This window comes from Paenibacillus dendritiformis, from assembly GCF_015845845.1.
GTDB lineage: Bacteria > Bacillota > Bacilli > Paenibacillales > Paenibacillaceae > Paenibacillus_B > Paenibacillus_B dendritiformis_C.
In genome coordinates, this window is sequence record NZ_LDIG01000062.1 from 1 (window position 1) to 57,671 (window position 57,671).

A 57,671-nucleotide genomic window follows, 5' to 3' on the forward strand; every position below is an offset into this window, starting at 1 on the left:
TAATTAAACTAACATTGGACTGTAATAAGTCGACATGGGATCTCCTTCAGTTGATTCGCATCTATGCGGAAAAACCATGGGAAAATTTGATCGCTGCACTCAACCGCAAGCCGACCCGAACATCTAGGGGACGACCAAAGCGAAATGGGAGACGTCCGAAAAAGGCAACGAAGTCGATGAAACCGAAACTGATTGTGAGGTAATGACAAACGAAAAATACTTTTACATATAATGGATAACGCGCAGGGTCTATTTCCAGCTCGACTTTTTTAGACTTAGCGCGGACATTGCAGATGTAAATATATATCATATATTGATGTTAATTGAAATTAGATTATGAACTAACCGCTCGATGCAACGCTAGTGCATAAACGCAGGATTTTTCTCGATTTAAGACGCTTTTTGATGATATTCCTGCAAAAGCGCATCAATTTTTCCGATTTTTCCTTTCAATCCACTGGCGCAGCTGAAATTCCTGCATTTTTGCAGGAATCCCTGTAACGGAGTACCCGTCATAAGAGAAAACTGCATTTTCGCAGTATTTCGGCAAGTCGAGCGGCGAGAAGCGAAGTGGATGCAAAGCGGAAGCAGAGTTGGGAAAGCAGAGTGGAAACAAAACGGGAACAGAGAGGGGAAGCAAAGCGGAAGCAGAGTTGAAAGTAGAGTGGAAGAAAAGCGGGAGCGGAGTGAACTCAGATCGAAATCAGAGTAAAAGCAAAATTGTACAGAACTAAGCAGAAGCAAAGCAGAGCCAAACCGATCGAAACAGATGGAAGCTGAAGCGAAGCAGAGTCCAAACCGAATCCAAGCAGATCTGAAGGAAAATCGAAGTAGAGTTCGAAGCAGAGTTCGAAGCAGAGTCGAAGGAGATTCTAAACAAATAGCGAAGCAGAATCGAAGCAAGGTCCAAACAAAACCGAAGGGTAGATCCAAACCATATTGACTCAAACAGCACCATATCAGCAAAACGAACAAAGCCCACCCCGTCGTCACCTCGAATAAATGACATCATAAAGCATTGGGCATGTCCGCCAAAAACATGCGACTCCATATTCACAAGCTGGGGCTGTCTCACTGCATCTGGCCGCTGCTTATGAGACAGCCCCGTTTGTTCATTCGCCGGTAGGCAATCGCATTTACTTCAAAAACTTGCCGCGGAACCAGTCCGCGGCCGCCTCCGCCTCGGTGGAGGTCAACTGATGGCCGTACCGCTCCCAATGAACGGTTACGTCCGAGCCCGCTCCGCGCAGCAGCCCTTCCAGCTCTTCCGTCTCCTGCGGCGGGCAGATCGGGTCGTTCTTGCCCGCCCCGATAAAGACAGGGATCCCGTTCAAATCGGGCAGCACGACGCCGCGTCGCGGAACCATCGGATGATGGAGAATGGCGCCGGCCCATGCCTCTTGAATATGGAACAGCAGGCTGGCCGCGATATTCGCGCCATTGGAATAGCCGACGGCCACAAGATTGCGCCGATCGAACCCGTACTGTTCCGCCGCTTGGTCCAGGAATTCGTTCACTTCTCCCGTCCGGAACAGCAGATCCTCTTCATCGAAGACCCCTTCCGCAAGCCGCCGGAAGAAGCGCGGCATTCCGTTCTCCAGCACATTGCCGCGCAGGCTGAGCACCGGCGATTCCGGCGAGATCATGCGGGCCAGCGGCACCAGATCGCGCTCCGAACCGCCCGTCCCGTGCAGCAGCACCAGCGTCGGGGCCGACTCGTCCGTCCCTTTTTCGTACAAATGTCTCATGCTTCTCCCTCCTTAAGCGGTCTGACTTCGATCGGAAGCAGATTCGCTTCAATCCGGGTGCGGTGCGGCTCGAACCATTCCGGCAGCATCAGGCTCTCTCCGAGCGACTCGAACGGCTCATCGCGCGTGAAGCCCGGCGGATCCGTCGCAATCTCGAACAAAATCCCGCCGCTCTCCCGGAAATAGACGGCGTTGAAATATTGCCGGTCCACGATCGGCGTCGGATGATAGCCGCTCTGCTCCACCTTGCTTCGCCATTCCGCATGCTCCTCGTAATCGCGGGCCCGCCAGGCGATATGGTGCACAGTCCCTGCGCCTCCGACTCCCGGCTCCATGTCTGACTTCGGAATATCAATCAGATTGCCGAGCTCCCCGGCGGCGCCGAAGCGGACGAATCCGGCGTCCTCGCCTACCCGGGTCAAGCCGAGCACATGCTCGAGCACGCTCATCGTCTGGCTGGCATGCACGCTGAACAGCACCGCTCCGCCGAAGCCCTTGATTGCCTTGTCCGCCGGAATTCCGCCGAACGACCATTGGCTGGCCGGACCTTCCTCCCGTTCCACCAGTTCCAGCCGCAAGCCTTCATTATCTGTAAACTGGACGTATTTCTCTCCAAAACGGCGGCCTGTCATAACGGAAATGCCGAACCGTCTCAGCCGCGCTTCCCAGAAGTCCAGGGCCCCCGGCGGGACGACATACGTCGTCATGCCGACCTGGCCGCCCCCGATGCGGCCCCCGCGGGAATCGGGCCACGGGAAGAACGTAATGATCGTACCCGGACCGCCAACCTCGTTCCCGAAATACAAATGGTATACTTCAGGGGCATCGAAATTAACCGTCTTCTTGACGAGCCGCAAGCCCAGAACGCCGGCATAAAAGTCAACGTTCGCCTGCGGATCGCGTGCAAAAGCCGTAATGTGATGAATCCCTGCCGTATGCAAACTCATATGGATCTCTCCTTTTTATCTCGGTATAAATAAATTACACTCATTAATATCTCGATTTAAAGATATTATATTTATCTCCTTCTGTCAAGTGTGCCCCGTATCCCCCGCCCTCAGTCAACAAGGCATGCCCCCCTCGTCCCTGTTTGGTTTTCCGCGACCAAAAAACCGGCTCCGCAAAGGAACCGGCTCGGTCAACATGTATGACAAGCGGCTGATGAACGCTCTGGCGCCATGGGCAACCGCTTGCTTCGGCTATCACGTTTTCCCCACTGCAGCAACCTAGCCCTGCGCTTTCGTCAAGAGACTTTCCGGAATCGCATTCAGATCAATTCCGAAAACGATCGGCAGCAAATAATATACGGCAAGAATAATGATAAGTGTTGCGAATACGTTTACAGAAAATCCGGCCCGGACCATGTCGATAATTTTTAATTTCCCCGTCCCGAATATAATCGCGTTGGGCGGCGTGCCGACAGGCAGCATAAAGGCGCAGTTGGCCGCCATGGCGCAAGGGATCATGAGCGCGAACGGATGAATGCCAAGGGCGATCGCGAGCGCGGCGACGACAGGCAAGATCATCGTTGCGGTTGCCGTATTGGACGTGATCTCGGTCATCATCATGATCAAAAGCGTAGCGCAAGAAATAATGACAATGAGATGAAAACCGTCAAGCATCGTCAACTGTTCTCCCATCCAGTCAGACAGACCGCTGGAGCGGAAGCCCGCCGCAATCGCCAGTCCGCCTCCAAACAGAAGCAGCACGCCCCAAGGAATGTCCTTCGAATCGCTCCAATTCAAAATACGGGAGCTTGCTTCTCCTTTGGCCGGAATCATAAATAAAAGGGCCGCGGCCATAATCGCAATCATCCCGTCCGAGATGCCGGGGACAGGCACGAACAAACCGCCGTCCACCCATAAGAACTCGCGCGTAATCCACATAAAGGCAGCGAAGACGAACACGAGGCCAACCATGCCTTCTTCATAGGAGGTTTTGCCAAGCTTGCTGCGCTCGCTCTGAATTAACTCTCTTCCGCCCGGAAGCTGGCGGATCGATGTTTTGAACTTGATTCTCCCCAAATAAAACCACGTCGAGACAAGCATAAGCATGACGACCGGAACGGCAAACAGCATCCACTGGGCAAAGGAGATGGAAATGCCGAATAATTCATTCATTTGGGCGACAAGAATAATGTTGGGCGGCGTGCCGATCAGTGTTCCCAGCCCGCCTATCGTGCCTGCATAGCCGATGCCAAATATAAGGGACTTCTCGAACTTCGGCAGCTCCTCTTCCTCCGGCTTGCCAGCCAAAGTGCTCGCAATCTGGGCCGTAATCGCCAATCCCATCGGGACCATCATCATGACGGCTGCCGTGTTGGACACCCACATCGACAAAAATCCCGTTGCGGCCATAAAGCCCAGCAGGATGCGCTGCGTGCTCGTACCGATGAGCGAAATAATAAAGAGAGCCAATCTTTTGTGCAAATTGCACTTTTCCATCGCGGTGGCGATAAAAAAGCCGCCCAGGAACAAAAAAATAATATCGTTGCCGTAGGACGAGGCGACCGCGCTGCCTTGCATCGCTCCCGTGACAGGCAGCAGGATCAGCGGCAGCAGAGATGTAGCCGGAATCGGAATCGCCTCGGTAATCCACCACGCCGCAATCCATAACGTAACGGCGAGCACGGATTTCCCTTCCGCAGACAATCCATCTGGCTGGAAAAATAACATCGTCAACATAAACAAAGCAGGTCCCAATATAAATCCGACAAGCTGAGCTGGGGCATACGGCTTGTTGGACTTCACGCCAGGCCGAACGCCTCCCTGATCTGCTGCTTGGCCGGACACCGTCAATACCTCTTTCGTTCGCTTATGCTGTGCCCACAGGCTGCGCCAAGCGGATACAACCAATTGCTTCATCATTCATCCCCCATCTGTAAGCGCTTTCGTTAATTTTGTTACAAATTTATTTATCTGTATACATTTTTTAACTAATGTCATGGGTTTTGTAACTAAAAAAAGCGCCTGTGACAGAAAAAAAGCTCGCCGCCACCGCGCGCGAGCTTATTCAACCCGTATCTTTTCTTCTTTTTGCAAAAGGGAAAGCACGTAATCCAGCCCCTCTGCGCTGAGCTTATACTGCTGGAGCGGGCGGCCGCTGCCTTGATAGCTGACATCGCTGATCAAAGTGTTATTTTCCTCCAGAAAGCGCAAATATTTGCGCAAAGACACTCTGGATATCCCCGTCAATTCAGCCAATTCGGCCGTGGAGAACCAGCCTGCCAGCTTGTTAATCTCGCGCAGGACGCGAAGAAACGTTTCTTTCGTAATCCCTTTGGGCAGGCTCTCCCCGATCCAATCTTTGTTCCCGCATCCCCGGTGGAACAGCGCATCAACCTCTTCCTGCTGAATGCCTTCTTTCCGCATATGGACGCATCGGTACTTGTACCGCATAAGCGCCTCCCGGAACCGTTCAAAATCAAAGGGCTTGATTAAATAATCGACGGCCCCGTAACGAAGAGCCGTTTGCACGGACTCGCGGTCATTCGCTGAAGAAACCACGATAACATCTACCGCAAGGTTGGCTCTCCTTGCATTGACGAGCACATCAAGCCCGTTCTTGTTCGCCATATATACGTCCAGCAAAACTAAATCGATTTCTCCGCTCTGGAGCATTTCCCAGCCGGCTTCGATTCCGGCAGCCGTTCCGGCCAATGCGAAGCCCGGCACCTTGTCCACGTACATTCCGTTGAACTTCGCCACCATCGGGTCATCTTCAATAATCAAGACTTGAATCATGCCTGGTATGGGATGCGCACCGTCAATGTCACCCCGTCTCCTTTCCTTGAGGATATATGTACCGTCCCGCCTGTGTCCGCCGCCGCTTTGTGTATCAGATGGAGGCCGTAGCCCCTTCCTTCTCCTTTGGTGGATTTCCCTTTCCCGATTTTTCCGGCAAGCTCCTCCGCCAGACCCGGGCCATTATCCCGCACCGTCCATTCCAGACAGCCATCCCTTGCGGAGGACAGTTCTACCGCGACTTCTTTCTCCTCCTGCCCCGCAATCGCTTCATAGGCGTTGTCCAATGAATTGCCGATGATCGTGATCAACGCGTCAAGAACTTCCGGCCGCGCAATGGACGGCCACGCTTCCCGTCCTGTCAGCGTCACTTCGACGTCATGCTCCTGCAGGAAGCTGAGTTTGTTCAGTAAAAATCCCGCTATCACCGGGTCCTTCACATGGTTGTAGACCCAGCCCACATCCTTTTGATAATGAGTGGAAATCCGCTTAATATATGCCTGAAGCTCCTTGTATGATTCCGTATGCACCATGGCGGATATGACGTGAAGCTTGTTCATGAACTCATGCGTGTGCACCCTCAGGCTTTCCGCATAATTTTTGACGCCCGACAGTTGCTCCAGCATGCTCGTCAGCTCCGTTTTATCCCGGAACGTAGCCAGCGCGCCCACCAGTTTGCCGGCAGCCTTGACAGGAACGCAGTTCACGACGATTTCCAAATTGTTCAATGTTTGCTGCTGGTCCAGCTCTACTCTTGGGTGAATCAGTACGTCCTGCAGCTTTGATTGAGGCATAAACTCCCCCACATGCCTTCCAACCGGTTCGGCGCGAAGACCCGCCCGCTTGAATATGTCCCGGGCTGCCCGATTCGCGACCACCATGATCCCCTGTTCGTCAATGGCGACGACTCCTTCGCGAACGGAAGCGAGCATCGCCTCTCTTTCCTCCAGGAGCTTCGCGATTTCCGCCGGCTCCAGGCCGTGCATCGAGCGCTTGACCTTCTGCGCCAGCAGCAGCGCCCCGATCAAGCCTGCCGCCAAGCCTACCCCCATGCCGAGAAGGATGATTTTTTGGCTGCGCAGCACCGCGTCATTGATTTTATCCTTCGCTATCCCGACCGCCACGGCGCCAAGCTGCTCTCCCCCGTCCCAGATCGGCATAAAGGCGCGCATCGACTCCCCTAACGTGCCGACAGCGACTGAAGTATAACTTTTCCCTTGCAGGGCGGGCCCTTCGTCTCCTCCGACAAATGTTTTGCCAATCATCTCTTCGTTCGGATGAGAGAGACGAACGCTGTTCATATCCATGACCACGATATACTCCACGTTTGTATCCGCTTTCACTTTCATCGTATAAGTCTGGACGGGGCCGCCATAGGTTCCGTTGCGAAGGCTGTCCAGAATGGTCGGAGTCTGACCGACCGCGCTGGCGATGGCTTGCGCCCTCTCTTCCAGACTTCTCTGAGTCGCGGCCGCATAATCGTTCGCGATAAGGATGCCGGTCAGGGCGAGAGCCATGGCGACCACGACAGTGATTAGCCACAGGATAAGCGTCTTTAATTGATAAGGCCGACTGGGGAAAAGAAATCGTTCGAGACCGTGTGTCATCTTGGCCACCTCGCATGTTCTAGCCTATTTTTACAAAAATGGAGCACACTATATCAATATAACGGAAAGTTGAAAATTGAACTAGTCCCGATCCGCAGATGCGGCAAAAAGCACTCCCATCGCGCATATCCATCCCTGCGCATCGGAAGTGCTGTAGTCTCTCGTTCCGCCCTATCGGATCTGCTCCCCGCTTCGCTCAAGCCGCCGCCTTCTCTACTCATCGAGAATCGGCAGCGCCACCGTAAAGATCGTCCCCTGCTGCGGCCTGCTGTCCACCGATATGCTCCCGCCGTGATTGTCCATAATGTTGTAGCTCACCATCAGGCCGAGTCCCGTCCCGGAATCCTTCGTCGTATAGAACGGCTGGCCCAGCATCCCCAGCTTCTCCGGAGGAATGCCGCAGCCCTCGTCTTCAATCGTAATGAGCGCGAAGCCGTCTTTAACGCTTGCTCCGATATAAATATGTCCGCCGTCCGGCATCGCTTCGATCGCATTTTTAATTAAATTGACGAACACCTGCTTGATCTGATTCGGCTCGCAGTGCAGCCATATCTCCCCCGGCGGAAGATGGGCGGCAATCGCGCCGTTCTTCATCGCCGCCTGGGCGCTCATCAGCGCAATGCTTTGCTCGAGCAGCCGCACCAGGTTCGCGCTCCGGGCCGATACCATATTCGGCTTCGCCAAAATAAGCAGCTCGTTGCAGATGATCTCAATGCTCTTCAGCTCGGATTCAATGATGTCGTAATATTGTTCCTTCTCGCTCTTCGAGGATCGAAGCAATTTGAGAAAGCCGTTGATCGACGTGATCGGGTTGCGTATTTCATGGGCGATTCCCGCGGCAAGCTGCCCGACGATCGACAGCTTCTCCGACTGGATGATGCGTTCCTCTTCCTTTTTCCGCTCCGTCACATCCTGAAATACGCCAATCACCGCCTCTTCGCCGAGAAATGTGGTCGGTATCGAGACGCCCTCCGCAAATTTAATCTGTCCGTCATAGCAGCGGAGCTTATATTTGACGGTCCCCAGCTTCCCTCCTTGATGGTATCGCCGCCTTCTTTCCTCTATTTTGTCATGATGGCCCGGATCGACGAACTCCTTCGTGGATACGCCCAATACTTCCTCGGGGCCGCGCGCGCCGAGCATTTGAATTCCCGCCCGGTTGACGTACTGGCAAATCCCGTTCCGGGTAATGATGACGGAGAGAGGCAATTCCTCCAGCAGAATTCGGAACGACTCCTCTTTCGCCCGCAGCACGCTTTCCGTTTTTCGCTGCGCGATTTCCGTCATCTTCTTGGCCGTAATATCGTGGAACTGCGAGAACAAAAAAATGGGTTCCCCTTTCTCGTTGTGCACGACGGAGACGTTCACCAGACACCATACCGGATGCCCTTGCTTATGTATGTACCGCTTTTCCATATGGTATGCTTCAATCTTCATGTTCAGGAGCTGATAGACGTACTCCAGGTTCTCTTCGAGATCATCCTGATGGGTGATGGACTGAAAATTCAAGGCCAGCAATTCTCGTTCATCGTAGCCAAGCATGCCGCATAAGGCGCGGTTGACTTGGATGAAGCGGCCTTCCAGAGACACGATCGACATCCCGATAGACGCATTGTTAAAAGCGAAATCGAACAAGTCAATTTGCTTCAAATGCATAAGAGTAACCCCTTTCAATCACATCCCCAAATGAGTTCAAGCGGAATGAGTTATGTCTTTATCCAGGAACGGGAATCTCCAATTTTTCTGTTGTGTACGAAAATAATTCGCTGCCGCCCACAAATTTCCTCGTGCCCGAAAATAAAATTTTTCCAAAATATTGTACAGGATCGCAGCTCCGAAAAAAGGCTCGCGCCGCCCCATTGACTGCGGCCCTTATCTGTGCGAACGTTAGCAGGAGAGGAGACTATGCTACGATTCAGGGGTGAGTTTCATGACAGAGTGCGCAGCATCGCTTACCGTCATGTCGTACAACATTCAGCATGGGCGCGGAATGGATGACCGGTATGATCCGGCTCGCATTGCGGATGTTATCCGGAGAGCGGGCGCCGGCGTTGTCGGCTTGCAGGAGGTTGACCGCCACTTCGACAAGCGAAGCAATTACGAGGATACGATCACGGTATTAGCCGCCCGCCTGGGGATGTAGTATGCGTACGGCGCCAACCTGGACGGGGATCCCGAGCCGGGGCGCACCGAGCGGAGGCAATACGGCATAGCCGTCCTGAGCAAATATCCGATCGTCCGCCAGCAGCATTATTTGCTGGACAGCGCCGGCCGGGAGCAGCGCGGATTGCTGGAGACCGAGCTGGTCGTCGAGGATGCGAGAGTCAGCTTCTACGTCACCCACCTCGGGCTCGAGCGGCAGGAGCGGCTTGCGCAAATATCGGAAATTCTCGATATCGCCGCCCGACAGACCGGTCCGGCGATCGTAACGGGCGATTTCAACGCCCATCCGGACAGCCCGGAGCTCGCCGCGATGTCCCGCTCCTTCCGCAACGTATTCGCCGATCTTCCGGCGGCCTATACCTATCCGGCTGGCGGGGCCAAGGAGACGATCGATTATATTCTCGTCAACGAAGGCATCGCTGCCGGCGAACGGCGCGAGGTCGTCCGTTCGGTGGCATCGGATCACTACCCAATCGCCGCGGACTTATCGATCCGGCAGAACGAAACGGCGCCGCAAGCCATTGCCTTCAGATGAGGCCGATAGCTTGCGGCGCTTCGGTGCGAACCTTTCATGGCATATCCGGCGCTGCTTGCTTCGACGTATGCCTAGGCTCTTCCTCTAGATCGCTCTATCCGCGGGGATACCAGCGAACGAATGCGGACGCACGCTCATCGAGCCGGCCTCGTCGTAATAGGCCGCGCGCTCCTCTACGCCGACCGTCTCGCTCGCCGTAATCTGCACATTGGCAATGTATTGATTTTTCCAGACCGCCTGAAGCATCGGATTCGCATATTCAAGCTTCTGCAGGTTCTGCACCATCCGCTTGCCGAGATAATGATCGATCCGGAAGATTTCCTCCTCGCGAAAAACGCTGCCCAGCAGCGCATTCAATGCGCGGGCCGAAGCCAGATCGCGGCCGAACGGCTTCTCGATCAGGAGCCGCTTCCAACCGGTAACGCTGCTCAAGCCGCTCTCATGAATATGGCGGACGATCGGCTCGAACAGCTCCGGCGCTACCGAGAGATAGAACATCCGGTTCTCGGCGTTGCCAAGCTCCTGCTCGCGCTCCCGCACCTGCTCCAGCAGCCGCGCGAAATCTTCGGGAGCCGCCACGTTCAGGCGGAAGAAGCGGAACCGATCCAGGAACGCGTTCAGCTCCGCCTCATCCGGCGCCGGCCGGCGGGAGAAGCCGCTTATCGATTCCGCGATGCGACGGCGGAATTCCCCGTCGCTCCACGCGCTGCGGCCCATGCCGAATACGGAGAAGCCGGCGGGCAGCTTGCGGTCAAGATGTAGGTTGAACAGAGCGGGATAGATTTTGCGCTTCGCCAAATCTCCCGTCGCTCCGAACAGTAGTAAAGTTGCTGCATTCATATGATGGCCTCCAATCCACAGCTCCCAGCAAGTGCTGCATTTCTGTCATCTTTATATATAAGGAGAAATCCGCCCATAGAGCGGATTCCGTCGCTGCCGTATCTATGCCAGGCCGCAAAGGCCTCTCGCCGCTCCCCGATCATGCGCGGGCGGCCAGCGCTTCGTTCAGTTGAATCTGGTTGAAACCGAGGATTTTCGTCTCTCCGATGAGCGTCACCGGCACCGCTCGCATGCCGGTGTTCCACAGCTCTTCGGCATATTTCTCATCCTGGTCGATGTTCCGCTCTTCGAAAGCGACGTTCCGATCGCCCAAGAACCTTTTGACTTGGGTGCAATATTGGCAGTAGGTGCTTGTATAGACGATTACTTTCCTATCCATGGTTTCGTCTCCCCTTTACTCGCGATCCGCTTGCCTATTTGCCGCAGCCGCCCCATACTGTGCCCCGCACGACGTTGCCCGCAGCGCCAGACCCGGGCGATTTACGCTTGGACCGCTTCCGCAGCGCTTGCGCTATCCTCGCTCTCCATGCTCTCCAAGTAACGCTCGCAGTCCAGCGCGGCCATGCAGCCCGTGCCGGCGGCGCTAATCGCCTGGCGGTACCGGTTGTCCTGCACATCCCCGCAGGCGAATACGCCGGGAATGTTCGTCTCGGTCGTGCCCGGCTTGACTAGCAGATAGCCCTGCTCATCGGCATCAAGCTGGCCAGCCAGGAACTTCGTGTTCGGCGTATGGCCGATCGCCACGAAGATGCCGTCCGTCGCTAGGATCTCCTCTTCGCCGGTCTCATTGTTGCGCACCTTCAGGCCGGTAACGCCATGCTCGCCCGCCATCACTTCCAGCGGGGTCCGGTTCAGATACCAGCGAATCTTGCCGTTCTGGCGGGCCCGATCCTGCATAATCTTGGAAGCGCGCAGCTCCGTGCGGCGGTGGACCAGCACCACTTCAGAAGCGAAGCGCGTCAGGAAGTTGGCTTCCTCCATCGCGGAGTCTCCGCCGCCGATGACGACGATCTTCTTGTTGCGGAAGAAGAATCCGTCGCAGGTCGCGCACGTGCTGACGCCGCGGCCCACGTTATCGCGCTCGCCCGGAATGCCGAGATACTTCGCGGAGGCGCCGGTCGATATAATCAGCGACTCGGCCTGAATCTCGCCCATTCCTTCGACGGACAAGGTGAAAGGCCGCTTGGACAGATCCGCTTCCGTGACCCAGCCGGTGCGGAATTCCGCGCCGAAGCGCTCGGCCTGCTTGCGCATCTTGTCCATCAGCTCCGGACCCATAATGCCGTGAGGGAAGCCGGGGAAGTTCTCCACTTCCGTCGTCGTCGTTAACTGGCCTCCAGGCTCCGGGCCTTCGATAATCAACGGGCTCAGGTTCGCCCGGGCCAAATAAATCGCCGCCGTCAATCCGGCAGGCCCCGTTCCGACAATGACCGTCTTGTACATAGGATCATCTCCATCATCTATCGAATCATGTTGAATTGACATTCAACGTCCTTGCTTGCAGAACCTATCTTATCATCTGCGCCTCCGTTCATCATGAAGGCTTGATGAAGACACAATGAACCCTTCATGAAGGAATCATGAAGGGTTCATGAAGATGCACGTACCGATGTTTTAATCGGCTATCCGGTAGCCGATTCCCCGGACCGTGACAATGTACTTCGGATGCTTCGGCGCGTCGCCGAGCTTCTGGCGAAGACTCTTGATATGAACATCGATCGAATTGCTGCCGCCCATATACGATTCGCCCCAGACGGACTCCATAATCTGCTGCCGGGTCATGACGCCGCCGCCATTCAGCAGCAGCCCCTTCAACACGTCGAACTCGGTTCGCGTCAGCTCGATCTTGGCGCCTCCCTGATGCACCGTGATGCGCTTCAGATCGACGACGACATCCTTGAAGCGCAGCAGTTCGCTGCCCGCCGCCGGCTGGGCAGCGTTCCGGCTCGCCAGCTCTTCGATTCGCGACAAGGCCGCCTCGATCGGACAAGGCCAGACCATCACTTCCCTGCCCTGCTCATCCGGCCCCTTCTCCGAGCCCTCGCCATGCAGCAGAAGGATGGCGCCATGGCTCCCCGGGATGGTGGCGGACGGATCGGCCGGAACCGCCTTCGTCCGATCGACGATGACCAGATCGCTGTTCATCGTCTGCAGCATCGGATCATGCTCCTGATGGAAGAGCAGCACATCATAACAGCGTATCGTCAACGCGACGAACAGCGAGCGGATCGAAGCCGGGAAAGGGCTGACGATCACGATCCGCCGGGTCGTCTCGCAGAATTGCCCCAGTTCATCATCCGCAAAGGTCATTGTCTTTCCGTCATTGACGGAACCGTTGTCTTCGAATGACTGCACGCCGCACACACTCCTTTGCAATACACTCCTCTTCGGCGGCCATCGGGGCCTTCCATTTTAGAGTTAGTATTAATATAAGAAGGCGCGGCGCAAAAGTCAACAATAGTCAGTCTATGCCGGAATAGACCCATGTTGAGCCGGGCTTCCTTTCGTCCGTCTATGATATCCATCACAGACAACCAGAGAGGAACTTGATAGAAAGGAATCATATCATGGCCATACGCAGCTCATTAAGGAGGAAAAAACATGGCAATTGAAGTAATGGGCTCCGCTGCTGTAAATCAGGATGTTATCATCGATCAGGTACGGGAAAAATATAACTGCCGGGTGTTAAAATGCGAGGGGCGGCCCGTACTCGAATACACTTCGGAACAGGAGCTCGATCAGATAACGGAGTATGTTCGGGAGACGTTCCAAAAAGATCTTCTCGATGTGTTCTTCACGGCGATCCCAGGCCTGCAGCCCGATGAATAGACACCGCTTCCCGCCTTGCCGCCGGGCCCTCTGGCGCAGGATGGCAGCGGCCGCGAGGTGCGGCGGTTCAAGGCAGCCGCCAATAAATCCAAGACACCAATGCGCTTCCTGCCGGACGATCCGGCGGGAAGCGCATTTTCTCTGTCCGCGGCGACGCGCTGAGCACGATATTCGCCTATAACCGCGCCGCCTTGGGTGTCGAAGGGATGTTGCCTACAGGCAGCCGCGCGGCTACAATGGAGACAACGTATGCCAACGAATGGCAGCGAAAAGGATAAAGCAAGGAGGCGCGGCGATGATTCGAATTGCCCCCATTACGGCCGATCAGCTTGAGGAGTTGGCGGCCTTATATACCGAGCTGGATGGCAGCGCGACGAACCGGGAACGGCTGCGGGAGAAATTCGGCCTGCTCCGGGACCACCCGGATTACTTGCTGCTCGGCGCCGTGCATGAATCCGGGCGGCTCGTCGGTTCGGTCATGGGCATTACCTGCCAGGATCTGACCGGGAACTGCCGCCCGTTCATGGTGCTGGAAAACATGATTGTAACCGAGGCGTTCCATCGTTCCGGCATCGGACAAATGCTCATGCAAGCGGTGGAGCAAGCGGCGCGGGAGCGCGGCTGCCACAGCGTCATGCTCTTTTCCAGCGCCTGGCGCAGCGACGCGCACCGCTTCTATGAGAAGCTGGGCTTCTTGAAGGATGCGGCCTATGGCTTTGTCAAGCCGCTATAGACCGACGGCAGGATCGGCGAACTCGCGATATACGCCGCGGTCCGATCCGCCGCCTTGTCCCCTAGAATTGTTCTGACGAGATAGAGCGCCATATTGATGCCTGAGGTGACGCCGCCGGACGAGACGATATTGCCATCGTGAACGACTTTGCTCTCGGATTCCACTTGCAGGGAGGCATTGCTCCGCTGCATGCCCGCAGCCAGATGATGCGTCGTGACCCGCTTCCCGTCCAGCAGACCGGCCTCATTCAGCATGAAAACGCCTGTACAGACGGAACAAATATACTCAATATTCAGATGCCGCTTGATCCAGTTCACCACTTCCCGATTACCGCTCACAATGCGGGACCCGCAGATCTGCAGCTCGGTTACGGGTATGAGCTGTACCGGGCCGAGGATGAAGACGATGTGCCCGTACCCTTCACGCAGGCGGTGCCCGCTGTAGGGAGACATATCGAACCCGGCGGAACGTTCGACGAGACCATCACACTCCCCCGCGACCTTGAATCAGGGCGCTATCGGGTCGTGAAGCGGTTCTCCGCTTTTCTATCCGATAAGGCCATGGAGCTGGCCGCCGACTTCGAGATCCGCTGATTCCGCCTCCCGGAACACAAGAACAGCGCCCGCTCATCGGACGACGCCGATCTTGGTCGTCCCGCATGCGGCAGGCACCTCCGTGAGCACGCCGCCGCGCCCGGACGCCGGGCCGGAGCCGAAGTTTTCCCCCGCCGGAACGGTTAAGATAAATCCCAAGCTTCATGAATTTTCGGCACATCCGCAATGAGCCGCCGCGTATACGGATGCCGCGGGCGCAAAATCATCTCCTCGGCCGGGCCGCTCTCCACGATCCGCCCCCGCTCCATAATATAGAGCGTATCGCTGACATAATAAGCCAGGCCGACATCATGCGTTATGAACAGAATCGTCATATTGTTGTCTTCCCGCAGCTTCATCAGCATATCCAGTATCGTCGAACGCGAGCACGCGTCGACCATCGAGGTCGGCTCATCCGCGACGAGCACCTTTGGATGTAGCATGAAGATGCGCGCGATCATCAGCCGCTGCATCTGGCCGCCGGACAGCTCGAACGGATACTTGTTGCACAGTTCCCCGAACTCCAGATTGACGAATGAGCACGCCTCCGTCATCCGCTTGCGCTGTTCCTCCTTCGTCAGCTTCAACCCCTGCAGGCGGATGCAGTCGAGGAGCAGCTTCTCCACCTTATAGAACATATTGAACGAGGCGAACGGATCCTGGAAGATCGCCTGGAATTCCTTCCAATACGCCCGCCGCTTCGCATGCGAGCGCAGATTGCGGGGCCGGCCCTTATAATCGATGCGCCCTGCCGACTCCTGCAGCAGCCCCATGATGATTTTCGCGAGCGTCGTCTTCCCGCTGCCGCTCTCGCCTACGATCGAGATTATCTCCCCTTCATGAATCGCGAAGTCGACCTCCTGCACCGCCGCCGTGCGCTGCTTGCCGTATCCGAATACCTTGCTGACCCGCTCTCCCCGCAGCAGAACGTCGCCGCTAATCCTTGTCACTGGCATACCACTCCCTTAACGTCCGGGCATCGAACAGACAGCGGTACCGCCGTCCCTCATCCAGCCTCATTGGAATCGGAGCCTCCCTGCATGCCTCCCGCGCATATTCGCACCGTTCGGCGAAGCGGCAGCCGGGGATCGCCTGCTTCAGATTCGGGGGCGCTCCCGGAATCGCTGCCAGCTTATGCCCCTTCATGCCCGCTTCCGGCACGATAATCGAGCCCATCAGCTTGTTCGTATATGGATGAACCGGATCGAAAATCATCTGCTCCGCCGTTCCCCGCTCCACAATCTGACCGGCGTACATCACCATGATCTCGTCGGTGACATGGTACAGGAGCGGCAGCTCATGCGTAATAAAGACAAGCGATCGAATATATCTCTTGGCGAGCAGATCCTTCAGCAGCTTGATGACGCTCTTCTGCGAAGTGACATCCAGCGCCGACGTCGGCTCATCCGCGATCAGGACAGACGGATTCAGAATCGTCGAGATCGCGATGACCGTCCGCTGCTTCATGCCGCCCGAGAGCTCGTTCGGGAACGCATGCAGCACCTTCGCCGGCAGATTCAGCGACTCCAGCCGTTCGGCGGCCAATTCCCGCACCCGCTTCCGGCTCAGCTCGGGACGATGCTCCTTCATCACATCCTCGATGAAGCGGATAATCTTCTGCGTCGGATTGAGCGCGTTCATCGCGGCCTGCGGAATATAAGCGATGCTTCGTCCGAGTATGCGCTTGCGCAGTTCCTCCCGGCTCAGCTTCATGATGTCCGTCCCGCCGATGGCGACCGATCCGCTGCGGTAATGAAGCGGCGGAGCGTAAAACCCCATCAGGCTGAGCGCGAGCGTCGACTTTCCGCAGCCGGATTCCCCCGCGATGCCCAGCGTCTTCCCTTCTTCCAGCGTGAAATCAACTCCGTCCACCGCATGCACTTCCTCCTTCAGCCGTGTCCGGTAATACGTCTTCAAGCCCGCAACTTCCAATATCGGTGTGCTCATAGTCAGCTCCTAATTTTCGGATTGAATATTTCATCCATTCCGGTATTCATCAGATAGAGCGAGAACGTGATGACCGCAATCGCGAACGCCGCCGGGATGAAGGCCCACCAGGCGCCCGCCACCGGCGCCTCGAACACGAGCGCCCAGTTCATCAATATGCCGAGCGAGATCGTGTTGTACGGGCCCAGGCCGAGCATGCTGATCGACGCCTCCTGCAAGATGCCGGACGCGGTCTGCAGCACGAACGCCATCACGGCGTAGGAAGCAATATACGGCATAATCTCGAATAAGATGATGCGCGGCGCGTTGTGGCCGGAAATTTTGGCGATGTGGACATGATCCCGGTTCCGCAGCGATACCGTCTGCGCCCGGACGGCGCGCGCCGTCCACGGCCAGCTTGTGAGGCCGATAATGAGCGCCGTCACGAGCGAGCTGCGCGAATCGATGCTGACGGAGACGAGAATCAGGATGATAAAGGACGGAATGACGATGAAGATATTGGTTACCGCCGTCAGCAAATTATCGGCGATCCCGCCGATATAGCCGGAGCAGAGTCCGATGACCAGCCCAAGGATGGTCGCGCATACGCCCGCGATCAGCCCCACCTTGATGGACGTCTTGATGCCATAGACCAATTGAAGGAACACGTCCCGGCCGAAATTGTCCGATCCGAGCAGCAAATCTCCGTCCGGCGGCTGGAACGCGAGCGCGATCATCTCCAGCGGATCGTTCCGGTTGATAAGAGGGTAAATGAGAACGAACAGGATCATAACGGCAAAGGTGACGGCGCCGGCCATGAACTTCGGCGATTTGGCCAAAATGCGTATCGAATGGCTCATATTAACGCTCCTCCATTTGAGCCGCCTTGATGCGGGGATCAATCAATCCGTACACAATCTCGATCGTGAAGTTGGCCAGCAGCACGGAGATGGCGATAAGCAGCGTGCAGCCGGAGATCAGCGGATAATCGAGCTGCCGAATGGCGGTGAACAGCCAGGTGCCGAGCCCCGGATAGCTGAACACGATCTCGCAGATGAGCGAGCCGCCAATCATCGTGCCGATGGACAGGGCTAATCCGGTGACTTGGGGCAGCATCGCATTTTTGAACACATAACCGGCTACGCGGGCATCCCGAATCCCGAGCAGCTTGCTGTACATCACATAGTCGGAGTTCAGCTCATAGATGGACATCTCCCGCATGCCGATCGCCTGGCCGCCAATCGTGACGAGCACGATGGACAGAAACGGCAGCGTATGATGGCGCAATACAGAGCCGATGAATTCGAGACTGAACTGAGGCGTCATCTGGTAGTCATATCCGCCTGACAGCGGAAACCAGTGCAAGGTCAGGCCGAACAGGTACAGCATGATGATCGCCAGCGTGAAGAACGGAATCGAATTGACTAACAGCGCCGCCGGAAAGATGACCTTGTCGTAAACGCCCTTCTTGTAGGCCGCTACCGCGCCAAGGATATTGCCGATAATCCAGCCGACGAGAATGGCCGGAAGCTGCAGGCCTACCGTCCACGGAATGGCGGAGGCCAAAATAGCGGTTACCTTTTTCGGATACAGCCCGAACGATGTGCCGAGGTCGCCCGCGAACAAATTTTTGATATAAATAAGAAACTGCGTCCCCAGCGGCTGATCGATCCCGAATTCCTGAGTGAAGGTCTCGTATACCCGCTTAATCGAGTCGCTGTCCGTCATGCCCTTCGTCATTTTCGCCGCGATCATGCTGACCGGATTGCCTTCGATCAGTCTCGGAAGCAGGAAGTTCAGCCCGACGGCAATGATGAAGGTAATTCCATACCAGACCAGCTTTTTGAGAAAATATTTGGAATAAGCATTCAATCGCATCCCTCCTCCGCGCCGCGTATTGGCACATGGCCGCTTCCCCTGCCGCCGCGGATGCGTAGGATCCAGCCCGGTCCTCGCGCCGGCCTCGCCCCCGCCCTGTTCCGCCGCTGCTTAACGCCCCCGATCCCTCAGCCCGGCCTAGTGATGAATCTGGTACAGCGCCTTGATGCCGGCCCCGTCCATCACAATCTGGGGCGGAATGTTGGTGCCGTCGCCGCTCACCGGGAAGCCCTTCCATACCGATTCATTCACGGTGTGGAATTCCCACGGCCGATACATCAGCGGAATCGACGGAATGTCCTGCAGCCAGATCCGGGTCAGCTCGGTGTACAGCTTCTTCAGCTCGGCTTCATCCGAGACGGTCGGTATCTGCTCGATGATGGCATCCGCCCGATCGTTCCGGTACCGTCCCCAATTCCAGAACGCCATCTCCCCAAGCGGCGCCACGCCCTTGGAATACATAATCGTGCGCGCCCGATCCCATGGCTGGCTCGGATTCACGCCCCCGGCCGGCGTGTTCATGATGATATCGAACTTCCCGGTCTGGAGGTCGTTCGTCCAGATCGGCGCTTCCGGGAACTTGGTCCGGATCTCGATGCCGATCTTCTTCGCGCTCTGCGCCACGATCTCGAGGGCCGCGTTCCAGTCCGACCAGCCGTACGGGCATTCGATCTCATAAGGCCCGAGCCGGACGCCGTTCAGGACGCGGATGCCGTCCTTCCCCTTCTCGGCCCCGATGCTGTCCAGCAGCGCGTTCGCCCCGTCGATGTCCGTCGACCATTGCAGCTCCCGAATGGCGCTCTGATCGACGTATTTCACTTCTGCGTCCGTGTTTAGCGTCAGCGAAGGCTGCATCGGCACGGAATAGCCGCTCATGGCCAGCTCGGCGATTTTCTGATAGTCGATGCTCATCGCAATCGCTCTTCGCACTTCCGGCTGGTCCAGGCCCGGCTTCGACAGATTGAAGAAGACGGACGGCATCGATCCCGGCACATAGTACGGCGGATCCGGCAGGAACGTCTTAATCGGCGCCCCGTCCTCCCACATCTTCCATACTTGCGGGATGAACTGCTGCGATACGTCCACCTGTCCGCTCTTCAAGGCGAGATCGCCGGCCGCATTGTCTTTGTAGATAACATGCGTAATGTAGTTGGGCGCGGGCAGCTTGCCGAACAGCGCCTGGCCCCAATAGCTATCGTCGCGGACAAGCGTTATTTTCTGATCGTTGTAGAAATGCATCTTGTACGGCCCCGTCCCGATCGGGTCCGCATTCACTTCCTTGCGCAGCGCCGACAGATCGCTGTTCGCCTTCTTCTCCAGCTCCGCCCAAATATGCTTCGGCAGCATCGGGATCAAGACAATGCTGTCGAGAACGGTCAGCTTATTGGGGTTCGAAGGCTTCAGCTTAATCTGTACGGTATTAGGCCCCTCGGCCGTAACGTCCTCAATATACGTCCAGAAGCTGCTCCAATTAATGTCGTACTTCTTGCCCAGGCCGTACGTATACACGACATCGTCCGCCGTGAAGGGCTGGCCGTCGCTCCACGCGGCCTTCGGGTTCAGGCCGATGCGCAGCGTCAGATCGTCGGTCCATTCGAATTCAGTCCCAAGCAGCGGTTCCAGCCCGCCGTCCAACTGGTTGATCATGAACATCGTCTCATAGACGAGCTCGCGCGAGCTGCCGTATTCAATCGGAAAAGCCGGGTTGCCGCTCAACAGGTTGAAGTTGGTCGGAGGCCCCCACTGCAGGCCGTTCACATACAACGTCTCCTGACGCGGCGTCTCCTTCGCCCCCTCAGCGTGCGGCTGCGAATCAGACGTTGGCGGCGGGTCCGCCTTCGGACTGCCTCCCGGATCGGCGGATTGGCCGACCGGCGGCGGCGTCGCTCCTCCCGTACAGCCGGCGAGCAGCACTAGAGCCATCATGATCGCCAAGACGGGACGAAATGCGCTGACAAGCTTCATCTGAATCCCTCCATTCTCTCCTGCATGGAAGACACCAGCGTTGCGCCTCTTTGTTGGAAGCGATTACAATTCATGGTGCCCTCCGAGATGAACCCATTGTATTCGTTCTTCCTCTTCATTATGACAAGGACAATTCCCGGCCGCTGCAAATGGATGTGCCGAGTCCATCCTGCGGAAGAACGCGGCCGCGGAACGCAGCGTTCGCCTTGCTTCAGGCGTTCAACCGCCTGCAACGAAACGCACGGCCGCAGCGTATTGCAGGGCGCATTCTATCCGTCCTGCTGCATGGTTGGCCCGATTCGGCTCTCCGTCCTTGTTCAAAGGAAATTTGAAAGAAATGTCTATCAAATAGTGGACACTGTTTTGCAAAAGAGATAGTCATTCCCCAGCAGCATATCCTCTATATATTGTATAAAATAGACTATCCATAACTATATATTGATTTTTCCTTACATCCAAGCAAGCCACTCTTTTGTCCACCTTGATATAGACAAGTTCACTATTTTTCCATCCACAGGGGACAATACTCCCGCACTCCGTCTGGCGCGGCTGCACCGATTCCGGGGCGCATCATAACGAAAAACCGCCCCATGCCGGGCGGTCTTCCTTCATTTTTGATTCTGCTTGATGATCGTCACGCCTTCCAGATGATCGGCGCGCGCTTTCATATCCTTTGTCAGCTTCAGCCACTCGGTATTGGCCTGAACCCGGTCCGGAGGCGGATCCATCCAGCCGTCCTTCGTCTGTCCGTATGCCTGCTTCAGATGAAGCAGCGCCATCTGCGTCTCCGGGACAGCCAACCGGGCATATTCCGCGTCATCGAAGACCAATATCAGTTCGGCATAGGCGGTATTGCGCACATGTCCGATCCAGCTGTTGCTCCCGTAATCCAGGTTGATCTCCTGCCCGCCGACGTTCAGCCGCTTCACATCCTTCATCGTCGGGTGTCCGAACAGAAGCGCCTGACCCGCTTCCGCGTCCGGCAGCGAGGTGATCGGATCGGAGCTCCACACGTCATCATTGTTATCCGCCTTGCGGAGAATGCCGGTCTTCACGACACTGTCGGCGGTCGTCCGGCTCATGACCAGGATCTGCTTCTCTTCCGTCTCCGCTCTCTTGACCGGATACATCTCGCTTGCCGTGATGGCCTCGCGATGCTGCTCCGCCACTTGTTCCAGCGCGGCCTTCTCCCCCAAGAGCAGAATGCCGTTCCGCGGCTCGTCCTTCGTTCCGCCCCCGAACAGGCTGCAAGCGCTAAGTAAGCCGATGGCCAGGATAGCGGCGAATCCTCTTTTCCAACCTCGAACTCCTATAATCACGAATCCATCTTCCTCTCTCTTATTCCTCTTTTTCCCGTGTTACAATTCAGCATCCTGCCAAGCTCTCATACCGGGCCCCTGACTTCGCCTTACTTGATTTTCCCGTACAAATGATTCAAATACCGCCAGCGGATAACAAAGAAATAAAGCGTCTGCATCGTAAGAAAGCTAATAAAGATAATGACAGCCGACGTTGCCACGGAAAAGCTGACGAGCTGCTGCAGCGCGATGAAGGCGACACTGCTGTGAATGATGGCGACGCCGATCGGCAGGTAGAACATAAGCAGCAACTGGCGCGTCACCATCTTTTTCAACTCCTTGCGGCTCAAGCCCACCTTCGCGATCATCCGATACTGCCGCTCATCCCGATCCAGATCGGCATACAGCCGGAAGTAGAGCAAGCTTGCCGCGAAGGTGAAAAACACGACGCCGACCAGCACACTGACGATCAGCAGCAGCCCGTTGCCCTGCTTCATCTGAACCCAGTCGAAGATATGGGCTTCCAGCCTGAAATTCTGGTCCGGATGCAGCTTCGAATCCTTCTCCATCTGATCCAGCAGCTGCTGGGAGACGACTTTCGATTTCTCCCAATGGTCGACGACAAACAAGAAATAGGTTACGGGAAGCTCGTCAACGCCGGGAATGCGATCGAAGCTCGCGTCGCTCACGATCAGGAGCGTGCTGTATTCCGGGTAGACGATATGCGTTCCCAGCTTCGCAATGCGGAAATCAGCGCTCCATTCCCCTTCCACAATGTCTACCGGCCCGTAGTCTTGCGCAGACGCGTTCTTGTACTGGGTCTGCAAATTGACACTCGTCGGAACGAGCATCCCCTCATCGTCGCCTAATGTCTCCATTTCATAGCCGAGCGCGGCAGCCAGGCCGTTATACTCGCTAAGCTTCATGATGAGCAGCCCGTTATCCGAATACCACGGCGCAACGCTGCTCATCCGATACGTGAAATTCGCTTCGGACAACGCCTTGCCGATGGCGGCGAGATGTTCCTGCTCGCGATCGTTGCCTTCATTGGAAATATAGGTAAAGGCATACGGATTCATCATCTCCTGCAAGCCGGGATCGCCAATCGACATCGAAGTTCCGATACCGGTGAAGGCGACGGCCGAAATAACGGCGACCATGAAGAACATGACCGCATTGTCCTTCATCCGGTAGGCCAGCTCCGACAGCGTCAGCAGATTCGTCTTATGAAAATAGAGCTTCTCGCGCTTCTTCAACGCACGGATGGCGTACACGCTAAGCTGCGTGAACAGCCAGTAGGTCCCGGCCACGACGAGCGTCACCCCGCCGAACAGCAGCAAGAACGAGAAGATTCGCCCAACGGCGAACATCATGACGCAGTAATAGCCAAGTCCGATCAGAACGGCCGCCAGCAAAGACAGCCATAATGAAGCCTTCGGTTCGGGCTTCGGCTTCTCCTCCGACTTCAACAGCTCGACCAGTTGCTCCGTCTTGCGGATGCGGGACGTAAACAGCGCGATAAGGAGGAACAGCACCAGGAAGGCGCCGGCGGTCGTCCAGATCGCCCGCAGCGGAATGTAGAAGCGCAGTCCCTCGTAGATAACCAGCATCTTCGCGCAGATCAACAGCGTCAGCTTCGCGAAGATCAATCCGACCGCGATACCGGTCACAATGGCGGCGGTGCCGATAATCATATTCTCGACGAAGATAAGCTGCCTTAGCTGCCGGCGCGAGATGCCGAGCACGAGGAGCAGCCCGAATTCCTTTTTGCGGTTTTTCAGAAACGCGCTCACCGAATAGAACAAATAAATAAACGAGAATACAAAAATCATGACCTGCGAAATTCTCATCCCCATCGTGCTGAGCACGCTCATCGTCTCGCTTGTCGAGCGGAGCTGGCCCTGAAGATCCGGATGGAACAGCAGCAGGGCATAGGTGAAAAAGATCATGACCGAGAACGCGCTGCTCAGAAAATGGGCGATATATGTCCGCTTATTGCGGACAATGTTGTTATACGCGAATTGGCGAAAATTCATGGCCGTTCCCTCCCAACAGCGACAGCACATTCAAAATCTTCTGGTAGAAGGCAGATCGGCTGTCGCCGCAGTACACCTCGTTATGGAGCCGGCCGTCCTTGATGAACACGACGCGATCGCAGTAGCTCGCTGCCACCGGATCATGAGTAACCAGCATCATCGTCGCCTCATCCTCCTTGTTGAGCTGGCTCAGCAGTTCCATGACGTCGCGCGCCGCCTTGGAGTCCAGGTTCCCGGTCGGTTCATCGGCCAGCACCAGCTTCGGCTCATGGATGAGCGCGCGGGCGATGGCCGCGCGCTGCGCCTGGCCGCCCGAGATCTCGTAGGTGCGCTTATCCATGATGTCGGCGATGCCCAGCTTGCCGGCGATCCGATCGGCCCGCTCCCGCATCGCTGCAATGTCTGTGCCATCCAGCGTCAGCGGCAGCATTATATTTTCCTTGACGGTCAAGGTCTGAAGGAGGTTGAAGGACTGGAATACGAATCCCAGCTCCCGGCGCCGGAACACGGCCAGCTCATCCATTGACAAGGTGTGAGGATCCTTCCCGTCAATCCACACCTCCCCCGAGGTCGGATTATCGATGGTGGACACGAGATTAAGCAGCGTCGTCTTGCCGCTCCCGGACGGGCCCATGATGCCGACGAACTCCCCCTTTTGAATCGTCAGATCGATATTGGACAATGCTTCAAAAGAGACCATTCCCTTGTATATTTTGCTCAAGTTCTTGACTCGCAATATTTCCATCGTGATTGCACATCCTCCTTGATTCGATAACTTGCATCCATTGGAGCGCCCAGTGAATCGAGCTTATGAATCTAGTGTAATCCTCTTTTCCCTTTCGTCCTATTGCCGAATCTTTCAAAAAGTCTACACCTTTGTAAGGTTCGATCCAAATAATGGTCTTCAAAACAAAAAACCGACAAGGGAGCGCTCCCTCATCGGTCGTTCAGGTCCGGGCGAACGGGAAAATAATCCGGACCGCCGTGCCATGGCCCTCCTCGGATTCCAGTTCGATCTCATGATGCAGCTTGTCGAGAATCTCCTTCGCCAAATACAGTCCCATTCCGGTCGATTCTTTGTATTTCCGTCCGTTCTCCCCCGTAAAAAAGGGCTGAAACACCCGCTTCACATCCTGCTTCGGAATGCCGGCTCCGCGGTCCTTCACTTCCAGGACGACGGCCCGTCCCTCCGTAAAGGCGGTTGCGGTTACTTTCGTGCGGCTGCCGGCCGAATATTTGATTGCGTTCGTCACAATCTGCTGCAGGACGAAGCGCAGCCACTTCACATCGGTCTCGACCGTCAGCTCCGGATCGATCTGAATATCCGGATAGACGTAGCTGCGGATGAAATAGCGCTTGTTCTCATGGACGGCATCATGAACGATGTCGCGCAATGATTTTTTCTCTACATGGAAGTCATGCTCGAACGTATCAAGCCGCGCCATATAAAGCACCATGTCAAGCCCGCGCTTCATCTGATCGGCCTCCTCGGAGATGCTGGCAAGCTTCGGGTCCTCCGCGTCCTGCGTAATCAGCTCGATCACCGAGAGCGGGGTCTTCATCTGATGCACCCACTGGTTCATGAAGGCCAGATGCTCCTGCTGCTTCCGCTCCCACACCTTCAACTGCTGCTGATAATAGCGGTATTGGTGGTCGATCGTATCGTCCACCGCCCGAGACAGCGGTGCCGCGTCCGCGAGCTGAATCGTGGAGGTCAGGGAAGCCGGCGGATCGGTCAGCCGCTTGTACATGAGACGGTGGGTCGCATAGCGGTACCCAAGATAGAGGGCGAAGACGCAGAGGCCGAGGAACATCGCATACATCGCCGTCAACGGGCGATCATAACCGTCATACCAGAAGACGAGCAGAACGAGCAGCAGCTGGATGCAGGTGAATCCGGCCAAGGGAAGATGCTCACGCCAGAACAGCTTCATAGGGCTTGCTCATCCTCCCAGGTCACGTTCAGCCGGTAGCCGACGCCGCGCACCGTCTCCAGGGCGTCATCGATGCCGAGCTCCGCCAGCTTCTTGCGGACCCGCGTAATATTGACGCTAAGCGTATTGTCATCGACGAACGAGTCATCCCATAGCTTGTCCAGAATCAGCTCCCGGGTGACGGCGCGGGGACAGCGCTCCAGCAGCGTCTCGAATAGAATCGCTTCCTTCTTCGTCAGCATAATCGTCTTCTCGCCCAGACGCACCTCCAGCCGCTCGGGATAGAGCGCCAGCCCGTACCGTTCCAGCGTGCGCTCATCCGCCTTGACCGCATAATCGCCGTATACCCGCCGCAGCGTGCTGCGAATCTTCGCCAGTACAATCTCCGAGTGGAACGGCTTCGTAATATAATCATCCGCCCCGTTCTCCAACGCCATCACTTGATCCATCTCTCCGCTTCGGGCCGAGATGAACAGGATCGGACAGGTCGAGACGGTGCGGATCTGGCGGCACCAATAATAACCATCGAAGCTGGGCAGATTGACGTCCAGCAGGACGACATGCGGCTGAACGTCCCGGAATTGATCGAGCACCCGATCGAACTTGTCGACGATAATGCCTTTGTCACCGTATTTTTCAATATGAGATTGCAATAATTGCGCGATTTTCGGATCGTCTTCCACGATCATGATTTTATACAAGTTCAATGCTCCTTCCTTCCATGCCGCGCGGCCTGTGCCGGGGCATTTGCTTGCGATTCGCTCCGAACCAAGAACGAACCGAATGTAGCATATACGAAGCGAGAAATCAATCGGTTGCGCTCCTCCTTCAGACTCTTTTCGGCGGCCGGAGAGGCGAACTTACTTGACAACATCGCCCATTTTGGAACATGATATGTGAGTCTATTATCTTATCAATATTCCCGTTGAAGTTATTAATCGGAGCGAGAGGTAGAACGATGCATAACCTGAGTCCCTATATCACTATGAAGCGGTCGGAATGGGCCCGCTTGAACGGCCAATCCCATCTGTCGGTGACCGCCGAACAGTTCAATCAGTTGAAGGGATTGAACGAGCGTATCGCCCTGGACGAACTGGAGGAGGTCTATCTTCCGCTGGCGAAGCTCCTTCATATCTACGTGACCGCGGCGCAGCATTTGAAGGCGTCGTCGTCTTCCTTCCTGGGCACCGCCACCGATAACGTGCCTTATATTATCGGTATTGCCGGCAGCGTCGCTGCAGGAAAGAGCACGACCGCCCGGCTTCTCCAGGCGCTGCTGTCCCAATATGAAGAACACCCCCGCGTCGACATCGTGACGACGGACGGCTTCCTGTACCCGAACCGGACGCTCGAGGAACGGGGCATGATGAATAAGAAAGGCTTTCCCGAGAGCTACGATACGAAGCGGCTCCTTCGCTTCCTGATGGATATCAAGTCAGGCGTGAGCGAGGTGCATGCGCCGGTCTATTCGCATCTGTTCTATGACATCGTGCCCGAAGAGCGCATTGCCGTGTGCCAGCCGGATATTCTTATCGTCGAAGGCATCAACGTGCTGCAGGTCAGCAAGGAAGCGAGCGTGTTCGTCAGCGACTTTTTCGATTTCTCCATCTATGTCGACGCGCGGGAGCATGACCTGGAGACATGGTATATTGAGCGCTTTCTCCTGCTGCGGGACACCGCCTTCCGCAATCCGGATTCCTACTTCCACCGCTATGCCGGCTTGACCGAGGAAGAAGCGGTTCAGCGGGCGAAGAACATCTGGCGGGACATCAATCAGGTCAATCTGGTCGAAAATATACTGCCTACCCGCTACCGCGCCAAGCTCATATTAAGCAAAGCCGCCGATCATCGGATCCGCGACATTCTTTTGCGTAAATAAGATCATGATATGCCTCCCCGGATATTCATCCGGCCAGACAAGAGCAGCCCGCTTGAAGGGCTGCTTTTGTTGTTCAAAGCGCCCTTCCTTCCAGCGCGGAGCTCCCGCTATGCCCCGGCTGGCCAAATCCGCTCCGCCTTCGCTTCTGTCCGGCACGCTTCATCCCTGCCGCGGCTGCGGCGAATCGCCGAATGCCCGCGGCTGCCTCCCGCTTTTTTGCAGCAGGCGCGGATTTGTATTATGATCGTACACATCATCCGCATGTTGCGCAGGAGGCTTGGACCATGTTTGATCCTACGATTTTCGACAATCTGAAGGTCGTGCTGGAAGGCAAAATCTATGATGTGGATCAGGAAGGAAAATGGCTCGTCATCGGTCGGGAGGATCTGATCGATCTCGCCAGGTTCGGGCGGACCTTCTGCATGCGCGTGCAGCGGCCCGGGGAGGCCTGCACCGCCGCATTGACGCTTGCGAGCGGATTGGCCGATTTCGCCGCCGAGCTGCGGGGCCTGCGGCTTGTCGGGAAAGAGCCGGGCGCCCGGCTGGAGCTCTCCTTCGAGCTGGCGGGCGATTATACGGCGCGGGCGGGGGAGATGGGAGGACGGTTGGCCTCCATCTGGGGCGACGCCGTCATCATGCGGCAGGAACGGACGATTCCCGTCCCTCCTCGGATCGGGGCAGCTTCCGCCGCGGACGAAGGGATGCATCGCATCGTGCTGACGTTCAGGCAGCCCATCGACGAGCGTCATCTGGGCGAGCTGGGCGCCCTCGTCATGCAGACGCTCGATTCGCTTCGGCTTCTCGGCGAATAGCTTGCAGGGGGCGTTCATGCCCCCCGCATTCGCGGCCGCTCAGGCTCAAGACCAAGGAGCGAGCCGCTGGCCGGGTCGAAGGCGCCCGCGAGCCGGATCGCCAGAGCCAATCGCGGCGATCATGCACAGGACGGATCTGCATTGTTGCGGCTCCGCCCTTTTCGCGTGCAGATGACATGTTATTTGTTCTTCCACTTATACAATGGGTAATAATAGCCGACTTCCCGTCCCATCAGCTCGCATAACTTGACTACCCGCTCCGGGTTCGGCACGCTGCCTTCGAATACCCACTTCTCTGCCGTTCGCTGAGTCACGCCGCAATATTGGGCGATGTCGGCCGTTCGCAATTTCAGGCGGATCATATCCTCGTAGAGGCGCTTGTCATTCAAGCCGCTTTTGAGCTTGCGCTGGATCGGATACTCCCGGAACCCTTTCGGCTCGGGCTTGCGGCGCATCGCTTTGCAGCGCTGACATAAGTATTGGGAAGATGCATTCCCGCACTGTGCGCATAGTCCCTTGCGTCTTCTCTCTTGCCTTAGCTGTCTCATGGATGTTTTTGCACAAAAAGACATGATGCCCATTGCTCCTTACAACGAAATAATTCAGCAGATTCTGCCAACTCACGGCTGTCCTGTACTGATATTAAATGGATTTTGCATGTGGGACAACCGACAAATGCTGACAATTGCCGGCATGCCGTCAAACGCAAAAGCGGCTGCCCAAAGGCAACCGCCGGAGAATAACCCCACGATGTATACGTCCGGAAATTGTATTTTTTAAGCAAAAGAGAAGATGGAGGCGGGAATGAGGGCGGCGGGACGAGCCGCGAAAGTGGGTTGAAGCGGCGAATCCTGCAATTGTGCAGGAATTTACGCTATTTCAGCCGTTATCGGATGCCATTCCTGCAAAAGCGCATCATTTGCGCGGATTTTTGCTTTCCATCCCTGGGTATGGATTAAATTTATGTCATTTTGCAGCAATTTTGGCAACGGAACCAACGTCACCAGGAAAAACGGTAATTTCGCAGCTTTTTCGGCAAAGCGAGCTGTCAGAAGCAGGGCGGGACTGTCTCACTGAGACACCCCCTATTCGATGCAGTATTGTGATGATATTATTGCTGCTGGCGGGATACGCAGAACAGCGCAATCCAGATTAATACGAAGCCAACCACCTGCGCCACGGTCACAATTTCATGGAAGACCAGCCAGTTCATCAGCATTCCGACCAACGGGAAGGAGAGCTCCGCGAGCGTCGCATACGAAGCCTTCGTGACGGCCAGGCCGCGGTAATACAACAGCAGGCTCAGCAGACCCGGCAGCAGCGCTTGCAGCAAAATGTAGAAGGTCAGCATTCCCCACTCGCCCGAGGGGATATCCCAGCTCGGATGCTCATTCCAGGTGATGACGAACAATAACGGCAGGCCAAGCGCGAAGCGGAGCGCCGTAACGGTCTCATACTTCATCCGGTTCAGCAGCAATCGGCCCATGACGGTCGATCCGCCCCACAGGAAGGCCGCGCCGAGCGCCAGCAGGCTGCTTACGCCGATGACCTCGCGCACATGGCCGATCGGCAAGGTCCAGCCGAATGTGAGCAGATAGGTGCCGGCTACCGCCAGCATCAGCAGCAGCCCGAAGCCGCGCGGCAGACTCTCCCGCAGGAGAATGCGCGCCAGCAGGATGGCGAACAGCGGCTGCAGCTTCTGCAGCAGAAGCACCGCATTCGGATTGCCGATAGCGAATGCGTCCGTGAACATAATGGTCGCGACGACGGATCCGCCCCAGGAGAGGAAGAGCAGCGCCACAAGATGCCGCCAGGTGATGCTCTTCAGCTCATGGCGGTTCACCCACAATACCGGCGCCGCGAACAGCAGCAGAATAAGATGTTCAATTAAAACGATCTGTGTGGATGTCAAATAATCCAGCACGAAAATGCGGAAGAGCGGTCCGATCCCCCACAGAGCGGCACCCAGCACGACGTACCAGATCCCTTTGGATGCGCGGGCCACACCATGTCCCGACTGCAATGCTTCGTCCATATTCAATAACCTCCACGGTCGTTGAACAGGATCTAGGCCTAAGAAGACTTACTTCGCCAATGATCATATGTGGTTAAGATGACATGCAACGTACACCACGTAAATCGGGATAAGCGATCTTCTTCCATCCGGACTATACCGTCGGCTTTGGCTTTGCACCAAATCAGTCGCCGCTTGGGACAGCGGCGAGTCGCGGGCTCGGGCTGGTCAACAGCGCCTTACCGCCGGTCAGGAATTGCACCTGGCCCTGAAGATCCTCATTCAAATCATTCGTAGGCATGTCCCTTGCGGCAACCATGCCCCGTTCTTCATTATAACTTGAATTATCCGCACATCAACTGAAAATTTCGTGTCACTCCGCAGACGCAAAAGGGGCACGCGCAGCAGAACGCGTGCCCCTCGGGAGCATATCATATCTTATAATTGCATATTGGCGGCAATGTCGCCCGCTTATTCGAGGAAATCCTTCAACCGTTTGCTGCGGCTCGGATGTCTTAATTTGCGCAGCGCCTTTGCCTCGATCTGCCGGATTCGCTCGCGGGTCACCCCGAATTCGTGGCCTACCTCCTCAAGCGTCCGGGTGCGGCCGTCATCCAGGCCGAAGCGGAGACGCAGCACATTCTGCTCCCGCTCGGTCAGCGTGTCGAGCACATCCTCCAGTTGAACCTTCAACAGCTCATAAGCCGCGGCATCCGCTGGCGCCAGCGCCTCCTGATCCTCGATGAAATCTCCCAGGCTGGAGTCGTTCTCGTCGCCGACAGGAGTTTCTATCGAGACCGGCTCCTGGCCGATCTTCATAATCTCCCGCACTTTATCCGGCGTAATCTCCATTTTGACCGCGATCTCTTCCGGCGTCGGCTCCCGGCCGAACTCCTGCAGCAGTTCCTTCGAGATCCGGTTGAGCTTGTTAATCGTCTCTACCATATGAACCGGAACCCGAATCGTCCGCGCCTGATCCGCGATCGATCGCGTAATCGCCTGTCGAATCCACCATGTCGCATACGTGCTGAACTTGTAGCCCTTCGTGTAGTCGAACTTGTCTACAGCCCGCATCAAGCCCATATTCCCCTCTTGAATCAGATCGAGCAGCATCATGCCCCGCCCGATATACCGTCTCGCAATACTGACGACCAGACGGAGATTCGCCTCCGCGAGCCTCTGCTTCGCCTCGGCATCTCCCTGGACGACCCGCTTGGCCAATTCGATCTCTTCCTCTGCGGTCAGCAGCGGTACGCGCCCTATCTCTTTTAAGTACATGCGCACAGGGTCATCGAGTTTGATCCCGGGTGGCAGCATCAGGTCGTACTCCTGTTGATCGTTCGTAAGCATCCAATCCCCCCTGTAACCCGCTAGCTGGAATGTCTATATTATTCTTGACACAATATGCCGAATGTGCTAAGATCAAAAATAAATGTGCACATAAACAATTGGCAACGGATAGTTTATCATACTTTCGTGACACTTTCAATACATAATTGAAGAAGTGAACGATTTTCAATATCTGGCATTGTTATGTGTGTCTCTATCTCGACTTAATTGATAAGAATGCTTCTCGTCGCGGGCGGGAAGTTTTTTTGATCCCTGCTCGAAAATAGTACGCAAATCAGCCCCCATCTATTCCCCGGATACGGAGAAAAGATGGGGGCTTGCCATTGTCTTTGTAAAATGAAGCTATAAGACCGAAGCACGGACGAAATGAGCGTGTTCGTATGCATAATAGCCGGCCGGCCGGTTCAGGAAGTACCGCTCCTGTATCGCCTCCGGAGACATCTGCTCCCGCAAATGCAAGCCGGCTTCACGCAGTTGTCCGGCGATGGCGGACGGTGCCAGCCCGGTCAGCATCGGCTCCCCGGCATGGCGGAGCATCTCCAGCATCCACCCGACCCGAACGGCGGCCCGTTCCGGGCGGAACGCCTCCGTGTCCCAATAGTCGAATACGATCTCGCTTCCGGCGGGACAGATACCGGCAATCATGCGCAGCGTCGCGAACGCGTCGTCCCGCGGCAAATAATGAATTACGCCAAGCCAACTGAAGAAGCTTGGCGCCTCCGAATCGAACCCCGCGGCGCGAAGAGCCTCATCCAGCCGCTGCCGGGTCAGATCGGCCGGGACGAACCGCGCATTCTGAGGGATGCGCCATCCCAAGTCGGCCAGGCGTTCTTGCTTGAAGGCCTGCGTCGCGGGATGATCGACCTCGAATACGTCCAATCGATCGGCAAGCTCCTTCCGCCTCCACAGAAACGTATCCATGCCGGCTCCCAACACGACGTATTGTTTGACTCCCCGGCTCATCGCCTCCTCCAGCCTTTCCTCCGCGTACTTGGCCCGGCTAAGGAACAGCGAGGTCGGGAAGTAGTCACGGACCATACAGGCTACGGCGGCAGCCCGATCCGGCATGGCTGCGGCCCGATCAGGCAGCGTCGCCTCAAGCGCCTGCTCCATTGTCGCTTCGAACGCGACCAGTTCGTCCTTGCTCAGCAGCTTGCGCGCCCATTCATCCCGAAAAATGACGGGGTGATCATGCGCAGCGTGATGACCGCGCAGAAAGGCAGACATCAGGGCGGAACGTTTGATGTGGCTTGCTTCCATGGCAAATCGGCCTCCTTATCATGAAACTGGCAATGGCAGCTAATTACAAAGATACCACACCGCGCAGCAATTGTATCCGATTGCATTAGCGCAATCCCGTATCATGGAACCGGTTCTCGATCGTCTCCTTCATCAAGCCGCGAATCGCCTCAATTCCATTCTCCTCCGCCTGCTTGGCTTGTGCGAATAATGCTATCTGTCCGCCGAGTTCGTCCTGTCCCGCGCCGACAATGTCATCCCATATCCGGGACACCTCCAAATAATGCGCGGCGATCCTGCCCGAATCCGGCAGCACGTGTTGCAGTTCGTTCATATACTGCGCAATATCCCGTTTGTACCCGGCATAGGCGGACAAGACGCGCCAGGCCTCCGCAACTGATTTATCCTTACCGCAGCCATCCTTCCTCCCCCTTTTTCATCTTGGAATATGGAATCCCCATCGCGGGATCGTCTCCCTTTTCGGATCCGGATACTGCCCCGACAATTCGCGGAACAGCCCGATCGCTTCCCCGTCCAGCTTCTTCGCTTCGGCGATCGCATGCTGCAGCGACACAAGCCGCTTCCGCACGACTCGTCTCTCTCCGCCCTGCACGGCGATGCATTCCGATGCATCCGCCAGAACGGAGATAAGCCGGTCATAGATGGGAACGGCCTCGCCCAAGCCGGGCAAGCTCCCGCATTCGTCATGCAGGTAGGAGACTATCTCGCGCCGGGAATGAATATAAGAATCGATGATATAGACGGCGCCGTATTCGTCATAATCCCCCTGCCCCAAGCCGCGAATAAGAAAGTCATAAGCCAGCTCGCCGGAAGCAATCTCGGCGGACGGCGGCGTCTTGTAGGGGGTATCCCACTCCCGGATCGTAAGCCGCAGCGATTCCATCACCTGCTTCGAACGGTCTACCGTACCAGAACGGAGTGACATTCAATCCAAAGTTGTCATAAAGCAGGATTTGACTGTCCGCAGACCAACCGTCCTGAATATAGAAGACCCGATCTTCATCGTCATACCCATGGATAACGCCTAATTCCGGGATCCAATAGATGACGCCCCTCCCCCGATCGAGACTCTCCTTCACCCATTGCACGGCATCTTGCTGATAGTAACGGAACGAAGGATGCCTCGTTCTGCCTCCGTTGCTGATCGTAAAAATGTTATCAATCGCGGGATAGCGCTCGCTCCCCCACTGCCCATAGGCCGTAACCGACAGAGGCAGCAGTTCCTCATGCACAGAGAACTTGAACGCCATCCCGCTGAGTCCGGAGAGCAAATATTTCGGGCCGGCGAATCGGTTGGCTGCCGTCAAAATCGCGTACAGGCTGGCAGTGAACGACTTCGATTCCCGCTTCATCCGAATTTGCTCCAAATAGATACTTGACACCGTATCCCTCCCTTGCCGATGCATCGGCTTCCTTCCCATTCAACAGCTTACTGCCCTTTTTCCTCCAACCGGGCGGCGATGCGCCCGCATCGATCCCGCAGCTTCGCCTGCAGCCATTTCGGGGACAGCAGCCGCTCCCACTCCGCCACGAGCAGATGCTGGATGAAGGAGTCCGGGTCATAGAACTCGATTTCGTAAATACAATCATGCACGGGGCGAATCGGGTAACCGTGCCACGACTCCCCATCCAGCGGACGTCCCGTCTCGATGCGGGCCATATAGGGCTTTCTCTGGGGTATCGGCGCGTCTTCCCACTCCGTGCGTTCTATCGCGTCCAGATCGAATTTCTCTGCCGTCACCTGCATATGGAGAATGCCGTCCAACCGGAAGGCGCGCTTTCTTCATGACCGTTCGCAATAAGCCGTAATATAGTCCGAATTATAATTTGAAGTAAAATGAAGCGGCCGGATCGGCAGTTCCGCTTCTTGGCCGCCTTCACGGTAGCGGATCTGAACAATGCGCCGTTCCCGGATCGCATGGGACAGCAGCTGCCAATGCTGCATCCGCTGCGGATGAGCGGCGAAGATCGGAAGGCGATGCTCCCCAACCTCCTCCGGCGGACCGGCGAAGCGCTCCAGCACATGGGCAATTCGCTGCACGACTGCCGCGTTCTCATAGTTATATTGACGATCCGGCACGCACCGAGCGTTCCGGAGACAACATAGTGCAGGAACTGCATACCGCATTAGAACAGGAAGGGATCCGCGGCCCATACATCCTGGCGGGCCATTCCGCAGGCGGGATGTATTCCCGATTATTCGCCGAAAAGTATAAGGATAAGGTGGAAGGGTTAGTCTTGATCGATGCCAGACCTGTGAACTATTCCAGGGAGACGGATCCGATTTTTGAGAACGAAGGATTTGACTCGGCTACGGCGGGAATGCCCTCCAAATCGGTCATCAAGCTATTGAAAATGTCAGGAGCCCTCCGGCTGTTTCAACATTCGTTGTTGGCTCAAATGCCGGAAAAAGAAAGAAGCTTATTCGTCAATGTGGAGACTTCTTCCCGCTTCCTGGATACGGCCGAAGAGGAGGATAAACATTTGGCGGAGGCCGAACAAGCCCTTCGGATCCAGCGCCTTGGCTCCCTCCCGGTCAAAATCATTACACACGGGATACCGAACGACGCGACCGCATTCGGGATGTCGGCCGAAGCGAGCAGCAAGCTGGAAGATATTTGGCAAGCGCAGCAGCGGGACATGCTGCGGCTATCCCGCGATAGCGAGCTGATTGTCGCGGAAAGAAGCGGCCATATGGTCATGCATGACGAACCGGACTTGATCATTGATGCGATCAAAAGGGTCATCCAAAGCCGCCCGCGCCAAGCCTTTTAACCCTGCCGACAGCGAAGCCTGCAAAGGCTGGTTTGATACCAGCCGATGCAGGCTTTAATTTGATTTGCGGGGTGACTCTCATGGCCGGAGTATGGCAGACAAGCCGATAAAAATGCCGCATCCTCCTACATTCAAGCGGACCAGATGCCGTCTTATCCGGCGTCCCGTCATGTCAGCGCGATATATTCGCGCTTGCGGTAGGCGGTCGGTGACATGCCCATCCGGGCCTGGAAGACGCGCACGAAGGTCGGATAAGACTTGAAGCCGGCCTCGTAAGCGACATCGGTAATCTTCATATCGGTGCCGATCAGCAGATTGCAGGCATGGGCGGTCCGGTTCCGCTCCAGGAAGGAATAATAATTTTCGCCGACCGCCTGCTTGAAGGCCGCGCTAATATACGGCACGCTGTAACTGAAGCGCTCGGCCAGCATTTCCAGGGTGATGTCTTCCTTGAAATTTTGATAGACGTAGTGAATCACTTCCCACATCCCCCTGCGCTGCATGCCCGAGTAGCCCTCCTGACAGCGCTCCATCCGCTCCAGGCGGTAGCGCTCGAACAGGACGAAGAGCTGGGTCAGCTTCGCCAGGAACATGGTGCGGCTCCATGGCTTCTCCTCCCGGATCTCGTCATACATCTGATGCAGCAGCGGCAGCATCCCGCCCGCGGTGGCGTCGTCCAGCGCGTAGGTCGAATGGACATCGTTCTCCGCATCCTTCAGCAGACGGTGCAAGGTCAGGAAGGAATCCCCCGCTCCGAAAAACGCCTTCAGCCCGATTGCGCCGACGTAAAGAACGAGCTCTTCCCCGGGCGGAATGTCTATTTCGTGCACCTGATGGGGAAACAGTAAAGTGAAGGTGCCGGGAGCCAGCTCCTTCTCGACGCCATTGATCCGTTCCGTGCCTCTCCCCTTGATCGCATACGTATACTCAATAAAATGATGGACATGGGCCGGCACGGTGCCCTTCAGCCGATGTATCTTCAACGTGAACGGAAATTCGCCATGAATCTCCTCGTCGCCATGCAGATTATCCGGGAACATCCCGATCCCTCTTTTCAACCGAATGTTTGCGAAGATCGCATCAAGCCCATTTTATCATTAAAAATGAGAGATGTTATAAAATAATGATAGGTGATTTATAACATTTCGCTCTACAATAATTATGATAGCCATATTCAATATAACATTCATTCCGAAGGAGCGAACATACATGAGCTTACTCAAGCATGTCCATCCGCTGCAGGGGACGGATTCGGTCTACCCGTATTCAAACGGAAATACGCTGCCGCTCGTCTCCATGCCTTGGGGCATGAACGCCTGGAGCCCGCAAACCAATGAAGCCGCAGGCGGCTGGTACTTCAGCCCGCATCATAACCGGCTGGAAGGGATCCGGCTGACCCACCAGCCAAGCCCTTGGATCGGCGACTACGGCCATATGACGATGATGCCGCAGACCGGCCCGCTCAAAGTATGGGCGACGGAGCGCTCTTCCTCGTTCCGCCGCCAGGATATGGTCGTGAAGCCGGACTACTTCAAGGTTCGCCTGCTCCGCTACGAGACGACCATGGAACTGACTCCGACCGCGCGCTGCGCCAGCATCCGCCTGACGTTCGACCGCCGGGACGGCGCCCGCTTCATCCTGTCGACGTTCCCTGGCGAAGCGTCGATGACGATCGATCCGGACAAGCGAACGCTGAGCGGCTATACGACCGCCAAGGCCGGCGGCACGCCGGACAACTACCGCATGCACTTCGTCATGACGTTCGATTGTCCGGTCCTGGCCGATGCCAGCGGCTTGTCGGATCAGGAATACAAGCCGATCGGCAGCCTGTCCGCGACGGGCGAGCGCATCGGCGCGTATGTCGGGCTCGGCGTTCCCGAGCATGGAACGGTTCAAGTCCGCGTCAGCACCTCGTTCATCAGCGAGGAGCAGGCGCGCATCAATCTGGAGCGCGAGATCGGCGCTCGCTCCTTCGATGAAGTCAGAAGCCTGGCGACGGAGACATGGGAGAAGCAGCTTCGCGTCATTGAAGTCGAGAGCGATGACGCGGAACGCCTCGACACGTTCTATACCTGCCTGTACCGGACCAGCCTGTATCCGCACGCGATCCATGAATATGACGCGAACGGGAAGCAGATTCATTACAGCCCGTACAACGGCAAGATCGAAGAAGGGCCGCTCTATGCGGACATCGGCTTCTGGGATACGTATCGCACCTCGTTCCCGCTCTATAACCTGCTCTATCCTTCGTTCGTAAACGAGATGATGCAGGGCTGGGTCAACGCCTACAAGGAAGCCGGCTGGATGCCGAAGTGGGCTTCTCCCGGCGAGCGGAGCATGATGCCGGGCACGCTCATCGACGTCTCCTTCGCCGATGCCGTCGTCAAGGGCAATACCGGCTTCGACGTCGAGACCGCGTTCGAGGGCTTGCTCAAGCATGCGATGACCGTATCGAGCGACAATCGCTACGGCCGCAAAGGCATGGGCGAATATTTGAAATACAACTATATGCCTGCCGACATCCATACGCACGAGAGCGTGTGCAATACGCTCGATTACGTCTACGGCGACTTCTGCATCGCCCAGATCGCGAAGCATCTCGGCCGCGAAGAGGAATACGCGCAGCTCATGGAGCGCGCGAAGAACTATGCGCATCTGTTCGATCCGTCCGTCGGCTTCATGCGCGGCAAGCTTCAGGACGGCAGTTGGCTGGAGCCGTTCGATCCGACGATGTGGGGCGGACCGTATACCGAGGGCGGCGCCTATCAGAGCAGTTGGGCCGTCCAGCACGATCTGCGCGGTCTGGCCGATCTGATGGGCGGGCGCGAAGCGTGCAAGCGCCAGCTCGATGCGCTGTTCGCGGCGAAGCCGGAATTCAAGGTCGGCTCGTACGGCTTCGAGATTCACGAGATGTCGGAGATGGCGGCGATCGATTTTGGCCAGTTCGCCATCAGCAATCAGCCTAGCTTCCACTTCCCGTACATCTATGCCGCGCTCGGCTATCCGTCCTTGACGCAGCATTGGGTGCGCAAGACGATGGACGAGCTGTTCAGCGCCCGTCCGGACGGACTTCCTGGCGACGAGGACAACGGCAGCTTGTCCGGCTGGTACGTTTTCGGCGCGATGGGCTTCTATCCGCTCAGCCCGGGGGTGCCGGAATATGTGCTCGGCACGCCGCTGTTCCAGCGGATGACCGTTCATCTCGAAGACGGCACGCGGTTCGTCATCGAGGCCGGGAACAACTCGGACGCGAACAAATACGTGGCGGGCGTCCGGCTGAACGGGGCTCCGGTCGAGAAGCTGTATGTGACGCACGACCAGGTCAAGGCCGGCGGCACGCTCTCCTTTGACATGACCGATGCGCCTGGCGAAGACAATTACGATGAGGCGGCGCTTCCGTACTCGATGTCGAAGCAAGCCTGATTCCAACTCCCAAAAGATGAACAGTGGAGCCTCTCCGAACCGGTTCGGAGGGCTCCTTTTTGCGTCGTTCCGGAATGCCGCTAACGCTTGCTTCGCGCTTGCATTCCTTCCATGCCCTGGATCATAATGGAATGACAAGGAGGAGATACGATGAATATCATTCAATTGACCGAAGCCCATTTTCCGGAAGCGATCCGCCTGTCGGAATACGCATTTCAATATCAGGTGCCGGAACAGGAACGGAAAGCGAGATTCGAGCGGCTCAAGCAGCATCGCATCTTCGGCGTCGTGGAGGACGGCGAGGTGGCCGCCAAGGCGCATCTCATCCCCTTCGAGATCTACCTTGGAGGCGAGCCGCTCCGCATGGGCGGAATCGGCGGCGTTGCCACCTATCCCGAATACCGCCGCCAAGGCTATGTCAAAGGGCTGCTGACTCATCTGCTTGCCGTCATGAAAGAGGAAGGGCAGACGGTGTCGATGCTGCATCCGTTCTCCGTATCCTTTTACCGCAAATATGGCTGGGAACTGATCACGGATTACTGCCGCAGCGCCTATGCCAAATCCGATCTCGTTCCGCTGCAGCCGGCGGCCAACGGCATCATCCGCCGTTACACGAAAGCGAATCATTCCGCCGACCTGGAGCAGGTGTACGATCAATTTGCCCGGCGGCATGCGGGCATGCTGAAGCGCACCGCCGACCGCTGGTTGCATGCGGTCTATGGGAATATGTTCGCCGCCGTCTATTATGACGAAGGCAAGAACCCGCAAGGCTATATGCTGTATGAAGTGAAGGATTCGCGCATGAAGGTGAAGGAATTCGTTCCGCTGAACGGAGAAGCCCGCATCGGACTGTGGAATTTCATTTGCCAGCATGATTCGATGGTCGAGCAGGTGGAGCTCTGGGCCGCTCCGGGCGAGCCGTTGAACTTCGCCCTGCGCAATCCGCGCATTACGAGAGAGGCGACGCCGCTTGTGATGGGGCGCATCGTCGACGCCGAGGCGTTCCTTGCCCGCTATCCTTTCCAGTGGCGGGACGCGGACGGGACGCTCATTCTCCATATCGACGATCCGCATGCGGAATGGAATAATATCAGCGTCTCGCTGCGGGACGGCGGCATGAAGGTCATCGCCCGCGACACAAGTCCAGATGCCTATGCGAATGCCGCCGCGGATCATGAATTGCGGGTGTCTATCCTGGCGCTGACTACGCTTCTTTTCAGCTACCGGAAGCCGGACGAGCTGCATCAGCTTGGCATGCTTCACGGGTCCGAAGCGGCAGTCGCGAAGCTGGAACGGCTCATTCCCCGTCTCCAGCCGTTCTTTTACGATATGTTCTAAATCATAATTGTTGATCCGGCTTGCCGGACATAAGAGAAGCCACCTTCCCGGCAATGCGGACAGGTGGCTTGCTTGATGCCTATTTCTTTGCTTTGGCGGCCGCTTTAGCGGCAAGGGCGGTCAGCACGTCTTGCTTGCTCGCTTCCGGATAACAGCCCGACTCCAGGGCCATATCGATATTACCGTCATGGCGCAATACATTTATGGCGCAGTTTTTCTCTTCTACCCGCACGAACAAAATCGTCTTTTTGCCGTCGGGTAAAGCAAAATGGTTGTCCTCGACTGTGTAGACGGGGCCCTCATATGTATTGAGAAACTTTTTGAGATTCGAAGCGCTGATAATCCCATCCATACTCTGAACGGATTGTTCCAGGTAATAAATTGTAAAATTGCCGTATCTTGCTTCGAGATCGAAGTACCCCTCTTCCTCGTCCAGACGGACAAGCTTCTTCGGCTTGCCGAGAACCTTCTCGGCCTTCCCCTTGCTCATCCCCATATGAACGCCGCTTATCATGAAGCTGTTTTTCTGATCCAGCGTGATGACTGCCGGTTGGCTCGCCGGAGTTGTCTGCGCCGTCTTCGCGGCCGCATCGGCTGCCGGAAGCAAGCTTGTTCCGAGAATCGCCGCGCCGGCTACGATTGCGGCGATGAGTTGTTTCTTCATCTGTTATTCCCCCATGATCGCGATGCTTGCTGCTTCTATCTTCCCATAAGTATAAACAGCGCCGCACCCGCGTCAAGGAAATTCATCCCAGTTCCCCTGCAGTCATTCATGGCAGTCCGTCAAGCCTGCCGGCGCCGGGCGATCGCAATCATCAGGCTGAATGCGGCTCCGCTGTAGATGAGCGGCCACAGAGCGCACCATGCCTTGTCGTACACCGACAGCGCCGCATCCTTCATGAACAGGCTGAGCGAGGAATGGGCAGGCGGGAGCAGCCACAGCAGCGGCTCCAGCATAGGGGGCAGTGCCTCTGCCACGGACCCCTGGGCCGACGACAGCGCGATGAGGAGCAGTATTCCCGCAATGGCCGCGCTCATCTTCACCCGAACCGCACTGCTCCATAAATAGGCAATGGCGATGCCGAGGCCGGCCAATTCGATATGGACAAGCCAGGCATACAAGAACCGCGGCAGCGCGACCGGTTCATTGAATTTGTCGAACACAATCGGATACAGGACAGTGAACAGGCTGAGCCCCGTCATGATCAGCAGACAGGCTGCAATTTTGCCCCATTGATACCGGACAAAGCTGCCCAAATGCAGAATCGAAAGCTGCTCTTGAACCTGGTTCTCCCCTACGAACATTTGATAGGCAACCCAGGCGGCAATCACATAGATGAAAATTCCGGTGTTCCCGTACGTCTCCATGACCGGATTCGGCTTTACCGAATAATTCATCATTACGGCGAACAGACAGGCGGCGAAGGGCGGAAAATAACGGTGCGACCGCGTATAATTCCGGAGCAAAAAGCCGATGAGCGCTCTCATCTCGGATCGCCCCCTTCCCGGCTTCCCTTCATCGCTTCGACCAGCAGATCCCGGTCGTTATCGCAGGATGTTACCGAGGCAATCGACCCGCGGGAAGCGAGAATTTCGCGCAGCGCCGCATCGCTCTCCTCGCGCGGGACATGGATGCGAAGCGCGCCGCCATGCTCCTGCACGGTTCCGAGGCGGTCCAAGGCAGCCACCGCATCTTCCGCTCCGTCCGGGAGCGTGAAGTCGATCCGCATCCGCGGCTCCAGCCACTCCTCCGCGCCGAGATCGCGGGCGATCCGTCCCTGCTGCAGGAGCAGGATTCGATCGGCGACCGTTTCCAGCAGCAGCGGTTCATGGCAGGTGAACAGCAGGGCCATGCCTTGCCTTCTCCATTCCTTCAACCAGCCGGCCAGATCGCGCTGCGAATCGGCATCCAGGCCGGACAGCGGCTCGTCCAATATAAGCAATTCCGGCGGGTTCAGGACGGCCTGCATCAGATTGACCTTCTGCGCCATCCCTTTGGAAAATCGATCGATGCGCCGATTCTGCGCCTCCTCCATTCGGAACAGGCGAAGCAGCTCCGCAATTCTCGCGCGCAGCGGCTCCGCTGGCATCCCCTGCATGCGGCCCATGGCCTGCAAGTATTCCACGGGCGTCAAGCGCAGCTTCGGAAAGCGCTCCGGGACGTAGCCAATCCGCGCTTTGCCCTGTCCGCCCCTCCACTTCACCTCTCCGGCCGTTGGCGTCAGCAGCCCTGCAGCGATGCGAAGCAGCGTGCTCTTGCCGGATCCGTTCGCCCCAATCAAGGCGACGGCCTCCCGGGCATGCACGGTGAAGGCAGCCCCGTTCACGACCGGCGTGCGATAATAAGCTTTCTCAATTCCTTCCAGATGCAACAAAGAACTCCGGCCTCCCCCAAATAAATTACCGCAATGGCAATCTCTTTAGTTTAATTGGGCGCGGCTTCCTTTTCAACTGGGGGGCGGCTGGAGAACGCCGGTTCCTGCAACGGCGGCAGGGCATGGCCGAAGCGGCGCTGCTTCGATCCATGCCCTGTCTGCTTCCGAACCGGTATCGGCTATGGCTTCAAGACGACCTTGATGCAATTGTCTTCGTGATCATTGAACAACTGATACCCGCGCCCGGCTTCCGCCAGCGGCAGCTTGTGGGTAATGATCTCACGCGGATCGAACTCCCGATTCACGATTTTGCGGTACAGCTCGGGCATGAAATGCACGACCGGCGCCTGCCCCGTCTTCAACGTGATATTGCGCGCGAAGAATGCGCCCAGCGGGAACATATTGTACGTGCTGCCGTAGACGCCGGTAATCTGAACCGTGCCGCATTTGCGCACCGCTTTGGTTGCAATCTGAATCGGACCGAGCGTGCCGCCCTGCAGCTTGAGCTTCTGCTCAATGAATTCCAGCGCCGATTTTTTGCCGTCCATGCCGACGCAATCGATGACGACATCGGCCCCGCCGGAGGTAATTTCCTTCAGATGCTCGCCCATATCGTCATGAGCGGTGAAGTCGAATACCTCTACCTTGTTGATGCGTTCGGCGTGCTGCATCCGGTAAGGAAGATAGTCGACCGCGATGACCCGCTTCGTCCCCTTCATCCAGGCAAAGCGCTGCGCCATCAGGCCGACCGGACCGCATCCAAGCACGATGACCGTATCTCCCGCCTTGACCCCGGCGTTCTCCACGCTCCAATACGCCGTTGGCGGCACATCCGAGAGGAAGAGAAGCGATTCATCCTCCAACTCGCAGGAATCCGGGATGACGAGCGGCATGAAGTTGCCGAACGGCACCCGCAACAGCTCCGCTTGTCCCCCCGGATAATTGCCGAACTTCTCGCTATAGCCCAAATAGCCTCCTGAATCATAATGGGGGTTCGACAGGTCGCATTGGCTCTCCAACCCGTCCTTGCAATAAACGCATTGGCCGCATGCGACGGTGAACGGAATGACCACGCGATCTCCTTTCTTCACCTTCGTTACCTCCGGGCCTGCCTCCTCCACGATGCCCATCGGCTCATGGCCGATAATATAGCCCTCAGGCAGCGGAAAATTGCCTTGGTACAAATGCAGATCGGATCCGCAAATCGCCGTCGAAGTAATGCGAATCACGATATCGTCAGGCTTCTCGATGCGCGGGTCTTCCACCTGCTTCACTTCGACTTTTTTCGGACCTTGATACGTAACCGCTCTCATATTGATCCTCCATTCGAAATTTCCAGCCTTTTCATAATGTGCAGACCCTCCTTGCTTTTTATACCTTGGCCTGACGCAACCATGGGACGGCCGCTGGTTGCCCCAGGGCAAGAAAGCAAGTATAATCAAGGATACGCAAACATATGTTTGCAATCGAATCAGAGGAGGTCATCATGAAAGGCTCAACACATCTTGCTATCGGAACCGCAATCGGCATGGCTGCGGCAGTCTATTATCCCTTCAGCTGGAAGCATGCCGCCCTGTATGTCGCGGTATCGGCCTTCTCCGCCTTGAGCGCGGATCTGGACGGCCCCTCGCTGCTAAGCAGCAAGCTGGGCAAGCTGTCGAAGCTGCTTCATGAGGTGCTGGTGTGGACCGGAGGGCTGCTCGTCTCGGCCGTCCTGATTCTGTATGCCGTGTATGGAATCGAGCATCGGGAATGGACCGTCATCTCCGTCGTTCTTCTGCTTACCGGATTTATCGCCAAGGAAGGGGCCATTCGCAACGGTCTGGTCAGTCTGGTAGGCTGCGCACTTATTTATTCAGGGTGGACCTCGGACCGGTATTGGCTCGTCGGACTCGGGCTGTTCACCGCGATCGCTCCCTGGCTTCGGCACCGGGGGTTGACGCATACCGTATGGGCCGTCTGTGCCTGGGGATACATAGGATTGGGTCTGGAGCAAGAACTTCAGATGGACGGAATCGCCGCTGTCGCCACGGCCGGCTATATGTCTCATCTCATCGCGGACACGCTCACCCCGCGCGGCGTCAAATGGCTGTACCCGCTGTGGAGCAAGTCATTCAAGCTGCGGTTGTAAGCACGCCAATTTTTGAGGGAAGCCGCTGAGGCTCCTCCACGAATATTCTATCGGTAAGCAGGAACGAGCATTGCCCGGGAGCGGCAAGCTTGATACGATGAGAGATATTCAGATAAGCAGCGAACTGCCCGGGAGGAACTATTTCGCTTCGGGCAAGCAGTTATTGGAGGCTTCTTTGTAATGTATCAATATGTTGACCAGCACTATGAAGGCGTTGATTTCAGCCATGCCGATCTGCGGGACGGCGAGCTCCGGAACTGCGTTTTCATCAACTGCCGCTTCCGCAGCACCGGCATGGAGGAAGCATGGACTACGGGCTGCCAGTTCATCGATTGCGATTTTACAGGCGCCATGCTGAACGGCTCCATCCACACGCGCAGCGCGTTCACCAACTGCCGCTTCGTCGGCGTCAATCTGTTCGCCTCCAAGTTCGAGGAATGCAAGATGGTCGGGACCGATTTCGCCAACGCGAACTGGGACGGAATTACGATATTGGGAGGCGATTGGTCGTACACCCATATGCGGCATGCGAATCTGAGCAAGCAGAAGCTGCGGGGCGTGCGGCTGATCGAGGCCGACTTGTCGGAATGCCGGCTGGATAAGGCGGATTTGCGGGACGCCGATCTGACGCATGCAATGCTGACGAAGGTATCCTGGAAGGGCGCCGATCTGCGCGGAGCCAATCTGGAAGGCATTCATTGGAAAGGACTCGATATCCAGGGCGTGCGTCTCGATAGCGGACAAGCCGTCGCCTTCGCCCGGTCCCATGGCGCCAAGATCGACTAGCCTCCTGCGCATTTCGCGGCGGGCGGCCAAAGATGAAACCGGAGAAGCACTCCCGGCCCATCAGCGCCAGAGCCGATGATCGAACAAAGCAGCTCACAGGAGCTGCTTTGTTCTCTTTCGGATCCTTCCTCGCGTATGGTGGCCTACCAATCCCACGCTCCCTGGCCGATACCCAGCATCTGGCCCAGCCATACGCCGGCCGTAACCTCCCGCGGCGCCAGCGAATCGCGGGTGCATGCCGACTCCGGCAAATAGGACGGGTAGTCCTTCAAATGCTTGAGGGCGCCCTCCGCCAAATTATTGGTGACCTCCGCCCGGTCGTAGCACGGAGGCGCAATATACGTCTGATAGGTATGATCCAGGACGATTCGGGTCGAATCCGGGGGATGCAGCGTCACCGGAACGACGAACAGAGCCCCAATCATGATCGCTGCCGCAATGACGGCAATCCAGCCTTTTTTCCGAGACAACATATTCACTCCTTAGGCGATGACCACGGCATCCAACAAAGAAACGCACAGCCTCTCCGCAGACAGGCCATGCGTTGTGTTGAACCCTTCATCCCGGTTCCGATTACTCGACGATGATTTTGCCGACCATATCGTTGTGGCCGGAGCCGCACATAATCGAGCATTTGAACTCGTAAGTTCCTTCCTTGTCAGCCACGAATTCAGTCGTGCCCGGCTGATCGAGCTTCACATTCAGATCCGGGATCTCCACGCCATGAATGCCCTGCTCGTTCTCGAATGTAAGCTTGACCGTCTGACCCTTCTTGACCCGAATCTCGGTCTGATCGAACTCGAAGTTTTTGGCCTTCAGCGTCACCGCCTGCACATCGCCGGAAGATGCTGCCGGAGCCGCTCCTTCATTATTGGATGGACCCGCATCCTTGTTCCCGCCGCCGCAGGCAGCCAACGAGACAGCCAACAGCGTTGTCATTGCCGCGAGAGCAAATTTCTTATTCACCACAAAGACCTCCTTATCCAATTGACTCGTTCTACCGTCCAAGAGCGTCAACTCTTGGCGAACAGCCCCTTGTCGAACAGGACAATGGCAAGAAAGAGAAAAAGCAGCGAACAGCAAAATGGAAGCGGAAACAATAAACATCGGCATCGCAGCGTCCGTCATTTTGATCTGAGACTATGTAGCAGAAAAAGCCATATGCGAATCTTGTCAGCCGCCCGACGACTTCGAAATTGCGCATGAGTCGGAACCATCGCATCAGGTTTGCTCCTGCCAGGCCAGAGCCGGGCAAGATGACAATAAACGAGCGATGGCAGCGATGCAGATGAGCCATCTGCTGTCATGCTTCCTCATTTCTCTCCCTTATCACCCAGTATAGCTATAATTTAGATCACGAATATGGCTGTATTATGAACGGAAGGTGAACGATATTTGAACTTATGGTGACAAAATGTTCCTTTCCTCTCACGCTGACGCCGCCCAGGCTCTTTTCTTCGCGGTTGCCCCTCCCCTTAACGTGCACACAAAAACAGCAGCGAACCTATTCGATTCGCCGCTGCATCCCTGGCGTAGTTTTTGTCCTCGGCAACCACAGAAACGGAGTATGCCTGTTCCGGTGCCTCAATTGCTCCGCTTAGCCCTTAAATCCGTTGTACATCGCGCTCAGCAGCGTGCCGGTCTTGTCACAGCTATACTCCCAGAACATGATGCCTCTCAACCCCTGCTCTTGAATATAGCTGCACTTGCACGCCAGCGACTCCTCGTCATCGTACGTAATGAAGGTGCTGCCGTCGAACAGGCAAGGCGCCTTCGCTTCGTCATCCCAATAACGGGTGAATCCGTTGCGGTTGATATATTCTTCCGCGAGACGGGAGTAATCCGGTCCGTAGCCGCCGGATCCCGGGGTCATTTGCAGATAGCCGTTATTGACCGCCGGAACGTCCTTCCACATTCTCGAATAGAAGGCGGCGCCAATGACGATTTTCTCGCGCGGCACGCCTGCGTTCGTGAAGAGGCGAACCGATGCGTCCACGCTGATGCGGAACAGATCTCCCGTCGACGCATACAGATTGGTGTGGTGACCGGTCAAAGTCTGGAATCCGCCGCGCATATCGTAGGTCATGAGCTGAATAAAATCGAGGCAGGCCTGCACCTTATCCATTTCGGTCCCGTCAATATAGTACTGATCTGCCCCCGCGGCAATCGTCAACAGATAGCGGCGGCCGTCGGCTTGCCCTTGACGGTCGATGGCTTCTCTCATCTCCTGCAGCAGCAGCGTGAAATTCTGCTTGTCCGCCGGACTGGATTGGATTCCCGCTTCCGAATAGCATGGATACTCCCAGTCAAGATCGATTCCGTCGAACGGATGGTTGCGGAGAATCTCAACCGCAGACTCCGCGAACTTGCGGCGACCTTCCGCAGTGGATGCTGCCTCGGAGAACCCGCCGGCGCTCCACCCGCCGACCGACAGTATCACTTGGAGCTCCGGGTTATATTCCTTCAATTGAGTGATCGAGCCAAGATTTTTTAAATGACCCACGGTAATGCGATCTTCCTTCACATGGCCGAACGCCACATTCAAATGCGTCAATCTTGCGGCATCCACCGGGGTAATCTCCGGCAGGACGCCATCGACCGCGTAGCCAGCCAATATGTATTGATGAGCTGCCATTTCTCTCATTCCTTCCAGATGCGTTTATCGCTAACATCATACCACAGACGGAAGGCCAATGAACGTCCAAAATGTTATAAAAAGAACCGCCTGAATGTTCTTTTTTCTCCCTGACTGGAACAATCAGGCAGTTCCCACCCTGTCTTCATCAGACCATCGATTGCGGCTTCACGATATCATCGAACTGCTCCTCCGTAAGCAGGCCGGTGCGAATAGCCGCTTCCTTCAGCGTCAGTCCCTCCTGATGCGCAAGCTTCGCGATCTCGGCCGCCTTCTCGTAGCCGATATGCGGGTTAAGCGCGGTCACAAGCATTAACGACTGCTCCAGATTGCGCCGGATCACCTCGCGGTTCGGTTCAATGCCGGCAACGCAGCGGTCATGGAACGATTGCATCGCATCTCCCAGCAGCTTCGCTGATTGCAGGAAGTTGTATATGATCACCGGTTTGTATACATTCAGCTCAAAATTGCCTTGGCTAGCCGCCATCCCAATCGTTGCATCGTTCCCCATCACCTGACAGACGACCATCGTAAGCGCCTCGGCTTGGGTCGGATTCACCTTGCCGGGCATAATCGAGCTCCCCGGTTCATTCGCCGGAATGAGAATCTCCCCTATTCCGCATCGCGGACCGCTCGCCAGCCAGCGCACGTCATTGGCAATCTTCATCAGATCGGCCGCCAACGCCTTTAGCGCGCCGTGAAGATGAACGATCTCGTTATGGCTGGTCAGCGACTGGAACTTGTTCCGGGCCGTGACGAACTCGCGCCCGGTCGCCTTGCTCAGCTCCCTGGCCATCATTTGCCCGAACTTCGGATGCGCGTTCAGCCCGGTGCCGACCGCGGTTCCTCCAATCGCCAGCTCCAACAGGGCGCCGGAGCTCTCAATTATGTACTCCTCGCACTTCTCGATCATCCGGTGCCATCCGCTGATCTCCTGCCCCAGCGTTAGCGGCGTGGCGTCCTGCAAATGCGTCCGCCCAATCTTGATCACATCGCGGAACTGCTTTGATTGATTCAACAGCGTGCACTTCAGCCGGTGCAGCGCGGGCAGGACTTGATCCTCCACCGCGATGAAGGCGGCGATATGCATCGCCGTCGGGAACGTGTCATTCGAGCTCTGCGACCGGTTGACATCATCATTCGGATGCACTCGCATGCCGCTCCCTTGCTCGGCCAGCAGCTCATTCGCCCGGTGGGCAATCACTTCATTGACGTTCATATTCGTCTGGGTGCCGCTCCCCGTCTGCCAGACCACCAACGGAAAATGATCATCATACTTTCCGTCCAACAGGTCCTGCGCCGCCGCAACAATCGCTTCGCCCTTCTCCTTCTCAAGCTGTCCGAGCTCTCCATTCACGCGGGCGGCACACTGCTTAATCAAGGCGAGCGCGTAAATGACCTCGCGCGGCATCTTCTCAGTGCCGATTTTGAAGTTCTCCAGGCTTCGCTGAGTCTGAGCCCCCCACCGTTTATCCGCGGGAACCTGCAATTCGCCGAATGTGTCCCGTTCCACCCGAACATCCATCGGACTCACCTCCATTAGCATCAGTTTCTCCATTTTTACAGCAAAAACGCCCAACTCGAAACTCCTTCCGTCCCCCCTCTTTATTGTTCCTCCCAAATGCGCTATACTAGCTGATCGTGACCACCAAGATAAATAACCTACGAGGTGCAAAAACTGATGTCTGCCCGAAAATCATCTCATCTCTATCTGCTTCTCATTGTCGGAATCATCGCGATCTCCTTTTCCGCCATTTTCGTAAAATGGTCGGAAGCGCCCGCTTCTATTATTGCCATGTACCGGCTGCTGCTCACGAATCTTGTGCTGCTGCCCTGGGCGTTCGCCTATCGAGCGGAGTGGCGCGCCGTTCGCGGCAAGGACTGGCTGCGCATGGGGATATCCGGCCTGTTCCTGGCCATCCACTTCCTGCTCTGGATGGAATCGCTTCGCCATACGACCGTCGCGAGCTCGACAATGATCCTGTCCTTAGAGCCTATTCTTGTTATGCTCGGTTCATTCTGGCTGTTCAAGCAGCGGACCACGCCGGCGGCCTTGGCCGGCATCGTCATCGCCATCTTCGGCATCATGCTGATCGGCTGGGGCGATCTCCGCTTATCCGGACAAGCGCTGTACGGCGATCTGCTCTCCGTGCTCGGAACCGTTGCTGTCGTTGTACATATGCTGCTCGGCCAGGATTTGCGCCAGCGCATCTCCTCCTATGTGTATAACTTTACCGTCTTTTTCGTCGCCGGAGGCGTTCTTGCCCTCTATAACATGGGAGCCGGCTATCCGATGAGCGGCTATCCTGGACGCGAGTGGCTCCTGTTCCTGCTGATGGCGCTCGTTCCGACGGTGCTTGGTCATATGCTCTTCAACTGGCTGCTGAAATATGTCAGCGCCACCTCCATCTCCATGAGCGTCCTGGGCGAACCGGTCGGAGCCAGCCTGCTGGCCTGGATACTGCTCGGCGAAATGATGACGGCGCTGCAGGCATCCGCCTGCGTCCTGCTCATTGCAGGCGTCTGGATATTCCTTCAATACGACAAGCCCAGACAGGCACACGTCCCGAGTGCGGAGACGACCCTGTCGCCGAAATAGACAAGGCTCGGGGCCGGAGCATCCGTTCCGCCCCGACCTGGGGCTCCCCCTGCTTCTTTGCCACTATCCCATTGCTTCAGCTCATATGAGCCAGGGCGGGCCTTTCCTTCACTATCCCATCGCTTCAGCTCATATGAGCCGCGCGCGGGCCTTTCCTTCACTATCCCATCGCTTCAGCTCATATGAGCCGCGCGCGGGCCTTTCCTTCACTATCCCATCGCTTCAGCTCATATGAGCCGGGGCGGGCCTTTCGTTCGTTATCCCCTTAACTCAGCGCTAAGCGATAAGCGGTCCGTCCTCCCGAGTTCTCCTTTACCGTCAGAGCGGTGGCTGAGCCGAAGGGAGAATGGACAAAAGGGATGGAAAACCACCTCTATTCTCGACATAACCGCGCATCCAAGACAATCCTTCTCATTCCATCCCAGGCGTTATCCCGTTTACACCGTTTACCAAATAATTGGGTAAGTCTGCTGCCTGCACCAAACCGCTTGGAACCTTACTGGAACCTTCTTCCTGGAGCCTGATGCCTGCCCGCCAACGCAGCACAACCGTCCGCGCATTGAGCCAACCCGCGAAGATGCCGTCCATCCGGGCGTGGTCAATCTGTTAGGGAGCCGCTCTGGCAACGATAGCCACGGTATCGAAATAATGTTATTACTCTGAACGGCACTGACTGCCGGGCCTGCTGTTTGCTCTTGCCCCCATTCGATGGCATACTGTAAACGTATAAGATATTTTGATAGCAAGAGGTAGGAGGAATGATTGCATGAGACGAAGTAACAGACAGCGCACAGGCTTGACCCTTGTGGCCCTGCTCATGGCTGCCATGTTGGTCGTCGCGGGCTGCGGCAAGGCGAGCGGCGCGGACAACGCCAAGCATCCGCTTGTCACGATTGAGATGGAGAGCGGCAAGAAGATCGAAGTGGAATTGTATCCGGACACCGCTCCGAACACCGTCAACAACTTCATCTCGTTAGTCAAGAAAGGATTTTATGACGGACTCATTTTCCATCGGGTCATTCCCGGCTTCATGATTCAGGGCGGCGATCCGGAAGGAACCGGAATGGGCGGCCCGGGTTATAGCATCAAGGGCGAATTTTCTTCGAACGGCATAACCAACGATCTGAAGCACACGGAAGGGGTTATCTCGATGGCCCGTTCCGTGGATCCCGATTCGGCGGGCTCTCAATTCTTCATTATGGATGCGGATGCGCCCCATCTGGACGGACAATATGCCGCATTCGGCAAAGTGACTTCCGGAATCGAGACAGTGCATGAGATTGCCAACGCGAAGCGGGATGCGAATGACCGCCCGGCGGAAGATCAAAAGATCAAGAAAATCACGGTAGATACATTCGGCGTCGAGTATAAAGAGCCGGAGACGATCAAAGAACCGGAAAGTAAATAGGCATGCGAAAGAACCCCCATTGGAAGATATTCCAGCGGGGGTTCTGTGTCGTGAGTTATTGTCTGGTTATACCGTGAAATAGGCCGGCTTGACGCAGACCGGCTTCGAGACCTCGACGGTCTTCCCGGTAAATGTCAGCTTGCCGGTCGCCTTGTCCACGCGGAACAGAACGAGATTGTTCGTATCCCGGTTCGCCGCGATAAGATAACGTCCGCCCGGGGTAAGCGCGAAATGGCGCGGATGCTTCCCTTCCACAGAGACATGCTCCACCAGCGTCAAGGTGCCTGCCGCCGCGTCGATCGCATAGACGGCGATACTGTCGTGACCGCGGTTCGAGCCGTACAGATAAGCTCCGTCTTCCGAGACCGCAATCTCCGCGCATGTATTCTCCCCGGTGAAGCCGGAAGGAAGCGTCGGCACCGTCACAATCGGCTGCAGTGCCCCATGCTCCGCATCATAATGGTAAGACGTAACCGAAGAGTCCAGCTCATTGATGACAAAAGCGAGCTTCCCGTTCGGATGGAATGTCATATGACGCGGACCCGCTCCCGGTTGGGCGGCTGTCTCGCCATGGAACTGCAGCTTCCCGCGCTCCTTGTCGATCGTGTAGGCCCGAATCCGATCGATCCCCAAGTCCGGCACGAACAGATACCGCTCGTCCGGGCTGAAAAAGGCGGAATGCGGATGAGGCTTCTCCTGCCGCTCGGCATTCGGCCCGTGCCCTTCATGCTGCTGAACGTCCAGCTGTGCGCCGATGCCGCCGTCGGCCGTCAATGCAACCAGCGCGATCCGTCCGCCATGATAGCTTGCCACTACGATATGGCTGCTGCCAGAATCACGCTGAATATGACAGGTCGGCGCATCGACCGTGAAGGAGCGGTTCAACAGCTCCAGCTTGCCTGCCGCCGGATCGATGGCAAAAGCGGCCGCTTCCCCTGTCTTGCCTCCGTCCCCGTTCGTTCCTTCCACGATGGAATATAACCGGCGGCCCTCGGCGTCAAGATTAATGAAGGTTGGATTGCGAAGGCCGGATACTTCATCCGTCAATGTCAGCGATTCATTCTGTTCGTCGAACTCGAACGCATAGACCCCGCTGCCGGAGCCGTCCGCATAGGATCCGACAAAAACAAGCATACGTTCTGCCATGTTGTCTCCTCCTTGTCACATCCTGATACTTGTCCATTGTTCTAATGTACACTTATCCCCCGCGGCAAATCAATAGCGGGAAGCAAGTTCTGCCCGTGATGCGGGGATGCAAGCCAAGGCGCCGATGACGCATTATGAACCGGCGCTGGCTGTGCATCCGCGGCCAATAAACAGCGATGTCCCCCCGCTTGCCGGGAGACATCGCTTCTGTTCATCTCTCGATTCGATTAAGACAATCTCTCCAGCTCATCGACGAGCGAGCCGACATAAGCGACGGCTTCCTCGATCGCGGCCGGGCCGGACATATCGACGCCGGTAATCTTGATCAGGTCGAGCGGCTTCAACGTGCCGCCTGCCTTGAGCGCCTGGAGCCAGCGATCGACGGCCGGCTGGCCTTCCTCCTGGATCATCCGCGCTGCGGCTGTGGACACCGTCAAGCCTGCGGAATACGTGTATGGATACAGGCCCATGTAGTAATGCGGTTGGCGCATCCACGTCAGATGCGCGCCCTCATCCAGCTCGACGGCGTCGCCCCAGAACTTGGAGAGGACGGCGCCTTTTTGCTCGGACAGCGTCTTCGCGGTCAGCGGCTCATTGGCGGAAGCGAGATCATATACGCGGCGCTGCATCTCGCCTTCGAGCAGATGCGTGACAAAGTTATGGTAATACGTGCTCAGCTGCTGCTGAATAACCCATCTCTTCATCCGGCTGTCGGACGATTGCTTCATAATGTGCTGGGCCAGCAGCATCTCGTTCATCGTCGACGGCGCTTCAATGAAGTACATCGCCGGGCGGTAGGTCGCATACGGCTGATAGCGGCCGGCGAGCGCGAAGTGGCCGGCATGGCCCAGCTCATGCGCCAGCGTGAACGCCCCGCGCATATTGTCCGCCCAGGAAATGAGAATGTACGGATGCGCTCCGTACGGCGACGAACAGAACGCGCCGGTCGATTTGCCGACATTGTCGGCGTAATCGATCCAGCGATTGTTCAGCGCATCCCTGATAATCTGGCCGTATTCCGGGCCGAGCACCTCCAGCGATTCGGCAATCAGCTTCCCTGCCTCTTCGATCGAGATATGCGGATTGTATTCCGGATCGAGCGGCGCCTTCAGATCGCAGAACAACATCTTGTCGAGCCCGAGCTCGCGCTGCTTCAGCTTGGCGTAGCGGCGCATGTGGGGCGCCAATTGTTCCTGGATAATATCCAAAATATTATGGTACATCTCGAGCGTCACTTCCTGCGGCTGCAGCAGCATCTCCGTTACGGAGTTATATTTGCGGAGGCGGGACAGGACGACCTGCTTCTTCACTTCCGTCGCGTACGTCTGCGCGAACGTATGCTGGTAAGCTTTGAGCGTCTCCGAGAACGACGCGTATGCGGCGCGGCGCAGCGTATGGTCGGGAGACATTTCATATTTGCCTTCGTACAGGGCGAACGAGACCGGCCACTTCGTTCCGTCCCCTGCTTCAACGTCAGCGAATGACATGTCGGACAGCTTGCTGCGCAGATAGATGCGGTACGGGGCGCCGAACAGCTCGCCCAGCGACGCGAAAGCGGCTTCCGTCTCCGCGGACAGGCGATGCGGCTTCGTCTCGAGCAGATCGGTCAGCCCTTTGCGGTAAATGGCAAGCTTCGGCTCTTCCTCCAGGAATCGCTCCACCGTGCCCTCCGGCAGCGCCAAAATCTCGGATGAAATAAAGGATAGCTGCGAATTGACTTGCGAGAGCACATCGCCCGCGATGCTGGAGTTCGCCTGGTTGACCGGATCCGTGCCATCCCCGGACTGCTGCAAATGCGCATATGTATTGGCCCGTGACATTCGTACAATCAGCGCGTCCCGGGCTTCGAGACAGGCGAGCAGCGCGGCTGCGCTCTCGCCCAGCGTGCCTTTATGCCGGGTGACCTCGGCCACATCCTTTTGAATCTTCTTCAATTCTTCCTTCCAGGCTTCCTGACTTGGATACAGGTCGCTCAAATTCCAGGTCGCCTTGATCGGCACTTCGGAACGCTTCGGTCTTGCTTGCATGCGATCAACTCTCCTTTTTGCCATAAAATAGAATATCCCACTCTATCCTGATACGATGGTATCACAAAACGGACACAATTTGAGCGTTCCGCTGAAAAAAAGAAAGACACCCCCGGCAAAATCCAAGGAGTGCGCAAGTCTCGGTTCATTCCAAAATCTAGCTTTCTTTATGTAAGTCATCCAGCACCGAATGCTCCCGAACGGCCGGGCGATGCACGCCCCGCTTCCATACGAGCGCGAACGCTTCCCCGCGCATCCGTTCATCGGGAGGCAGTGTCTGCAGGTCGCCGCCGAATACACGTTCAATGGACAAGATTTGGGATTCGTGGGCGCGCAGGGCTGCCGCCTTCATCTCCCAATATGGCGCAGCCTCCAGCCTAATCACCGAATCCGTCTCCGCTTCGGGAACCGTCATCGGCATATTGTAGTACAGCTTCTGCACATGCGGGCAGCTCCCGCTCCATACCGCCTCGTTGACGGCATGATGGATGGCGATGTGATCCGGATGCCCGCTGATTCCGCCCTCGGGAAAGGTGACAACGACCGCAGCCCGGTGCCGGTTGAGGAACGCGGCAATCTTCTCCACTAACTCCCTCCGCGGGACGGAGGATAATTGTCCATCCGGATATCGCAGCAGTTCAATGTCCGCCAAGCCCATAATTGCGCCGGCCGCCGCCAGCTCCCGCTCCCGCCGCGCTGCCAGCTCCTCCCGGCTCATCGGGCCAAGGCGGCCCGGCTTCCCCGCCTCTCCGCTCGTGGCCGTCAGAAGAGTGGCGGTCACGCCCTGATCCGCCAGAGAGCGGATCAAGCAAGCGCACCCGAACGTCTCGTCGTCCGGATGCGCATAAATAAATCCGACGGTATGTGTCAACACAGTTCAGCTCCTGTTCAAGTCTCATATGCGGCTACGTAACATTATAATGGAGCTGGAGGCGGCGCCACAACCTTGGTCTGGCTTCCCTGCCGGGGAGTTCAGCGGCCAAAGGCATGCTGCAGCGCTTCTACGACAACCCCGTCGGGAAGCGAGTAGCTGGCCGGCACCCTGCTCAGAAGCTGGCGCCACAACGTGTCATCCGCCGGTTGCGGCGCGGCCGCCTGGACAGGGTCTGGCGGCGGATGCGGAATTCCAGCCGCATCGGAGGCCGTGCCGCCATGCGCCATGTCGGGGGCCGGCGGCGGCGATGGCGCTTCTTCCGCCGGTGGAGGGAGCGGCGTCGCCAAGGCTTGCTCCCGGTGCGGGGAATCCGCCCCGAGCGGCCCGCTGCGCGATGGCTGGAGCAGCGGGCGCGTTCTTCGCTGCAGCCGCTTCCCGAGGGCCAGCCGCCAGCCGCGCTTGCCTGGCGTGCGCCGGGACTGGCGGCGCAGCCTCCGCCTGGCGCCTGCTCGCATCGCCGTTCTTTTCTTCCGCACCGCCTTCCTCGGACGGGCGGCCCCTGCGAACCTCCGCCTGATAGTACTTGTCAGCTTCGCCATAAGCTGCACCTCCATCCATCAATCTCAAAGTCTTACCGGAGAGGCCGGACCTTTTCTTCCATTCCGGCTGCGCTGTAATAGATATCGAGAACCCGTCCGGTCATCGCCTCGAGCGACCAATGCGTCCGTCCCCAAGCCTGAGCCTGCGCCCCCACCTGCAGCCGGAAGGACTCATTATCGAGCCCCAATTGCAGATGATGCAGAAGCTGTTCGCTGCGTCCTGCTTCGGATACGAGGCCGGTCACGCCATGCTCGACCATCTCCGGAATTCCGCCCGCATTCGATACGATGACCAGCTTGCCGGCCACCTGCGCCTCCATGACCGCAAAGGGTTGATTATCCTGAATGCTGGGAAGAACGAACAGATCCGACTGCCTTATCAGAGCAGGAACATCCTGGCGCCTGCCAAGGA

Annotated in this window: 55 protein-coding genes, 2 pseudogenes and 1 riboswitch (1 of these 58 running past the window's edge); of the genes and pseudogenes, 13 read left to right on the forward strand and 44 right to left on the reverse strand. The window is 56.7% G+C overall.

The features are described from left to right. Positions 1 to 1,136 precede the first annotated feature (1,136 nt). From ABD76_RS02835 to ABD76_RS02860, 6 genes are all read right to left on the reverse strand, one after another. Complete coding sequence (locus ABD76_RS02835) at positions 1,137 to 1,748, reverse strand: alpha/beta hydrolase (RefSeq protein WP_197254129.1); 612 nt, start codon at positions 1,746 to 1,748, stop codon at positions 1,137 to 1,139. Beyond that, entirely contained in the window at positions 1,745 to 2,695 is a 951-nt protein-coding gene (locus ABD76_RS02840; RefSeq protein WP_197254131.1) for a ring-cleaving dioxygenase, read from the reverse strand. The genes ABD76_RS02835 and ABD76_RS02840 overlap by 4 nt, the downstream gene beginning before the upstream one ends. Positions 2,696 to 2,974: 279 nt before the next feature. Then, positions 2,975 to 4,612, reverse strand: a complete 1,638-nt coding sequence (locus ABD76_RS02845; protein ID WP_197254133.1) for an SLC13 family permease — start codon at positions 4,610 to 4,612, stop codon at positions 2,975 to 2,977. Between the two features lie 144 nt (positions 4,613 to 4,756). Next, positions 4,757 to 5,479, reverse strand: a complete 723-nt coding sequence (locus ABD76_RS02850) for a response regulator (protein ID WP_338125013.1) — start codon at positions 5,477 to 5,479, stop codon at positions 4,757 to 4,759. Between the two features lie 8 nt (positions 5,480 to 5,487). Continuing rightward, positions 5,488 to 7,098, reverse strand: coding sequence for a DcuS/MalK family sensor histidine kinase (dcuS, locus tag ABD76_RS02855; RefSeq protein WP_197254137.1), 1,611 nt, complete (start codon positions 7,096 to 7,098; stop codon positions 5,488 to 5,490). A 213-nt stretch (positions 7,099 to 7,311) separates the two neighbouring features. Continuing rightward, positions 7,312 to 8,754 (reverse strand): PAS domain S-box protein, encoded by a 1,443-nt coding sequence (locus ABD76_RS02860; protein ID WP_197254140.1) that lies wholly within the window; start codon positions 8,752 to 8,754, stop codon positions 7,312 to 7,314. A gap of 304 nt (positions 8,755 to 9,058) precedes the next feature. Between ABD76_RS02860 and ABD76_RS29175 the strand changes: the two are divergent. Beyond that, positions 9,059 to 9,796, forward strand: a pseudogene (locus ABD76_RS29175) (endonuclease/exonuclease/phosphatase family protein). Positions 9,797 to 9,931: 135 nt separating this feature from the next. Here ABD76_RS29175 and ABD76_RS02870 read toward each other — a convergent pair. From ABD76_RS02870 to ABD76_RS02885, 4 genes and pseudogenes are all read right to left on the reverse strand, one after another. After that, positions 9,932 to 10,636, reverse strand: a pseudogene (locus ABD76_RS02870) (glucose-6-phosphate dehydrogenase); the annotation flags it as partial. 139 nt (positions 10,637 to 10,775) lie between these two features. After that, positions 10,776 to 11,015 carry a glutaredoxin family protein gene (locus tag ABD76_RS02875; protein ID WP_168182993.1) on the reverse strand — a complete coding sequence of 80 codons (240 nt, stop codon included), beginning with the start codon at positions 11,013 to 11,015 and terminating at the stop codon, positions 10,776 to 10,778. Positions 11,016 to 11,116: 101 nt separating this feature from the next. Then, positions 11,117 to 12,079 (reverse strand): thioredoxin-disulfide reductase, encoded by a 963-nt coding sequence (gene trxB, locus ABD76_RS02880; RefSeq protein WP_197254142.1) that lies wholly within the window; start codon positions 12,077 to 12,079, stop codon positions 11,117 to 11,119. Positions 12,080 to 12,250: 171 nt separating this feature from the next. Continuing rightward, positions 12,251 to 12,991, reverse strand: a complete 741-nt coding sequence (locus tag ABD76_RS02885; protein WP_197254144.1) for a winged helix-turn-helix domain-containing protein — start codon at positions 12,989 to 12,991, stop codon at positions 12,251 to 12,253. Positions 12,992 to 13,237: 246 nt separating this feature from the next. On the opposite strand from ABD76_RS02885, the gene ABD76_RS02890 reads away from it, so the two are divergent. Both ABD76_RS02890 and ABD76_RS02895 read left to right on the forward strand, forming a co-directional pair. Then, positions 13,238 to 13,465 (forward strand): hypothetical protein, encoded by a 228-nt coding sequence (locus tag ABD76_RS02890; RefSeq protein WP_197254145.1) that lies wholly within the window; start codon positions 13,238 to 13,240, stop codon positions 13,463 to 13,465. A gap of 295 nt (positions 13,466 to 13,760) precedes the next feature. After that, positions 13,761 to 14,198: a GNAT family N-acetyltransferase gene (locus ABD76_RS02895; protein WP_197254146.1), complete on the forward strand. Its 438-nt coding sequence runs from the start codon at positions 13,761 to 13,763 to the stop codon at positions 14,196 to 14,198. On the opposite strand, the gene ABD76_RS02900 is transcribed toward ABD76_RS02895, so the two are convergent. Further along, entirely contained in the window at positions 14,174 to 14,536 is a 363-nt protein-coding gene (locus ABD76_RS02900; RefSeq protein WP_197254147.1) for a DJ-1/PfpI family protein, read from the reverse strand. The genes ABD76_RS02895 and ABD76_RS02900 overlap by 25 nt on opposite strands. Between ABD76_RS02900 and ABD76_RS30365 the strand changes: the two genes are divergently transcribed. After that, entirely contained in the window at positions 14,495 to 14,791 is a 297-nt protein-coding gene (locus tag ABD76_RS30365; RefSeq protein WP_338125014.1) for an immunoglobulin-like domain-containing protein, read from the forward strand. The two genes, ABD76_RS02900 and ABD76_RS30365, sit on opposite strands and share 42 nt — an antisense overlap. Before the next feature lie 143 nt (positions 14,792 to 14,934). On the opposite strand, the gene ABD76_RS02910 is transcribed toward ABD76_RS30365, so the two are convergent. The 10 genes from ABD76_RS02910 to ABD76_RS02955 all read right to left on the reverse strand — a co-directional run bounded on the left by ABD76_RS02910 (position 14,935) and on the right by ABD76_RS02955 (position 26,529). Further along, positions 14,935 to 15,741, reverse strand: coding sequence for an ABC transporter ATP-binding protein (locus ABD76_RS02910; RefSeq protein ID WP_338125015.1), 807 nt, complete (start codon positions 15,739 to 15,741; stop codon positions 14,935 to 14,937). Beyond that, complete coding sequence (locus ABD76_RS02915; RefSeq protein ID WP_197254150.1) at positions 15,728 to 16,738, reverse strand: ABC transporter ATP-binding protein; 1,011 nt, start codon at positions 16,736 to 16,738, stop codon at positions 15,728 to 15,730. Before ABD76_RS02915 ends, ABD76_RS02910 begins: the two co-directional genes overlap by 14 nt. A gap of 2 nt (positions 16,739 to 16,740) precedes the next feature. Next, entirely contained in the window at positions 16,741 to 17,577 is an 837-nt protein-coding gene (locus ABD76_RS02920; protein ID WP_197254151.1) for an ABC transporter permease, read from the reverse strand. Between the two features lies 1 nt (position 17,578). After that, on the reverse strand, positions 17,579 to 18,589 hold the full coding sequence (locus ABD76_RS02925; protein WP_197254153.1) for an ABC transporter permease subunit: 1,011 nt from the start codon (positions 18,587 to 18,589) through the stop codon (positions 17,579 to 17,581). A 144-nt stretch (positions 18,590 to 18,733) separates the two neighbouring features. Then, positions 18,734 to 20,560, reverse strand: a complete 1,827-nt coding sequence (locus tag ABD76_RS02930; RefSeq protein WP_197254155.1) for an ABC transporter substrate-binding protein — start codon at positions 20,558 to 20,560, stop codon at positions 18,734 to 18,736. Positions 20,561 to 21,168: 608 nt separating this feature from the next. Beyond that, complete coding sequence (locus ABD76_RS02935) at positions 21,169 to 21,879, reverse strand: lipoprotein BA_5634 family protein (protein WP_197254157.1); 711 nt, start codon at positions 21,877 to 21,879, stop codon at positions 21,169 to 21,171. A gap of 89 nt (positions 21,880 to 21,968) precedes the next feature. Next, on the reverse strand, positions 21,969 to 23,894 hold the full coding sequence (locus ABD76_RS02940) for an ABC transporter permease (RefSeq protein ID WP_197254159.1): 1,926 nt from the start codon (positions 23,892 to 23,894) through the stop codon (positions 21,969 to 21,971). After that, a complete protein-coding gene (locus ABD76_RS02945; protein ID WP_197254161.1) occupies positions 23,869 to 24,639 on the reverse strand; it encodes an ABC transporter ATP-binding protein in 771 nt (256 codons plus the stop codon). The genes ABD76_RS02940 and ABD76_RS02945 overlap by 26 nt, the downstream gene beginning before the upstream one ends. A 202-nt stretch (positions 24,640 to 24,841) precedes the next feature. After that, positions 24,842 to 25,828, reverse strand: a complete 987-nt coding sequence (locus ABD76_RS02950; RefSeq protein WP_197254163.1) for a sensor histidine kinase — start codon at positions 25,826 to 25,828, stop codon at positions 24,842 to 24,844. Continuing rightward, the gene (locus ABD76_RS02955; protein ID WP_197254165.1) at positions 25,825 to 26,529 is read right to left on the reverse strand and encodes a response regulator transcription factor; all 705 of its coding nucleotides are present in this window, start codon (positions 26,527 to 26,529) and stop codon (positions 25,825 to 25,827) included. The genes ABD76_RS02950 and ABD76_RS02955 overlap by 4 nt, the downstream gene beginning before the upstream one ends. Before the next feature lie 257 nt (positions 26,530 to 26,786). Between ABD76_RS02955 and coaA the strand changes: the two genes are divergently transcribed. Further along, entirely contained in the window at positions 26,787 to 27,707 is a 921-nt protein-coding gene (coaA, locus tag ABD76_RS02960) for a type I pantothenate kinase (RefSeq protein ID WP_197254167.1), read from the forward strand. Positions 27,708 to 27,991: 284 nt separating this feature from the next. Next, the gene (locus ABD76_RS02965; protein ID WP_197254169.1) at positions 27,992 to 28,519 is read left to right on the forward strand and encodes a hypothetical protein; all 528 of its coding nucleotides are present in this window, start codon (positions 27,992 to 27,994) and stop codon (positions 28,517 to 28,519) included. Positions 28,520 to 28,698: 179 nt separating this feature from the next. On the opposite strand, the gene ABD76_RS02970 is transcribed toward ABD76_RS02965, so the two are convergent. The 9 genes from ABD76_RS02970 to ABD76_RS03005 form a co-directional block, all read right to left on the reverse strand. Continuing rightward, on the reverse strand, positions 28,699 to 28,974 hold the full coding sequence (locus ABD76_RS02970) for a helix-turn-helix domain-containing protein (protein WP_197254172.1): 276 nt from the start codon (positions 28,972 to 28,974) through the stop codon (positions 28,699 to 28,701). A gap of 656 nt (positions 28,975 to 29,630) precedes the next feature. Continuing rightward, positions 29,631 to 30,554: a DMT family transporter gene (locus tag ABD76_RS02975; protein WP_197254174.1), complete on the reverse strand. Its 924-nt coding sequence runs from the start codon at positions 30,552 to 30,554 to the stop codon at positions 29,631 to 29,633. 112 nt (positions 30,555 to 30,666) lie between these two features. Then, positions 30,667 to 30,813, reverse strand: a riboswitch (FMN riboswitch). A 191-nt stretch (positions 30,814 to 31,004) separates the two neighbouring features. Continuing rightward, complete coding sequence (gene rpoD / locus ABD76_RS02980) at positions 31,005 to 31,883, reverse strand: RNA polymerase sigma factor RpoD (protein ID WP_197254176.1); 879 nt, start codon at positions 31,881 to 31,883, stop codon at positions 31,005 to 31,007. A 342-nt stretch (positions 31,884 to 32,225) separates the two neighbouring features. Beyond that, positions 32,226 to 33,143: a class I SAM-dependent methyltransferase gene (locus tag ABD76_RS02985; RefSeq protein ID WP_197254178.1), complete on the reverse strand. Its 918-nt coding sequence runs from the start codon at positions 33,141 to 33,143 to the stop codon at positions 32,226 to 32,228. A gap of 85 nt (positions 33,144 to 33,228) precedes the next feature. Further along, entirely contained in the window at positions 33,229 to 33,498 is a 270-nt protein-coding gene (locus ABD76_RS02990; protein WP_197254181.1) for a hypothetical protein, read from the reverse strand. A gap of 60 nt (positions 33,499 to 33,558) precedes the next feature. After that, the gene (locus ABD76_RS29180) at positions 33,559 to 34,026 is read right to left on the reverse strand and encodes a hypothetical protein (protein ID WP_242069325.1); all 468 of its coding nucleotides are present in this window, start codon (positions 34,024 to 34,026) and stop codon (positions 33,559 to 33,561) included. Then, positions 33,935 to 34,525 carry a cysteine peptidase family C39 domain-containing protein gene (locus tag ABD76_RS29185; RefSeq protein ID WP_242069326.1) on the reverse strand — a complete coding sequence of 197 codons (591 nt, stop codon included), beginning with the start codon at positions 34,523 to 34,525 and terminating at the stop codon, positions 33,935 to 33,937. Before ABD76_RS29185 ends, ABD76_RS29180 begins: the two co-directional genes overlap by 92 nt. A 47-nt stretch (positions 34,526 to 34,572) precedes the next feature. Next, the gene (locus tag ABD76_RS03000; protein ID WP_197254183.1) at positions 34,573 to 34,908 is read right to left on the reverse strand and encodes a WYL domain-containing protein; all 336 of its coding nucleotides are present in this window, start codon (positions 34,906 to 34,908) and stop codon (positions 34,573 to 34,575) included. Positions 34,909 to 34,926: 18 nt separating this feature from the next. Beyond that, positions 34,927 to 35,223, reverse strand: coding sequence for a WYL domain-containing protein (locus ABD76_RS03005; RefSeq protein WP_197254186.1), 297 nt, complete (start codon positions 35,221 to 35,223; stop codon positions 34,927 to 34,929). Between ABD76_RS03005 and ABD76_RS03010 the strand changes: the two genes are divergently transcribed. Beyond that, positions 35,208 to 35,918: an alpha/beta fold hydrolase gene (locus ABD76_RS03010; RefSeq protein WP_338125020.1), complete on the forward strand. Its 711-nt coding sequence runs from the start codon at positions 35,208 to 35,210 to the stop codon at positions 35,916 to 35,918. The genes ABD76_RS03005 and ABD76_RS03010 overlap by 16 nt on opposite strands. Positions 35,919 to 36,085: 167 nt before the next feature. Here the strand turns inward: ABD76_RS03010 and ABD76_RS03015 are convergent, their stop codons facing one another. Continuing rightward, positions 36,086 to 36,958: an AraC family transcriptional regulator gene (locus ABD76_RS03015; protein WP_197254188.1), complete on the reverse strand. Its 873-nt coding sequence runs from the start codon at positions 36,956 to 36,958 to the stop codon at positions 36,086 to 36,088. A 169-nt stretch (positions 36,959 to 37,127) separates the two neighbouring features. Here ABD76_RS03015 and ABD76_RS03020 point away from each other — a divergent pair, with 169 nt between their 5' ends. Together ABD76_RS03020 and ABD76_RS03025 are read left to right on the forward strand one after the other, a co-directional pair. Continuing rightward, on the forward strand, positions 37,128 to 39,341 hold the full coding sequence (locus ABD76_RS03020) for a GH92 family glycosyl hydrolase (RefSeq protein WP_242069327.1): 2,214 nt from the start codon (positions 37,128 to 37,130) through the stop codon (positions 39,339 to 39,341). A 150-nt stretch (positions 39,342 to 39,491) separates the two neighbouring features. Further along, positions 39,492 to 40,679 (forward strand): GNAT family N-acetyltransferase, encoded by a 1,188-nt coding sequence (locus tag ABD76_RS03025; RefSeq protein ID WP_197254192.1) that lies wholly within the window; start codon positions 39,492 to 39,494, stop codon positions 40,677 to 40,679. A 79-nt stretch (positions 40,680 to 40,758) separates the two neighbouring features. On the opposite strand, the gene ABD76_RS03030 is transcribed toward ABD76_RS03025, so the two are convergent. The 4 genes from ABD76_RS03030 to ABD76_RS03045 all read right to left on the reverse strand — a co-directional run bounded on the left by ABD76_RS03030 (position 40,759) and on the right by ABD76_RS03045 (position 44,367). After that, entirely contained in the window at positions 40,759 to 41,343 is a 585-nt protein-coding gene (locus ABD76_RS03030; protein ID WP_197254194.1) for a hypothetical protein, read from the reverse strand. A gap of 119 nt (positions 41,344 to 41,462) precedes the next feature. Beyond that, positions 41,463 to 42,167 (reverse strand): hypothetical protein, encoded by a 705-nt coding sequence (locus tag ABD76_RS03035; protein WP_197254196.1) that lies wholly within the window; start codon positions 42,165 to 42,167, stop codon positions 41,463 to 41,465. Further along, positions 42,164 to 43,054 (reverse strand): ABC transporter ATP-binding protein, encoded by an 891-nt coding sequence (locus ABD76_RS03040; protein WP_197254198.1) that lies wholly within the window; start codon positions 43,052 to 43,054, stop codon positions 42,164 to 42,166. Before ABD76_RS03040 ends, ABD76_RS03035 begins: the two co-directional genes overlap by 4 nt. A 179-nt stretch (positions 43,055 to 43,233) precedes the next feature. Then, the gene (locus ABD76_RS03045) at positions 43,234 to 44,367 is read right to left on the reverse strand and encodes a zinc-dependent alcohol dehydrogenase (protein WP_197254200.1); all 1,134 of its coding nucleotides are present in this window, start codon (positions 44,365 to 44,367) and stop codon (positions 43,234 to 43,236) included. A 173-nt stretch (positions 44,368 to 44,540) separates the two neighbouring features. On the opposite strand from ABD76_RS03045, the gene ABD76_RS03050 reads away from it, so the two are divergent. Both ABD76_RS03050 and ABD76_RS03055 read left to right on the forward strand, forming a co-directional pair. Then, positions 44,541 to 45,185: a metal-dependent hydrolase gene (locus ABD76_RS03050; protein WP_197254202.1), complete on the forward strand. Its 645-nt coding sequence runs from the start codon at positions 44,541 to 44,543 to the stop codon at positions 45,183 to 45,185. Between the two features lie 180 nt (positions 45,186 to 45,365). After that, positions 45,366 to 45,971 carry a pentapeptide repeat-containing protein gene (locus ABD76_RS03055; RefSeq protein ID WP_197254204.1) on the forward strand — a complete coding sequence of 202 codons (606 nt, stop codon included), beginning with the start codon at positions 45,366 to 45,368 and terminating at the stop codon, positions 45,969 to 45,971. A gap of 143 nt (positions 45,972 to 46,114) precedes the next feature. Here ABD76_RS03055 and ABD76_RS03060 read toward each other — a convergent pair whose 3' ends face one another. The 4 genes from ABD76_RS03060 to fumC all read right to left on the reverse strand — a co-directional run bounded on the left by ABD76_RS03060 (position 46,115) and on the right by fumC (position 50,131). Next, entirely contained in the window at positions 46,115 to 46,441 is a 327-nt protein-coding gene (locus ABD76_RS03060) for a hypothetical protein (RefSeq protein ID WP_197254206.1), read from the reverse strand. Positions 46,442 to 46,544: 103 nt separating this feature from the next. Beyond that, positions 46,545 to 46,937 (reverse strand): cupredoxin domain-containing protein, encoded by a 393-nt coding sequence (locus tag ABD76_RS03065; protein WP_197254208.1) that lies wholly within the window; start codon positions 46,935 to 46,937, stop codon positions 46,545 to 46,547. Positions 46,938 to 47,568: 631 nt separating this feature from the next. Then, positions 47,569 to 48,606, reverse strand: a complete 1,038-nt coding sequence (locus tag ABD76_RS03070; RefSeq protein WP_197254210.1) for a glycoside hydrolase family 18 protein — start codon at positions 48,604 to 48,606, stop codon at positions 47,569 to 47,571. A 148-nt stretch (positions 48,607 to 48,754) separates the two neighbouring features. Further along, a complete protein-coding gene (gene fumC, locus ABD76_RS03075; RefSeq protein ID WP_197254212.1) occupies positions 48,755 to 50,131 on the reverse strand; it encodes a class II fumarate hydratase in 1,377 nt (458 codons plus the stop codon). Positions 50,132 to 50,287: 156 nt separating this feature from the next. Between fumC and ABD76_RS03080 the strand changes: the two genes are divergently transcribed. After that, positions 50,288 to 51,205: a DMT family transporter gene (locus ABD76_RS03080; RefSeq protein ID WP_197254214.1), complete on the forward strand. Its 918-nt coding sequence runs from the start codon at positions 50,288 to 50,290 to the stop codon at positions 51,203 to 51,205. 766 nt (positions 51,206 to 51,971) lie between these two features. Further along, positions 51,972 to 52,613: a peptidylprolyl isomerase gene (locus ABD76_RS03085; protein ID WP_197254216.1), complete on the forward strand. Its 642-nt coding sequence runs from the start codon at positions 51,972 to 51,974 to the stop codon at positions 52,611 to 52,613. A gap of 66 nt (positions 52,614 to 52,679) precedes the next feature. On the opposite strand, the gene ABD76_RS03090 is transcribed toward ABD76_RS03085, so the two are convergent. The 5 genes from ABD76_RS03090 to ABD76_RS03110 all read right to left on the reverse strand — a co-directional run. Then, positions 52,680 to 53,759 (reverse strand): lactonase family protein, encoded by a 1,080-nt coding sequence (locus tag ABD76_RS03090; protein WP_197254218.1) that lies wholly within the window; start codon positions 53,757 to 53,759, stop codon positions 52,680 to 52,682. 227 nt (positions 53,760 to 53,986) lie between these two features. After that, entirely contained in the window at positions 53,987 to 55,786 is a 1,800-nt protein-coding gene (gene pepF, locus ABD76_RS03095) for an oligoendopeptidase F (protein WP_197254219.1), read from the reverse strand. Positions 55,787 to 55,943: 157 nt separating this feature from the next. Then, entirely contained in the window at positions 55,944 to 56,660 is a 717-nt protein-coding gene (locus ABD76_RS03100; RefSeq protein WP_338125017.1) for a PIG-L deacetylase family protein, read from the reverse strand. Positions 56,661 to 56,758: 98 nt separating this feature from the next. Further along, the gene (locus ABD76_RS03105) at positions 56,759 to 57,259 is read right to left on the reverse strand and encodes a hypothetical protein (RefSeq protein WP_197254221.1); all 501 of its coding nucleotides are present in this window, start codon (positions 57,257 to 57,259) and stop codon (positions 56,759 to 56,761) included. 32 nt (positions 57,260 to 57,291) lie between these two features. Beyond that, a protein-coding gene (locus tag ABD76_RS03110; protein ID WP_197254222.1) for a glycosyltransferase family 4 protein crosses the window boundary here: on the reverse strand, positions 57,292 to 57,671 show its 3' portion. Its footprint extends 865 nt past the window's final position; the window shows 380 of its 1,245 coding nt (coding positions 866-1,245); the start codon falls outside the window, past its right edge; the stop codon is at positions 57,292 to 57,294.

What these genes read in the sequence shown, in the direction of transcription:
- ABD76_RS02835 (WP_197254129.1), bottom strand. Translation starts at nt 1,748, where the DNA reads ATGAGACATTTGTACGAAAAAGGGACGGACGAGTCGGCCCCGACGCTG.
- ABD76_RS02840 (WP_197254131.1), bottom strand. Translation starts at nt 2,695, where the DNA reads ATGAGTTTGCATACGGCAGGGATTCATCACATTACGGCTTTTGCACGC.
- ABD76_RS02845 (WP_197254133.1), bottom strand. Translation starts at nt 4,612, where the DNA reads ATGAAGCAATTGGTTGTATCCGCTTGGCGCAGCCTGTGGGCACAGCAT.
- dcuS (WP_197254137.1), bottom strand. Translation starts at nt 7,098, where the DNA reads ATGACACACGGTCTCGAACGATTTCTTTTCCCCAGTCGGCCTTATCAA.
- ABD76_RS02860 (WP_197254140.1), bottom strand. Translation starts at nt 8,754, where the DNA reads ATGCATTTGAAGCAAATTGACTTGTTCGATTTCGCTTTTAACAATGCG.
- ABD76_RS02875 (WP_168182993.1), bottom strand. Translation starts at nt 11,015, where the DNA reads ATGGATAGGAAAGTAATCGTCTATACAAGCACCTACTGCCAATATTGC.
- trxB (WP_197254142.1), bottom strand. Translation starts at nt 12,079, where the DNA reads ATGTACAAGACGGTCATTGTCGGAACGGGGCCTGCCGGATTGACGGCG.
- ABD76_RS02890 (WP_197254145.1), top strand. Translation starts at nt 13,238, where the DNA reads ATGGCAATTGAAGTAATGGGCTCCGCTGCTGTAAATCAGGATGTTATC.
- ABD76_RS02895 (WP_197254146.1), top strand. Translation starts at nt 13,761, where the DNA reads ATGATTCGAATTGCCCCCATTACGGCCGATCAGCTTGAGGAGTTGGCG.
- ABD76_RS30365 (WP_338125014.1), top strand. Translation starts at nt 14,495, where the DNA reads ATGCCGCTTGATCCAGTTCACCACTTCCCGATTACCGCTCACAATGCG.
- ABD76_RS02915 (WP_197254150.1), bottom strand. Translation starts at nt 16,738, where the DNA reads ATGAGCACACCGATATTGGAAGTTGCGGGCTTGAAGACGTATTACCGG.
- ABD76_RS02920 (WP_197254151.1), bottom strand. Translation starts at nt 17,577, where the DNA reads ATGAGCCATTCGATACGCATTTTGGCCAAATCGCCGAAGTTCATGGCC.
- ABD76_RS02930 (WP_197254155.1), bottom strand. Translation starts at nt 20,560, where the DNA reads ATGAAGCTTGTCAGCGCATTTCGTCCCGTCTTGGCGATCATGATGGCT.
- ABD76_RS02940 (WP_197254159.1), bottom strand. Translation starts at nt 23,894, where the DNA reads ATGAATTTTCGCCAATTCGCGTATAACAACATTGTCCGCAATAAGCGG.
- ABD76_RS02945 (WP_197254161.1), bottom strand. Translation starts at nt 24,639, where the DNA reads ATGGAAATATTGCGAGTCAAGAACTTGAGCAAAATATACAAGGGAATG.
- ABD76_RS02950 (WP_197254163.1), bottom strand. Translation starts at nt 25,828, where the DNA reads ATGAAGCTGTTCTGGCGTGAGCATCTTCCCTTGGCCGGATTCACCTGC.
- coaA (WP_197254167.1), top strand. Translation starts at nt 26,787, where the DNA reads ATGCATAACCTGAGTCCCTATATCACTATGAAGCGGTCGGAATGGGCC.
- ABD76_RS02965 (WP_197254169.1), top strand. Translation starts at nt 27,992, where the DNA reads ATGTTTGATCCTACGATTTTCGACAATCTGAAGGTCGTGCTGGAAGGC.
- ABD76_RS02970 (WP_197254172.1), bottom strand. Translation starts at nt 28,974, where the DNA reads ATGCGCCGCAAGCCCGAGCCGAAAGGGTTCCGGGAGTATCCGATCCAG.
- ABD76_RS02975 (WP_197254174.1), bottom strand. Translation starts at nt 30,554, where the DNA reads ATGGACGAAGCATTGCAGTCGGGACATGGTGTGGCCCGCGCATCCAAA.
- rpoD (WP_197254176.1), bottom strand. Translation starts at nt 31,883, where the DNA reads ATGCTTACGAACGATCAACAGGAGTACGACCTGATGCTGCCACCCGGG.
- ABD76_RS02985 (WP_197254178.1), bottom strand. Translation starts at nt 33,143, where the DNA reads ATGGAAGCAAGCCACATCAAACGTTCCGCCCTGATGTCTGCCTTTCTG.
- ABD76_RS29180 (WP_242069325.1), bottom strand. Translation starts at nt 34,026, where the DNA reads ATGGAATCGCTGCGGCTTACGATCCGGGAGTGGGATACCCCCTACAAG.
- ABD76_RS03015 (WP_197254188.1), bottom strand. Translation starts at nt 36,958, where the DNA reads ATGTTCCCGGATAATCTGCATGGCGACGAGGAGATTCATGGCGAATTT.
- ABD76_RS03020 (WP_242069327.1), top strand. Translation starts at nt 37,128, where the DNA reads ATGAGCTTACTCAAGCATGTCCATCCGCTGCAGGGGACGGATTCGGTC.
- ABD76_RS03025 (WP_197254192.1), top strand. Translation starts at nt 39,492, where the DNA reads ATGAATATCATTCAATTGACCGAAGCCCATTTTCCGGAAGCGATCCGC.
- ABD76_RS03030 (WP_197254194.1), bottom strand. Translation starts at nt 41,343, where the DNA reads ATGAAGAAACAACTCATCGCCGCAATCGTAGCCGGCGCGGCGATTCTC.
- ABD76_RS03035 (WP_197254196.1), bottom strand. Translation starts at nt 42,167, where the DNA reads ATGAGAGCGCTCATCGGCTTTTTGCTCCGGAATTATACGCGGTCGCAC.
- ABD76_RS03045 (WP_197254200.1), bottom strand. Translation starts at nt 44,367, where the DNA reads ATGAGAGCGGTTACGTATCAAGGTCCGAAAAAAGTCGAAGTGAAGCAG.
- ABD76_RS03050 (WP_197254202.1), top strand. Translation starts at nt 44,541, where the DNA reads ATGAAAGGCTCAACACATCTTGCTATCGGAACCGCAATCGGCATGGCT.
- ABD76_RS03055 (WP_197254204.1), top strand. Translation starts at nt 45,366, where the DNA reads ATGTATCAATATGTTGACCAGCACTATGAAGGCGTTGATTTCAGCCAT.
- ABD76_RS03070 (WP_197254210.1), bottom strand. Translation starts at nt 48,606, where the DNA reads ATGGCAGCTCATCAATACATATTGGCTGGCTACGCGGTCGATGGCGTC.
- fumC (WP_197254212.1), bottom strand. Translation starts at nt 50,131, where the DNA reads ATGGATGTTCGGGTGGAACGGGACACATTCGGCGAATTGCAGGTTCCC.
- ABD76_RS03080 (WP_197254214.1), top strand. Translation starts at nt 50,288, where the DNA reads ATGTCTGCCCGAAAATCATCTCATCTCTATCTGCTTCTCATTGTCGGA.
- ABD76_RS03085 (WP_197254216.1), top strand. Translation starts at nt 51,972, where the DNA reads ATGAGACGAAGTAACAGACAGCGCACAGGCTTGACCCTTGTGGCCCTG.
- ABD76_RS03090 (WP_197254218.1), bottom strand. Translation starts at nt 53,759, where the DNA reads ATGGCAGAACGTATGCTTGTTTTTGTCGGATCCTATGCGGACGGCTCC.
- pepF (WP_197254219.1), bottom strand. Translation starts at nt 55,786, where the DNA reads ATGCAAGCAAGACCGAAGCGTTCCGAAGTGCCGATCAAGGCGACCTGG.
- ABD76_RS03105 (WP_197254221.1), bottom strand. Translation starts at nt 57,259, where the DNA reads ATGGCGAAGCTGACAAGTACTATCAGGCGGAGGTTCGCAGGGGCCGCC.